47 protein-coding genes and 1 other RNA gene (2 of these 48 only partly in view) are annotated in these 57,671 nt (G+C 67.3%); 10 read left to right on the top strand and 38 right to left on the bottom strand.

Features of this window, described 5'->3' with window-relative positions; translation table 11 throughout:
• From D3226_RS02115 to D3226_RS02100, 4 genes are all read right to left on the bottom strand, one after another.
• A protein-coding gene (locus tag D3226_RS02115) for an aspartate-semialdehyde dehydrogenase (protein WP_202380763.1) crosses the window boundary here: on the bottom strand, window positions 1-443 show its start. 619 nt of this gene lie to the left of the window's left edge; the window shows 443 of its 1,062 coding nt (coding positions 1-443); it begins with the start codon at window positions 441-443; the stop codon falls past the left edge of the window.
• 32 nt (window positions 444-475) lie between these two features.
• Window positions 476-1,753, bottom strand: a complete 1,278-nt coding sequence (locus D3226_RS02110) for an aspartate kinase (protein ID WP_202380762.1) — start codon at window positions 1,751-1,753, stop codon at window positions 476-478.
• Window positions 1,754-1,937: 184 nt separating this feature from the next.
• Window positions 1,938-2,534 (bottom strand): recombination mediator RecR, encoded by a 597-nt coding sequence (gene recR, locus D3226_RS02105; RefSeq protein WP_202381494.1) that lies wholly within the window; start codon window positions 2,532-2,534, stop codon window positions 1,938-1,940.
• Window positions 2,535-2,610: 76 nt separating this feature from the next.
• Complete coding sequence (locus D3226_RS02100) at window positions 2,611-5,577, bottom strand: DNA polymerase III subunit gamma and tau (RefSeq protein WP_237462187.1); 2,967 nt, start codon at window positions 5,575-5,577, stop codon at window positions 2,611-2,613.
• Window positions 5,578-5,706: 129 nt separating this feature from the next.
• On the opposite strand from D3226_RS02100, the gene D3226_RS02095 reads away from it, so the two are divergent.
• A complete protein-coding gene (locus D3226_RS02095; RefSeq protein WP_202380760.1) occupies window positions 5,707-6,234 on the top strand; it encodes an AsnC family transcriptional regulator in 528 nt (175 codons plus the stop codon).
• A 9-nt stretch (window positions 6,235-6,243) separates the two neighbouring features.
• Here the strand turns inward: D3226_RS02095 and D3226_RS02090 are convergent, their stop codons facing one another.
• From D3226_RS02090 to D3226_RS02040, 11 genes are all read right to left on the bottom strand, one after another.
• Window positions 6,244-6,720, bottom strand: coding sequence for an Lrp/AsnC family transcriptional regulator (locus D3226_RS02090; protein ID WP_202380759.1), 477 nt, complete (start codon window positions 6,718-6,720; stop codon window positions 6,244-6,246).
• Between the two features lie 74 nt (window positions 6,721-6,794).
• On the bottom strand, window positions 6,795-7,520 hold the full coding sequence (locus tag D3226_RS02085) for a 3-keto-5-aminohexanoate cleavage protein (RefSeq protein WP_202380758.1): 726 nt from the start codon (window positions 7,518-7,520) through the stop codon (window positions 6,795-6,797).
• Window positions 7,521-7,608: 88 nt separating this feature from the next.
• Complete coding sequence (locus D3226_RS02080) at window positions 7,609-8,295, bottom strand: RraA family protein (protein WP_202380757.1); 687 nt, start codon at window positions 8,293-8,295, stop codon at window positions 7,609-7,611.
• A gap of 26 nt (window positions 8,296-8,321) precedes the next feature.
• Window positions 8,322-9,122, bottom strand: coding sequence for a carbon-nitrogen hydrolase family protein (locus D3226_RS02075; RefSeq protein WP_202380756.1), 801 nt, complete (start codon window positions 9,120-9,122; stop codon window positions 8,322-8,324).
• A gap of 31 nt (window positions 9,123-9,153) precedes the next feature.
• Entirely contained in the window at window positions 9,154-10,248 is a 1,095-nt protein-coding gene (locus D3226_RS02070) for an ABC transporter ATP-binding protein (RefSeq protein WP_202380755.1), read from the bottom strand.
• Window positions 10,249-10,279: 31 nt separating this feature from the next.
• Window positions 10,280-11,332, bottom strand: coding sequence for an ABC transporter substrate-binding protein (locus D3226_RS02065; protein WP_202380754.1), 1,053 nt, complete (start codon window positions 11,330-11,332; stop codon window positions 10,280-10,282).
• A 45-nt stretch (window positions 11,333-11,377) separates the two neighbouring features.
• Window positions 11,378-12,160: an ABC transporter permease gene (locus D3226_RS02060; protein WP_202380753.1), complete on the bottom strand. Its 783-nt coding sequence runs from the start codon at window positions 12,158-12,160 to the stop codon at window positions 11,378-11,380.
• Window positions 12,161-12,163: 3 nt separating this feature from the next.
• Window positions 12,164-13,051 (bottom strand): ABC transporter permease, encoded by an 888-nt coding sequence (locus tag D3226_RS02055; RefSeq protein WP_337248870.1) that lies wholly within the window; start codon window positions 13,049-13,051, stop codon window positions 12,164-12,166.
• Window positions 13,052-13,299: 248 nt separating this feature from the next.
• Window positions 13,300-14,502: an acetate/propionate family kinase gene (locus D3226_RS02050; RefSeq protein WP_202380752.1), complete on the bottom strand. Its 1,203-nt coding sequence runs from the start codon at window positions 14,500-14,502 to the stop codon at window positions 13,300-13,302.
• Entirely contained in the window at window positions 14,499-16,619 is a 2,121-nt protein-coding gene (gene pta / locus D3226_RS02045) for a phosphate acetyltransferase (RefSeq protein WP_202380751.1), read from the bottom strand. The genes D3226_RS02050 and pta overlap by 4 nt, the downstream gene beginning before the upstream one ends.
• Window positions 16,620-16,781: 162 nt before the next feature.
• Window positions 16,782-17,471, bottom strand: a complete 690-nt coding sequence (locus D3226_RS02040; RefSeq protein ID WP_202380750.1) for a hypothetical protein — start codon at window positions 17,469-17,471, stop codon at window positions 16,782-16,784.
• A gap of 112 nt (window positions 17,472-17,583) precedes the next feature.
• Here D3226_RS02040 and D3226_RS14570 point away from each other — a divergent pair, with 112 nt between their 5' ends.
• The gene (locus D3226_RS14570) at window positions 17,584-18,186 is read left to right on the top strand and encodes a MarR family winged helix-turn-helix transcriptional regulator (RefSeq protein WP_237462185.1); all 603 of its coding nucleotides are present in this window, start codon (window positions 17,584-17,586) and stop codon (window positions 18,184-18,186) included.
• A gap of 103 nt (window positions 18,187-18,289) precedes the next feature.
• On the opposite strand, the gene ffs is transcribed toward D3226_RS14570, so the two are convergent.
• From ffs to D3226_RS02010, 5 genes are all read right to left on the bottom strand, one after another.
• Window positions 18,290-18,386, bottom strand: an RNA gene (gene ffs, locus D3226_RS02030) — signal recognition particle sRNA small type.
• Window positions 18,387-18,399: 13 nt separating this feature from the next.
• The gene (locus D3226_RS02025) at window positions 18,400-20,919 is read right to left on the bottom strand and encodes a S8 family serine peptidase (RefSeq protein WP_202380749.1); all 2,520 of its coding nucleotides are present in this window, start codon (window positions 20,917-20,919) and stop codon (window positions 18,400-18,402) included.
• Window positions 20,920-21,183: 264 nt separating this feature from the next.
• On the bottom strand, window positions 21,184-23,262 hold the full coding sequence (locus tag D3226_RS02020) for an ABC transporter ATP-binding protein (protein ID WP_202380748.1): 2,079 nt from the start codon (window positions 23,260-23,262) through the stop codon (window positions 21,184-21,186).
• Window positions 23,262-24,998: an ABC transporter transmembrane domain-containing protein gene (locus tag D3226_RS02015; protein ID WP_202380747.1), complete on the bottom strand. Its 1,737-nt coding sequence runs from the start codon at window positions 24,996-24,998 to the stop codon at window positions 23,262-23,264. The genes D3226_RS02020 and D3226_RS02015 overlap by 1 nt, the downstream gene beginning before the upstream one ends.
• A gap of 130 nt (window positions 24,999-25,128) precedes the next feature.
• Window positions 25,129-26,703, bottom strand: a complete 1,575-nt coding sequence (locus D3226_RS02010; protein WP_202380746.1) for a chitinase — start codon at window positions 26,701-26,703, stop codon at window positions 25,129-25,131.
• Window positions 26,704-27,150: 447 nt separating this feature from the next.
• On the opposite strand from D3226_RS02010, the gene D3226_RS02005 reads away from it, so the two are divergent.
• Entirely contained in the window at window positions 27,151-29,265 is a 2,115-nt protein-coding gene (locus tag D3226_RS02005; protein WP_237462341.1) for a glycosyltransferase family 2 protein, read from the top strand.
• Window positions 29,266-29,441: 176 nt separating this feature from the next.
• Window positions 29,442-30,551 carry a baeRF11 domain-containing protein gene (locus D3226_RS14565; protein ID WP_202380744.1) on the top strand — a complete coding sequence of 370 codons (1,110 nt, stop codon included), beginning with the start codon at window positions 29,442-29,444 and terminating at the stop codon, window positions 30,549-30,551.
• 70 nt (window positions 30,552-30,621) lie between these two features.
• Here D3226_RS14565 and rplL read toward each other — a convergent pair whose 3' ends face one another.
• Together rplL and rplJ are read right to left on the bottom strand one after the other, a co-directional pair.
• Window positions 30,622-31,002: a 50S ribosomal protein L7/L12 gene (gene rplL, locus D3226_RS01995; protein WP_025133155.1), complete on the bottom strand. Its 381-nt coding sequence runs from the start codon at window positions 31,000-31,002 to the stop codon at window positions 30,622-30,624.
• 81 nt (window positions 31,003-31,083) lie between these two features.
• Window positions 31,084-31,593: a 50S ribosomal protein L10 gene (gene rplJ / locus D3226_RS01990; RefSeq protein ID WP_025133154.1), complete on the bottom strand. Its 510-nt coding sequence runs from the start codon at window positions 31,591-31,593 to the stop codon at window positions 31,084-31,086.
• A gap of 294 nt (window positions 31,594-31,887) precedes the next feature.
• On the opposite strand from rplJ, the gene D3226_RS01985 reads away from it, so the two are divergent.
• A complete protein-coding gene (locus D3226_RS01985; RefSeq protein ID WP_202380743.1) occupies window positions 31,888-32,523 on the top strand; it encodes a GyrI-like domain-containing protein in 636 nt (211 codons plus the stop codon).
• Between the two features lie 14 nt (window positions 32,524-32,537).
• Here the strand turns inward: D3226_RS01985 and D3226_RS01980 are convergent, their stop codons facing one another.
• Together D3226_RS01980 and D3226_RS01975 are read right to left on the bottom strand one after the other, a co-directional pair.
• Window positions 32,538-34,973 (bottom strand): HAD-IC family P-type ATPase, encoded by a 2,436-nt coding sequence (locus D3226_RS01980; RefSeq protein WP_202380742.1) that lies wholly within the window; start codon window positions 34,971-34,973, stop codon window positions 32,538-32,540.
• Window positions 34,974-35,149: 176 nt separating this feature from the next.
• The gene (locus D3226_RS01975; protein ID WP_202380741.1) at window positions 35,150-35,884 is read right to left on the bottom strand and encodes a response regulator transcription factor; all 735 of its coding nucleotides are present in this window, start codon (window positions 35,882-35,884) and stop codon (window positions 35,150-35,152) included.
• A 318-nt stretch (window positions 35,885-36,202) separates the two neighbouring features.
• Here D3226_RS01975 and D3226_RS01970 point away from each other — a divergent pair, with 318 nt between their 5' ends.
• Window positions 36,203-36,757: a YqaJ viral recombinase family protein gene (locus D3226_RS01970; RefSeq protein ID WP_237462339.1), complete on the top strand. Its 555-nt coding sequence runs from the start codon at window positions 36,203-36,205 to the stop codon at window positions 36,755-36,757.
• A gap of 27 nt (window positions 36,758-36,784) precedes the next feature.
• Here D3226_RS01970 and D3226_RS01965 read toward each other — a convergent pair whose 3' ends face one another.
• From D3226_RS01965 to D3226_RS01935, 7 genes are all read right to left on the bottom strand, one after another.
• On the bottom strand, window positions 36,785-37,423 hold the full coding sequence (locus D3226_RS01965; RefSeq protein WP_237462183.1) for a PH domain-containing protein: 639 nt from the start codon (window positions 37,421-37,423) through the stop codon (window positions 36,785-36,787).
• Between the two features lie 4 nt (window positions 37,424-37,427).
• Window positions 37,428-39,014 (bottom strand): flotillin family protein, encoded by a 1,587-nt coding sequence (locus D3226_RS01960; protein ID WP_237462182.1) that lies wholly within the window; start codon window positions 39,012-39,014, stop codon window positions 37,428-37,430.
• 27 nt (window positions 39,015-39,041) lie between these two features.
• Complete coding sequence (locus tag D3226_RS01955) at window positions 39,042-39,602, bottom strand: hypothetical protein (RefSeq protein ID WP_202380738.1); 561 nt, start codon at window positions 39,600-39,602, stop codon at window positions 39,042-39,044.
• A 138-nt stretch (window positions 39,603-39,740) separates the two neighbouring features.
• Window positions 39,741-42,284, bottom strand: a complete 2,544-nt coding sequence (locus D3226_RS01950) for an ABC transporter ATP-binding protein/permease (protein WP_202380737.1) — start codon at window positions 42,282-42,284, stop codon at window positions 39,741-39,743.
• Complete coding sequence (locus D3226_RS01945) at window positions 42,281-43,309, bottom strand: ABC transporter permease (protein ID WP_337248869.1); 1,029 nt, start codon at window positions 43,307-43,309, stop codon at window positions 42,281-42,283. The genes D3226_RS01950 and D3226_RS01945 overlap by 4 nt, the downstream gene beginning before the upstream one ends.
• A gap of 65 nt (window positions 43,310-43,374) precedes the next feature.
• Entirely contained in the window at window positions 43,375-44,952 is a 1,578-nt protein-coding gene (locus D3226_RS01940) for an ABC transporter substrate-binding protein (RefSeq protein ID WP_202380736.1), read from the bottom strand.
• A 71-nt stretch (window positions 44,953-45,023) separates the two neighbouring features.
• Entirely contained in the window at window positions 45,024-46,280 is a 1,257-nt protein-coding gene (locus D3226_RS01935; protein ID WP_202380735.1) for an amidohydrolase family protein, read from the bottom strand.
• Between the two features lie 88 nt (window positions 46,281-46,368).
• Between D3226_RS01935 and D3226_RS01930 the strand changes: the two genes are divergently transcribed.
• The gene (locus D3226_RS01930; protein WP_202380734.1) at window positions 46,369-46,737 is read left to right on the top strand and encodes a DUF2568 domain-containing protein; all 369 of its coding nucleotides are present in this window, start codon (window positions 46,369-46,371) and stop codon (window positions 46,735-46,737) included.
• 54 nt (window positions 46,738-46,791) lie between these two features.
• Window positions 46,792-47,856: an LLM class flavin-dependent oxidoreductase gene (locus tag D3226_RS01925; protein ID WP_202380733.1), complete on the top strand. Its 1,065-nt coding sequence runs from the start codon at window positions 46,792-46,794 to the stop codon at window positions 47,854-47,856.
• 39 nt (window positions 47,857-47,895) lie between these two features.
• On the opposite strand, the gene D3226_RS01920 is transcribed toward D3226_RS01925, so the two are convergent.
• Complete coding sequence (locus tag D3226_RS01920) at window positions 47,896-48,855, bottom strand: LacI family DNA-binding transcriptional regulator (protein ID WP_202380732.1); 960 nt, start codon at window positions 48,853-48,855, stop codon at window positions 47,896-47,898.
• Between the two features lie 135 nt (window positions 48,856-48,990).
• On the opposite strand from D3226_RS01920, the gene D3226_RS01915 reads away from it, so the two are divergent.
• Both D3226_RS01915 and D3226_RS01910 read left to right on the top strand, forming a co-directional pair.
• Window positions 48,991-50,241, top strand: a complete 1,251-nt coding sequence (locus D3226_RS01915) for an MFS transporter (RefSeq protein ID WP_202380731.1) — start codon at window positions 48,991-48,993, stop codon at window positions 50,239-50,241.
• Between the two features lie 19 nt (window positions 50,242-50,260).
• The gene (locus D3226_RS01910; RefSeq protein ID WP_202380730.1) at window positions 50,261-51,931 is read left to right on the top strand and encodes an amidohydrolase; all 1,671 of its coding nucleotides are present in this window, start codon (window positions 50,261-50,263) and stop codon (window positions 51,929-51,931) included.
• 80 nt (window positions 51,932-52,011) lie between these two features.
• Here the strand turns inward: D3226_RS01910 and D3226_RS01905 are convergent, their stop codons facing one another.
• From D3226_RS01905 to D3226_RS01880, 6 genes are all read right to left on the bottom strand, one after another.
• Window positions 52,012-53,076 carry a C45 family autoproteolytic acyltransferase/hydrolase gene (locus D3226_RS01905; RefSeq protein WP_202380729.1) on the bottom strand — a complete coding sequence of 355 codons (1,065 nt, stop codon included), beginning with the start codon at window positions 53,074-53,076 and terminating at the stop codon, window positions 52,012-52,014.
• Window positions 53,077-53,224: 148 nt separating this feature from the next.
• Window positions 53,225-54,073 (bottom strand): ABC transporter ATP-binding protein, encoded by an 849-nt coding sequence (locus D3226_RS01900; protein WP_202380728.1) that lies wholly within the window; start codon window positions 54,071-54,073, stop codon window positions 53,225-53,227.
• Window positions 54,070-54,906, bottom strand: a complete 837-nt coding sequence (locus tag D3226_RS01895; protein ID WP_202380727.1) for an ABC transporter ATP-binding protein — start codon at window positions 54,904-54,906, stop codon at window positions 54,070-54,072. Before D3226_RS01895 ends, D3226_RS01900 begins: the two co-directional genes overlap by 4 nt.
• Entirely contained in the window at window positions 54,906-55,841 is a 936-nt protein-coding gene (locus D3226_RS01890) for an ABC transporter permease (RefSeq protein ID WP_202380726.1), read from the bottom strand. The genes D3226_RS01895 and D3226_RS01890 overlap by 1 nt, the downstream gene beginning before the upstream one ends.
• Window positions 55,838-56,788, bottom strand: a complete 951-nt coding sequence (locus D3226_RS01885; RefSeq protein ID WP_202380725.1) for an ABC transporter permease — start codon at window positions 56,786-56,788, stop codon at window positions 55,838-55,840. Before D3226_RS01885 ends, D3226_RS01890 begins: the two co-directional genes overlap by 4 nt.
• Window positions 56,789-56,817: 29 nt before the next feature.
• A protein-coding gene (locus D3226_RS01880) for an ABC transporter substrate-binding protein (protein WP_237462181.1) crosses the window boundary here: on the bottom strand, window positions 56,818-57,671 show its 3' portion. The gene runs 826 nt beyond the window's last position; the window shows 854 of its 1,680 coding nt (coding positions 827-1,680); the start codon falls outside the window, past its right edge; its stop codon occupies window positions 56,818-56,820.

The raw sequence follows: 57,671 nt of genomic DNA, 5'->3' as shown, positions 1-57,671 counted from the left end.
TCGGCGTGCAACGCTTGCATCACCGGCATTGCGGCCATGGTGGTGCAGTTGGGGTTCGCGATGATGCCCTTCGGCGCATTGTCGATCTCCTGCGGGTTGACCTCGCTCACGATGAGCGGAACCTCGGGGTCGAGGCGCCATGCGCTCGAGTTATCGATCACGAGCGCACCGGCCGCCGCAAACTCGGGGGCGTAGCGCTTCGACGCCGTACCACCCGCGGAAAAGAGCGCGACATCGATCCCACTCTTGTCGGCAGTGTCGACGTCTTCAACGGTGATCTGCTCGCCACGGAACTCGAGCACGGTGCCCGCGGAGCGAGCGCTCGAGAAGAAGCGCACGGAAGCGATGGGGAAGTTGCGCTCTACGAGCAGGCGGCGCATCACTGCGCCCACCTGGCCGGTCGCGCCGACAACTGCGAGGCTGAGCCCCTGCTGATCAGACATGTCTGGTCCTGTTCTGGTGGAAGTGGTGGGGTCTAGCGGCCGGTGCCGGCGTAGACCGTCGCGTCGGTGTCGGAGTCGAGCCCGAACGCGGTGTGGAGGACACGCACGGCCTGATCCATCAGGTCTGCGCGCGTCACAACGGAGATTCGGATCTCGGAGGTGGAGATCATCTCGATGTTGATGCCGGCTTCGAACAGCGTGCGGAAGAGCTGCGCGGATACGCCGGTGCTCGTACGCATGCCAGCGCCAACGACAGCGACCTTTGCAATCTGATCGTCGTACTGCAGGTTCTCGAATTCGAGCGACTCGCGCTCGGCTTCGAGGGCCTCAATGACGCGACGGCCGTCGCCCACCGGAACGGTGAAGGAGATATCCGTGCGGTTCGTGTCCGCAGCGGAGACGTTCTGCACGATCATGTCGATGTTCGCGTTCGTCTTCGCGACGATCTCGAAAATCTGCGCGGCCTTCCCTGGGACGTCTGGAACGCCACCGACCGTGACCTTCGCCTCGTCCTTCTCGGCTGCGATACCAGTGATGACCGGCTCTTCCACCTGTTCTCCCTTCGGATGCCCCTTTGCGGGGTCGTAGACGATGGTGCCCGGCTCGTTGCTGAACGACGAGCGGACGTGCAGTGCGACGCCGTGGCGGCGCGCGTACTCAACAGCGCGGAGGTGGAGCACCTTGGCGCCGGACGCGGCGAGCTCGAGCATCTCCTCCGCGGTAATTGCATCAATCTTGCGGGCCTTCGACACCACACGCGGGTCAGTCGTGAACACGCCGTCAACGTCGGTGTAGATCTCGCACATGTCGGCACCGAGGGCGGCTGCGAGTGCAACGGCGGTCGTGTCCGAGCCGCCGCGGCCGAGCGTCGTGATGTCGCGCGAGGTGCGGCTGAAGCCCTGGAAGCCCGCAACGATGGCGACGGCGCCCTGGTCGAGCGCTTCGCGCACGCGGCCGGGGGTGACATCGACGATCTTCGCGGAGCCGTGCTCCGAGGTGGTGATCATGCCGGCCTGGCTGCCGGTGAACGACAGCGCCTCGAGGCCCATGCCCTTAATGGTCATCGCGAGGAGCGCCATCGAGATGCGCTCGCCTGCGGTGAGCAGCATATCCAGCTCACGGGGTGCGGGGATCGGGGTGCACTCTGCGGCGAGATCGAGCAGTTCGTCAGTGGTGTCGCCCATAGCGCTGACTGCGACGACTACGTCGTTGCCAGCACGGCGGGTATCGACGATCCGCTTCGCGACGCGCTTAATGCTCTCCGCATCGGCAACCGACGAGCCCCCGAACTTCTGCACGATCAATGCCACGCGGGTTCCTCCTCAAATGCGAACGCGAGAGGCCAGTCTATCGCGAAGCGTATGTCTGACCGGTCAGCCCGCCATTCTCCGCGGAGTTCTCGGCTTCATCGGAGGTAATGTGCGCTTTCGCACCGCATTTCCGGAATTCTCCGAAGAAGCGGTGCGAAAGGAGTTGGAGCTGCGTTGGAGTGGGCTATTCGACCCGTCGACGCCCCTCGAACGCGCGGCCGAGCGTCACCTCGTCAGCGAACTCGAGGTCACCGCCGACGGGAAGGCCGGAGGCAAGGCGCGACACTGGCACTTCGATACTCGTCAGGAGGCGCGAGAGGTAGGCCGCGGTTGCCTCGCCTTCCAGGTTCGGGTCGGTGGCGATAATGACTTCGCGGATTTCTGCGGCCCCGAGTCGGCGCATGAGCGCGGGGATCGCGAGGTCGTCGGGCCCGATGCCGTCAATGGGGCTGATGGCGCCGCCCAGCACGTGGTAGACGCCGCGGAACTGGCGGGTACGCTCGATCGCCACGACGTCCTTCGGCTCTTCGACCACGCAAATAAGCGTGTGGTCGCGGCGGGGATCGCGGCAGATCGAGCATTCCTCTTGCTCCGTGATGTTGCCGCAGACCGCGCAGAAGCGGACCTTCTCGCGCACCTCGGTGAGCAGCTCCGCGAGGCGGGAAACGTCGAAGTGTTGGGTCTGCAGGATGTGGAACGCGATGCGCTGCGCCGACTTCGGGCCGATGCCGGGGAGGCGGCCGAACTCGTCGATCAGGTCTTGGACGATTCCGTCGTACACGGTGGGTACCTCCTCGGTGTGCGGCGCGGGGTGTCGCTGTGCGTGCACATCGTGCAACGCGCTTCAGTGTAGGGCGTTAGTGGCCGGGGAGCGGGCGTTCTTCAACGAATCGCGCACCGAGCACCTCACGCACCACGGCCTCGCCGTAGCGGGTGAACGCGGGGGCGGAGCGCTTCGTGTCAACAGCGTCCTCAGTAGTCGCCGGCTTCGGCACAGCGGCGGCACTCGGCTGCTGGGGGCTCTGTGCCGGAGCAGCCGCAGGAGCCGCGGGCGTGCTGGCCTGCGGCGCGGGGGTGCTGGCCGGGGCTGGAGCAGCTGCTGGTGCCGCAGAGGTGGCTGACCGCCCGTACGGGTCACCGTACGCGTCCTCGTACTCATCGCTGGGTGCGGCATCGGCGTCCCCGTAGGGGTCGCTGCCGGCATACGGGTCGCTCGGGATCGCGGTCCCCTGCTGCGGCTCGGCGCCGGCGGGCCCGGCAACGGGTACTGGCGCTGAGGGCGCGGGCGGGGCTGCAGGTGCAGGTGCAGGTGCAGGTGCAGGGTGCTCGGCGGCAGGGGCCTCCGGCGCAGACTTGGTCGTTGCAGGTTCGGCCGGAGTCTCGGCCGGAGCCGGTGCCGGGGTCTTCTCCGTAGTCGGTTCTGGGCGCACGACCGGCGCAGCATCCTGCGGTGTGGGCGCGGGCGCAGACGCAGGCGCCTCCGGAACCGGGTCGGCCCAGGCGGGAGCCGCGAGCGCGGGCCCGAGACCGTTCAGCCGCGCGGCTGCCCGGGCAACGGGGTCGTGCGCATCCGGTGTGGTGTTTGGCGCGGCGTTCGGTGCGTGTTCGGCGGGTGATCCCGCTCGATGAGGCTCCTCTGCGTCGCCCTCGGTCTGAGGCTCGCGCGCCACGTTGGGTGCGGCCGGGCCGCTCCCTGGAGCTACGCGCGTCGGCTTGTACTTCACGCTGATGCCCACGGCGGACAGGATCGTCTCGCGGAGCGGGCCGGCGCCTGACGTCTTGAACGCCGCGAGGTCGGACTCGGACGTGAGTCCCACGGTCAGCACATCGCCGTCGAGCGCGACGGGAACGACGGGCGACACCGCGTTCCACGCATCGCGGTCGGCTTCAAGGATCTCTTCGAGCAGATCAGGCCAGAGCTCAAGGAGGTCCTCGAAGCCCGGGGCGTCAGCGGTCTCGTCTGCAGCTGCGTCAGCCGCACCGCCACCCGACGCATTGTCGCCCGACGAAGTATCGCCCACAGCATGAGTGCTGGGTGCGGGCGCATCGGGCGCCTGCCCCGGTGCTGCTGCGCTCGCCTGCTGCGCGGGCGCGGGCGCCTGCGCAGCCTGTGGTGCTGGCTTCGTGGGCTCGCTGCCGATGCTCTCAATCTGTGCGGCGCTCAGCACGTCAGAGATGGGTCGGCCGAACGATGCCGCTCCCGCGTTGGGGTGCGGCGCTTCGCCGCTCTCGCTGCGCGCGGGAGCCGCGGCGGGCGGCTGCACCGCGGGAGCAGGAGCCGGGCTCTGGGACGCAGCAGCGGGTTCGGGAGCAGCAGCGGGTGCCGGGGCGGCAGCCGGGGCAGGGGCAGCCGACGGCTCGGGCGCGGCGACCGGCGCAGGGGCAACCGAGGGCTCAGGAGTGGGCGCTACGTGCGGTGCCTGCGAGGCGCCCGCGGTATCTTCGCGGAGGAACTCGCGGATCGAGGCGGCCGTCTGCGCGGCGTTCGGCGCGGTCGGTTCCGCAGCCGGCGCGGGCGCTTGCGAAGCGGGTACAGGAGCAGGAGCGGACGGCTGCGCCGGAGCCGCTGCCGCACTTCGCGCGGCGGCGACCGCGGACAACGGGTTCACCGCGGGAGCAACCGGAGCCGCGGGCGCGGCCGGAGCCGAAGGCGCTGCCTGGGCGGGTCGCGACGTACCACCTGCGGCCTGAGCCGCCTGCGGGGAGTGGCCGCCTGCTGCCGGGGCGGAGCCCGCGCCGACAGCGGAGGGGGCGGCCGCCGGGGCCGCTCCTGCCTGCACGAGGACGCGAGCCACCATGAGCTCGAGCTGCAGGCGCGGCGCCGTCGCCCCGGCCATCGAGTCGAGTGCCGCAGCGACAACGTCCGCGGTGCGCGAGAGCTCGCCGGGCGCAAACCGCTGCGCCTGTTCGAACATGCGCGTGAGCTGGTCCTGCGGCACGCCACGGAATACCGCCGCGGCCCCGTCCACGGTGGTCGCGCTCACGACAATCAGGTCGCGCAGTCGCTCAAGCAGGTCCTCGACAAAGCGACGCGGATCCTGCCCCGTCTGCACCACGCGATCGGTGGCCTGGAACGCGGCGGCGGGATCGTGCGAGCCAAACGCGGTGACGACGTCGTCGAGCAGCTCGGTGTGTGTGAAGCCCAGAAGGCCAGCCGCGCGCTCCGCGGTGACGAGCGCGGTCTCGGAACCGGCGATCAGCTGATCGAGGATGGACAGCGTGTCTCGCACGGACCCACCGCCCGCGCGCACGACGAGCGGCAGCACGCCAGGCTCAACCTGCACGCCCTCGCTGTCGCACAGCGACTGCACGTAGTCGATCAGCGTGCCCGGCGCGATGAGGCGGAACGGGTAGTGGTGCGTGCGCGAACGAATCGTGCCGATCACCTTGTCGGGCTCCGTGGTCGCGAAGACGAACTTCACGTGCGGCGGCGGCTCCTCCACGATCTTGAGGAGCGCGTTGAAGCCACCGGGCGTCACCATGTGCGCCTCGTCGATGATGAAGATCTTGAAGCGGTCGCGTGCGGGTGCGAACACCGCGCGCTCGCGCAGGTCGCGCGCGTCGTCGACGCCGCCGTGGCTGGCAGCGTCAATCTCGACGACGTCGAGCGATCCCCCACCGTCGCGGCTCAGCTCCACACAGCTCGGGCACGTGCCGCACGGGGTGTCGGTTGGGCCCTCCGCGCAGTTCAGGCACCGGGCCAGAATGCGGGCAGACGTCGTCTTGCCGCACCCGCGCGGGCCGCTGAACAAATAGGCATGGCCGATGCGCCCGCTGCGGAGCGCCGTCATCAGCGGATCAGTCACCTGGGACTGTCCGATCATCTCGGCAAAGGCTTCGGGCCGATAACGGCGATAGAGTGCGGCAACCACATTCTCAATGGTACCCGCGACCACCGACATTCACCCGGCTTCCGCCCTGCCGGAGAGTATGCGCCCGGCTACACTGTCGACGTGGAAGCAACGAAGCGACAAGAAGAACACCTCCTCGACGATGTCGACCGTGACATCATCGACGAGCTTCGTGTCGACGGTCGACTTTCGTTCTCCGAGATCGGTCGGCGGATCGGCTTCTCAGAGCCGACGGTGCGCCAGCGCTACAACAGGCTGGTCTCCCTTGGCATCATCTACGTGGCTGGGATGTATGACGAAACCAAGATTGGTGGAATCGCGGCCCACGTAGGAATTCGTGTTGCCGAGGTACCTGTCGCACGCGTGGCTGCGGAGATCGCAGATCATCCAAACGTGAAATATGTTGCGTGCGCACTCGGCTACTACGACATCATTCTTGATGTCGTCGCGCAGGACGCACAGGAACTCGGCAGGATCGTCCTGCAGGATCTCCGACGCATCCGCGGTATCTCTGACCTCGAGACGCTCACCGTGCTTGAGGTAATGAAGGACACGTACCTCTGGCAAGGATTCAGGGACCCGATCCCAGCAAACCGCGCGGGCCGGCTCACGAGTCGCCCCAGTTCCTGAGAGCCCCAACTAGCCGTCGGGATCGCTGATGCTTTGCCCCGCAGTTCCTCGCAGCCCTTCCCAGGTGTAGTCCTTTGCGAGAGAAGTGACGATAATGGGCTGAATAGCGGCAACGCCTGGGTGACGGCGAATCTCATCCATCAAGTCGATGAGCCGCGGCTGGTCCCGGCACGTTGCTTCGAGGTAAAGGTCGTGTGATCCGGCGACGAGCGCCACGTGATTGATCTGCTTAATCCCGAGCAGACCGTTTGCCACAGAACGTGGAGTCAAGTTGCGCACCCGCAATAGCAGACGGACCACCTGGTGTCCCAGCAGCAGCGCATTGCACAGCGCAACAATCTGAAGCGCGTCGTCCTCTCTAAGTTTTGCGAGACGCGCACGAACCGTCGATTGCGAGACGCCCAGTTCCTCTGCGAGTGAGGCAAAACTGCGCCGCCCATCCCGCGCCAGCATCTCGATGAGCCGGCGGTCCACCTCGTCAAGCATGCCAAGCGCCCCTCTCGCCGCAGGATTCCAGATTATCTGGTTGGCGGAGAGGGGCGCTGTCGTGGCCTCACTTGTCAGTGAGCTTCCAAGTCGCGAACGGCACGCACGAGCGCTGCATTGTCGATCGGAGCCGCGCCGTCGGGAAGCAAGACGCCATCTTCAAAGCCGATCCGGGTCTCGCAGCCGTCCTCGATTGCTGCGCGCACCACGGGCCAGACGGTCTCGTCATAGCCGTGATACAGAATCGGCGCGGTGACACCAGCCTCTCGGAGCACCGCAGCGATCTCCCGACACTGTTCGACGGCCGCGACTGGATCCTCCGTCTCCGGCTCGATCAACACGCGCACGTTCTGGTGCAGTGTCGACGACGCGAGGAGTGCGGGCACATCTGCCATTGACCACACAGCCGATTCGAGGATCATGCCCCGTTCAATAACAAGCTCGGCGGCTTCCCCCGCCCCTTCCTCACAAAACGCCACCGAAGCGAAATCGGGCAACGCATCCGCTGGCCAGGCCGAGATATGCGCCATTCGCTCGGCGTGCGAGGTCACTGTCCACAGCCCCGTGGTGGTCCCGATCACAATTGTGGGATCAGCAGCACGCGTCGCCCGCACCCACTCGCCAACCGCATCGGGGTGAATGGTCTGCGCACCGCTCTCAGTGAGTACATGAGCGTGGATCACATCGGCGCCAGCAGCCACCGCCGCTTGACTCGCAGCTACGATCTGCTCTGTGGTGTGCGGGACTGCAGGGTGTTCTTCGGTGGATCGGCCACCGTTGATCGCGGCTTTGAGGAGCATAGAGAGTATCCTTTCGAGGCTTTAGGCACGGCGAAGCATCAGCACGAAGCTGAGCCTCGCGGCCGAGGGTAGAGGGGACTGCGCCGGACTATTGGGGCGTGGTCGCGGCAAGAAGCTGAGCAACGGTGTCACTTGCTCCAGTGAGGCTGCCGAGCGGGGTACCGGCCTGCAGCTCTGCGATGAGTTCTGGTTCTTCACCATCGTCGGCGAGCGCGATATCGACGATGCGCTCCAGCACATGCGGCGACACGATCAAGACACCGTTCGCATCGGCGAGCACCACATCGCCGGGGTGCACTACCGACCCCCCGCAGGTGATTGGAACGTTCACCCCGCCCGCGTCGATTCCTTGGAGTTTGGTGGTGAGCATGCTGGTGCCTCGGGCGTGAACAGTCAGACCCAGATCAGCGATCTCGTCGATGTCAGTTACGACCCCGTCGACGACAGCCCCCGCTGCCCCGCGAGCAACGAGCTGCGCGGCAACAACTTCACCGAGCGGTGCGTGGCGCTGGTCGCCACCGGTGTCCAGTACCAGCACCTGACCCGGTTTAATCATGCCGGCCGCGTGGTGCAGCGCGGTCGAGTCCGTTGCCGTAGTGCGGACCGTGAACGCAGTTCCGATGATCCGCCCGCCCGCAGCAACGATGCGCCGCACTCCTGGATCAGCAAAGCCCTCCTCCAGGTAATGTCCAAGCGTCGGGAAGCTCAGCTGTTCGAGCTTGTCACGAAGCTCCTGCGTCAGCGCATGAGGAGTCTCGCCAGTGTGGAAGAACATCGATGTTCCTTTCGGTGTGTGGGGTGCTACGCAATGCGGTAGCTGAGTTCAAGACGTCGATTGTTGAGGGCGGGCAGCATCGCTCGTGCGAGGCGGGTTCGGCGGGCGTCAACGTCCGCGTAGATCACCGTCTCCTCATGCGCGTTCGCGCTCGCGGTGATGATGCCGAGCGGATCAATCACACGGCTGAGCCCGACTGAGTCGTCTCCGACCGTGCCGGATGCGAGCAGCCAGCTCACGTTCTCGATCGCGCGTGCCTGCGTCAGCACCTCCCAGTGCTGCTCTTTTCCCTTCCCTGATACCCAGGCCGCAGACAACGAAATAATGTCGGCGCCGCGATCAGCAAGACTGCGGAAGAGCTCCGGAAAACGAACGTCGTAGCAATTCGCAATGCCAACCTTGAAACCCTCAACTTCAATCACCGGGGGTAGTGAACTCCCCCGAGTGACGTACGCCGATTCCTGGTAGGCGAACGCGTCGTAGGTGTGCATCTTGTGGTAGCGAGCCAGCTCCAGCCCCTGGGGGTCAAACGCAAGAATGGTATTGAACGGCAAGCCATCGGGGTTAGGCTCATAGCCGGCGGAGATCAGCGTCACACCGTGTTCTCTCGCCAGATCAGCAAGGAGCGCCTCGAAACGGGGCCACATCTCGCTCAGAATGGTTCCAAACTGCGGCTTAATCGCGTCATCTGCGAGAAGCGCCGCCTCTTCCGGGAATACCACCAGCCGCGCGCCCTGGGCCGCAGCCTCGGCGGTGAATCGGCGGATCGTGGCGAAGTTGGCCTCGACATCAATGCCAGGCGATGTTTGTACGACTGCAACTCTCATCAGGTTCCCTTTCCAAAGCATCTGCGTGGAATTAGCGCGTGACAATGCGAGCGTCTTCGGGACGCCAACTCACGCGGAGTTCTTCACCCACCGAGAGGCCGGGGAGGTCCCGCTCACGGACGAGGCTGGACAACGACACCTTGAGCGTCGCTTCACCGAAGGACAAGTGCACGTGCCACTCTTCGCCGAGGAAGGTGAGCATCTCGACCATCGCCGGAAGCCCTTCCCCGCCTCGAATCATCTCGACACGTTCAGGGCGAAGCAGCAGTGTCGCCTGCTGCTCCCGCGCGACGTCTTCCGCGAGCACACCGTGCAATGGACCGACTCCGGCGAACTGCGCGGCAACGCACTGACCTGCGGTCCCCGCAGGAATCGTGACATCCAGCAGGTTGCAACTGCCAATAAAACCCGCGACAAAACGAGTCTCCGGCAGGTTGTAGATGTCTTCGGGAGCAGCCACCTGCTGCACTACCCCCTCAGACATCACAGCGATCCGATCAGACATCGTGAGCGCCTCTTCTTGGTCGTGCGTGACGTAAATGAACGTGATCCCAACCTCACGCTGCATACGCTTCAGTTCGACCTGCATTTCCTTTCGAAGCTGCTGGTCCAGTGCGCCCAACGGTTCATCGAGCAGCACCACCTTGGGCCCAGAGACCACCGCTCGAGCGAGAGCTACGCGTTGCCGCTGCCCGCCCGAGAGCTGATCCGGCTTCCGTTCACCCAGATGAGCGAGCTTCACGAGTTCGAGAGCCTCCTGCGCCCGGCGGTTCACTTCTGCTTTCGGCTCACGTCGAACCCGAAGTTCAAACGCCACGTTCTCGAACACAGTGAGGTGAGGAAAGAGCGCGTAGCTCTGGAACAACATGTTGAGATCACGGTTCCTCGTAGGAACATCCGTCACGTCAACTCCGCCAAGCCGCACTCGGCCCGAGCTTGGGGATTCGAAGCCCGTGATCATTCGCATAAGCGTCGTCTTGCCACAGCCAGAGGGGCCAAGGATCGAAAAAAACTCGTTCTCACGAATCTCAAGATCCAGCGGATGCACCGCCAGGTGCTCCCCGAATTGTTTCGAAATACCTGAAATCTCTACGGCCGGTGCGATGGTGGTGATTTGCGTCATCATGATCTCTCGCTCTCTTGGAATCGAAAGGCCCCTAGGAGGCCTTCACGCGCGTCCAGCCGTCCTGATAGAACTTCATGGCCGCTCCGGGATCGACGATGAAATCAGCCTCAGCAACCTGCTCTTCGGACGCGTACACCGCGGCATTCGTCAACAGCCCCTGGTCAGAAACATGCTCCTGTGCAGCCTGGTTCGCGCTTGCAAGCCCAGCGTCATTCGTTGCCAGGGCACCGATCTCAGGACGAAGCAGGAAATTGATGAACTCGTACGCCGCTTCTGAGTTCGGGGCCCCCTTAGCGATCGACAGGCCGTCTACCCACAGGCTGCCCCCTTCCTCTGGGAGGACGTAATGCACGTTCTCATTCTCCGCAACGATCTTTGCCGTGCTCGTGCCACCCCACGCCTCCGACATGCACACGTCACCGTTTGCTACCAGCTCGCCGTAGTTACTCGAGTTGTAGCCCGAGAGCAGCTTCTTCTGCTCGATGAGCGACTCGGTCGCCGCAGCAATCTCTTTCTCGTCCGTACTGTTCGCGGGATACCCATTCACCTGCAGGCCTGCGATGTATGCGGCGAGCATGTTGTCGAGCATGTTCACCTTGCCCTTCCACTTCTCATCGAAGAGCGACGACCAGCTGGTGATCTCCTCGCCCCCGGTGCACTCCGAGTTGTACAAGAGACCGGTGGTACCCCACACCCAAGGCACGGAATACTGCAAGCCAGGGTCGTATGACGGGTCCTTGAACTTCTCCGCGATGCCGTCGATTCCCGTGATTTTGGACTTGTCGAGCGGCTCGATCAGATCCTGGCCAATAAGCTGCTGCACCGCATACTGGCTCGGTTCGACAATGTCGTACCCAGAGTTGCCGGCCGCAAGCTTGGAGATCATCGTTTCGTTGCTATCGAAATTGTCAACGTTGACCGTGATGCCGGTTTCTTCAGTGAAGGCATCGAACACGCTCTGCGGGATTTCATCGGCCCAGGCGTAGACGTTGAGCTCCTGCGCTCCGGCATCGCCGTTTCCGCTGCAGCCGGTGAGTGCGAGGGCGGCGACAATGCCGACAGCTGCGAGAGACTTCTTCTTCATGACAGGTTTCCTTTCGGTGGGTCTAACGGTGGCGCCGAAGCGCTGCTATGAGCGCGAGTCGACAAGAATTCGACGCATCTGTGTCACGCCTACAGCAAGCACTATGACGAGCGTGAGGAGAATCAGTAGCGCACCAAGCGCGTTAATGCTCGGCGTGAGCCCGTTCTTCAAACTGGAGTAGATCTTGAGCGGCAACGTGGTTGATCCCACGCCGCTGAGGAAGGTCGACATCACGATGTTGCTGAACGAGGTAGTGAAGCTCAGCAACCATGCGGCAATCACCGCAGGTCGCAGAAGCGGAAAATACACCCTCGTAAAGGTCTGCCAGGGTGAACACCCCAAGTCGGTCGCAGCTTCCGGCAGACTCGGATCGAGCATGGCCGCGGAGCTCATCAAGACGAGGGTTGCCAAGGGAAGCGAAACAATAAGATGGCCGAGCACTAGTGTCGCAATTCCCAGCGGCACCTTGGTCGCGCTGAAGACGCTGAGCAGTGCGACACCAAGCACAATCTCGGGAACGATGAGCGGCAGTGCGATCATGGCCATCAAGCCGCCCTTCCCCCTCCCGCGATACCGCACCATGCCGAGCGCAAACATGATCCCGATCACCGTTGCAATGCTGGCTGCGAGCACTGCGACGATCGCGCTGGTCCGCAGGGTCTGCATGAGAGCACCGTCGCGGAACAGGTCGACGTACCACTGCAACGTGAAACCATCAAAACGCGTGTTGGTTCCTGCCGCATTGAACGAGTAGACGATGACCGCGACAATGGGGATGTACAGGAATACGAAAACTCCACGGGCGATCCCGTTGACGAGTCGATCCATGATCTAGGCCCCCTTCTTTTTGTTCGAGGCGCGCTTCATAAGCAGGCCGACCAGCGCCATCGACAGCAGCATCAAGACGAGCAGCACCATCGAGACTGCAGCGCCCATCGGTTGGTTGCGGAACTCGGTATACAGCGTCACGATGAGGTTGCCAACCAGCGGGTCCTTGCCTCCACCAAGCAAGACGGGGATCACGAAAACTCCCATTGTCGGGATGAAAGTCAGCAATGCCGCGCCGAGAATACCCGGGCTACTCAGGGGCAAGATCACCCGCCGGTGGACGCCCCACCAGCTACATCCCAGATCCGTCGCGGCTTCCTTCAGCGACGGATCGATGGAGCGCATCGATGCGTAGATCGGGAAGATCGCGGTTGGCAGGAATGAGTACAGCAACCCCAAGATGACGGCGACATTGCTCGGGATCATGGAGAAGCCAGAAACCCCGAAGATGCCCAATACTCCGGCGATCGGCCCGCCAGAACCGAGAATCGTGATCCACGCAAATGTGCGCACCAGGAAGTCTGTCCAAAACGGGATGATGACGAGGAGCAACAGGAACCCCTGTTTGCCCTCTGGGCGCGAGACGATGTAGTACGAAGTGAGATACCCCACTACGAGGCAAACTACGGTGTTCAGCAGACCCAGTCCAAGCGAAAAGAACAAGGTCTTCGAATACACCGGGTCGAGAAGCTTCGCGTAGTGCTCCAGCGTGAAGCCGCCCACGATCCCGCCGTAGTTGTCAGCGATTGCGAAGCTGTTCCTCGCCACGATGAAGAGCGGCAATATTCCAAGTAGCATCACAGATGCGATGCCGGGAATCAGCAGTAGCAGTGATCCGCGTTTCGGTCGTTCCTTCCGACCAAGGTGAATCATGCGTGTCGTCGATGTCACGTTGCTCCTTTGCACTCGCCTTCGGTCTGTGTGCTTCCATCCTCTGTGCGGGGCGAGGACCATACACAGGTGCGAGCAGCGGATTCCGTGGAAGATCCGTCCGTTCTCGTCGCACTTCGCAGCGCCTCCGCGATTCAGGTCGCCGAGGGTCGCTTCATTCCGCTCGGGTGAGCGAGAAGTTCAACAGGGGTGAGCGCCGCGCAACGGATCGCGCAGGTACGCGCGGAGTAGGCCGCAACGATGCGGGATCAGCGCGCGGCGCCCACCAAGCCCCACGTCTGGCGCGCGATCTCGGCTTCCTCGTCGGTTGGCACCACGAGAATCTCGACGCGCGAATCCGGGGCACTGATGCGGCGCGGCTCGGACGCCCCCGAGGCGGCGGCGTTCAGTTCGGGATCGATCCTGATCCCGAACCATTCCAGCCCCGCACACACGTCCGCGCGAAGCGCCGCATTGTTCTCGCCGACGCCCGCGGTGAACGAAACCACGTCGGCACCGCCGAGGGTCGCGAGGTACGCGCCCAAGTAGTGCCGAATCCGGTGCGTCGTCACATCAATGGCGAGCTGTGCCTCCGCGTCGCCGGCGTCCGCCGCAGCACGCACGTCGCGGAAATCGCTGGTGCCGGCAAGCCCACGCAGCCCCGAACGCGAGTTGAGCAGTCGGTCGAGCGCATCAACGTCGTACTCCGCCTCGCGGTTGAGGTGGAACAGGATCGAAGGATCCAAATCTCCCGATCGTGTTCCCATGACCAGCCCCTCGAGCGGGGTGAGCCCCATCGAGGTGTCCACCGAGCGGCCCCCGTCGATCGCGCACATCGAGGCGCCATTGCCGAGGTGCAACACGATCTGCCTGAGCTCGCCGAGCGGGCGGTCGAGGAAGCGAGCCGCGCGCGCAGACACGTACTGGTGCGAGGTGCCGTGGAAGCCGTAGCGGCGGATCCCGTGCTCCGCGGCAACCTCGCGATCGATCGCGTAGGTGTAGGCCGCCGCCGGCATAGTCTGGTGGAACGCGGTGTCGAACACGGCCACGTGTGGCACGTCGGGGAACGTGGCACGCGCAGCCACGATCGCCTGATGGTGCGCGGGGTTGTGGAGCGGCGCGAGCACGCCCAGTTCGAGGATGCGCGCGGCCACGCGGTCGTCGATCACGGTCGGCGCGAAGAAGTCGTTGCCGCCCTGCACCACTCGGTGGCCCACTGCGGCGAGCGCGGAACCCTCGAGCGGGTGGCCGGAGCGCTCGAACGCGCGCTCCATCTGCGCAAAGCCCGCGGTGTGGTCCGGGATCGGCAGTTCCTCCTCGAGCACCGCGTCCCCGTTGCGGTGCTTGACCACCCCGACCGGGTCGCCAATGCGCTCGACGAGCCCGCTTGCGAGCCGCTCCCCGCTCTCGGGGTCGATCAGCTGATACTTGAACGAGGAGGAGCCGCTGTTGATGACGAGGATCTTGCTCACGCGTCTGCTCCGTCTCGCATGCCGGCCTGCACGGCGGTGATGGCCACGGTGTTGATGATGTCCTCGACTGTGGCGCCGCGTGAGAGGTCGTTCACGGGCTTGTTCAGCCCCTGCAGCACGGGACCAACGGCCACCGCACCGGCCGAGCGCTGCACCGCCTTGTAGGTGTTGTTGCCCGTGTTCAGGTCGGGGAAGATAAACACCGTGGCGCGGCCAGCCACCTCGGAGCCGGGCATCTTCGATGCGCCCGTTGCAGGGTCGCTCGCCGCGTCGTACTGAATCGGCCCCTCGATGAGCAGGTCCGGGCGTGCAGCCTTCGCCAGCGCGGTCGCCTCGCGCACCTTGTCGACATCGGCGCCGGAGCCCGACTCCCCTGTCGAGTACGAGAGCATCGCGATGCGCGGCTCAACACCAAACTGGGCGGCGGTCTCCGCCGAGGAGATTGCGATATCGGCGAGCTGCGCCGCGGTGGGGTCGGGGTTCACCGCGCAGTCGCCGTACACCAGCACACGGTCGCGCAGCCCCATGAAGAACACGCTCGACACCACCGAGACGCCGGGCTTCGTCTTGATGAACTCGAGGCTCGGCCGGATGGTGTGCGCGGTCGTGTTCGCGGCGCCGGACACCATGCCGTCGGCGAGGCCCAGCTGCACCATCATTGTGCCGAAGTAGCTGCCGTCGGCCATGACGTCCCAGGCCTGCTCGTGTGTGACGCCCTTGTGGGCGCGCAGCCGCGCATACTCGGAAGCGAAGCGCTCACGCTCGGGTGAGGTGAGCGGGTCGATGATCTCGGCGGCGTCGAGCGTGAGGCCGAGCTCGCCGCCCCGCTTGCGAATCGCCGCGGCGTCGCCGAGGAGCGTCAGGCGTGCGGTGCCGCGGGCGAGCAGCGTGCTCGCTGCGCGCAGAATCCGATCGTCGTGCCCCTCAGGGAGCACGATGTGCGAGCGCGCTGCCGCTGCCCGGTCGAACAGCTCGTAGGCGAACATGACGGGCGTACGCACCCCACCGCGGTGCAGCCGGAGCCGCTCGCGGAGCGTCGCCGTGTCGACTTGCTGCGCGAACAGGGCAAGCGCCGTATCGAACTTCGTTGGGGATTCTTCCGTGAGCAGGCCGCGCGCCGAGGAGATGCGGCGCACCGTGTCGAAGGTGCCCGAGTGCGTGCGGATGATCGGCAGGGTCGAGTCGACGCCGTCGAGCAGCCGCGTCACATCGGCGGGCAGCGCGAAGTCGCCGTTCAGCACCACGGCGGCGATCGTGGGGAAGGTGGGCGCCTCGTGCGCCATCGTCACGGCGAGAAGCGTCTCGGAGCGGTCAGCGGCGATCACCACGACCGAGCCCTCGAGCAGCCGCGGCAGCACGTTCTCCATCGACATGCCGGCGACCACGACATCGCGTACCTCTCGCGCGAGCAGTTCGGCGGAGCCCCGCTCGAGCGTGCCGTCGACGGCGGCGAGCACTTCGGAGACGGGCGGTGCAACGAGCAACAGCTCCTCGGGGACGGACCACACGGGTGTACCGGCAGGCAGCACCGCGGCCACGGCGCGGTCGATCTCAGACAGCCGATCGGGATCGGCACGGTTCACGAGTGCCGCAAGCACCGTTGCGTGCTCCGCCTGCAGTTCGGAAAGCCCGAGCTCGGCGAGCTGAGCGATCTCGCCCGGCGTGCGCGCCGCCTGCTGCCCGAGGTACTCGGCTTCCTCGGTGGAACGACCGCCCAGCACGAGCAGCACGGGCGTATCGAGGTTCGCAGCGATCCGCGCATTGAAGGCGAGCTCCGTGGGCGCGGCCACATCGGTGAAGTCAGAGCCGACCACCACGATCGCGTCGCAGTGGGCGCGCAGCGCCTGGAAGGCGGCGACGATGCGCACCATCGCGGCGTCGGGATCGGCGTGCGCGTCGTCGTAGGTCACGCCGACGCAGTCGTCGTAGCTGACGTCCGCGGTGGCGCGGCGCAGCAGCATGTCGAGCACGCGGTCGCGCTCGCTCGCTGAGCGGATCAGTGGGCGGAATACGCCCACGCGCGGGGCGTCTGCGCGGAGCGCGTCAAGCACTCCGAGCGCAACCGCGCTCTTGCCAGTACGGCCTTCGGCTGACGTCAGGTAGATGCTCGCTGCCACAGCTTTCAGTCTAGGCTGCACGGGCGCGCGGCGCGGCAGCCAAGCCAGCTCGAGTCGCCCTGCCCGCAGAATCACCGAAGCCGAGCCCAGTCGGCCGGGTCGCGCAGAAGACTTCTGCGACCCGGCCGGTGAGCCCGGCTCGGAGAAGAAAGCGGAGTGGGATCAGCGAGCATCGTCCGTGCGCTGCGCCGCGGCAAAGCCCGCGGTGAAGCCACGCTCGAAGCCGCGGCCGTGGCCACCGTGACCCTGGTGGCCAGAGCCCGCGTGGTCACAGCCACCACGGCCGAAGCCGGCGTGCCCGATTCCAGCACACTGATGGTGCGGGTGGTGTCCGTGTCCACGGCCGAAGCCGTGCCCGCGTCCGAAGCTGTGTCCGCGTCCGTATCCAAAGCCACGCCCACCGCGGGGCAGCCGCGTCTCCTCGGTCCAACCCAGCTCGCGCGAGATCGCCTCGAGGGTGGCCAGGGTGGTCTCGAAGTCCGTCTCCGGAACCGATGCGGTCACGCGGGCCTGAACCTCGCGCACCGCAGCATTTGCGCGGTCGCGCACGGTCTCGCCTGCGGCGGTGAGCTGCCAGCCGTCTTCGGCGCGGACAATCAGCCCGCGCTCGACCAGGGTGAAGAGGCGCTTGCCCCCGCGCTCAAGCCGCTCGCGCAGCCGCTCGGCACGCTCCGAGTCGCCCGAAAGCGCGTTCAGTACGCGGCGTTCACGGCGCGTGGTGCCTGCTGCGGCGAGCGCCGCGTCGGTTTCGCGAGCCGTGAGTGCCGCGGTGGCACGGAGCCAGTAGGCGAGCGAGCGATCCGTCGAGTCGGCCTGTGCAGAAGAAGTCTGGGTGTCATGTGCGTTCGTCATGAGTGAAGTCCTTTCGGTGCGGGCACCCTGCCCGCAATGTATGTCATTGTGCATGTATATGTATGATGACATGTACATGAATGCATGTCAAGAGGCATGTAAAATTTCTTGCATGACCTCCACACCCGGCAGCCCACATGATCCGGCAGACAGCCCTGAAGCCGACGCCATCATCGGCGCACTCACGCGCATTCGCGGCCGCCGCGGCCCGCGGCGCGGCGATGGTCCGGGTGGCGATTTCCCCCGGGGCCCCCGCAGTGCGCTCGCGCACCAGCCGCACGAAGCGGCGGACGGACCCGACTGGCGTGGCCCGCACGGCGGCCCCCAGCGCTCCGCCAGGGGTGGGTTCGGCGGCCCGGCGCTGCTGCGCCTGCTGAGCACGCTCGCGCACGCGTCAACACCGCTCACCGTCAGCGAGATCGCGGGTGAGATCGGGGTGGATCAGCCCCGCGCGTCACGCCTGGTTCAGCAGGCGGTCGAGCGCGAGTTCGCCGCACGCGAGGCCGATCCCGAGGACGCCCGGCGCACCCGGGTGCGAATCACGCCCGCCGGCGAGGACGCGGTGCACGGTTTCCGTGGCCGCCAGCGCGCGGAAGCGGGCGCAGCACTTGCCGCACTCGAGCCGGCCGAGCGCGCGGAACTCGCACGGCTCCTCACGAAACTCGCGGCGGCGTGGCCCCAGCACGAGACGCCAGGCTCCCCCACCTCCCGGTAGCCCCGCCACGGATCGGGGTCACTTCGGCACGGTGTTGCGACTGCAGTGTCAGCGACACCCTGCCAAAGTGACCCCGATCCGGGGAGGGCGATGGGGGCACAAACGAAAAGACTCCCTACGTACCCGCTAGAGCCCGAGTACCCTTGCTTCGTTTCCGACCTGGGGGAGTTTCTCGAGATAGCGCCACGTAGGGAGCCGTTCCAGTGTAGCGGACTATTCGCCGCGCTCGCGCGACGCGTCGCTCGGGCGCGCCTCATCACCATCCAGCGTGCCTACCGCATCCGCGCCTGCGCTTTCGGCAGCTCGCGCCCGGGCGCGGGATCGCGCGGCAACCACCGCGACCACTCCTGCGCCAAGAATCAGCAGCGCACCGCCCGCGAGCAGCCAGGGCATCGTAGATGCCCCGCCGGTGTGTGCGAGCGGAGCTTCCGCAACGTTTGGAGCGGGCTCTGGCTTCAGTTCCGGCTTCAGTTCCGGCTTCGGCTTCGGCTTCGGCTCAGGCTTGGGTTCAGGCTTCGGAACTTCGGCGGCCGTACGCACTTCGAGCGTGGCGCTCCGCGAGGCACCGACTGCATTCTCGGCAGTGACACGCACCGTGTAGGCCGTGTCAGCGGTGAGCCCCTCGAACACGACTGATGTCGCGGTCGCTGGCAGGCTGTGCGAGGCGTCACTCGCGATGCGCGACTCCGCCGCAACGGGCACCAACTCGGCCCGCACAGCGGCGGCACCTTCGACGGGGGCCCATTCAATGGCGATACGTTCTGCAGTGACCTCAGTGGCGCGAAGCCCTGACGGCGTTGCGGGAGCAACGGGGAGCGCTTCCAGCAGGCCAGCCGCATCCACGATCCCCTCGCCGAACACGGTGGTATCGGGGATTCCTGCGGCTGTATACGGGTTCACCGGTCCGCCCTCCGCGGTGCCGCGCGCAGTTTCCAACACACGTGCGGTGAGTTCCCCACCCGAGATGCCCGGGGCGTAGGACTTGCCAAGCGCGGCGACGGCCGCGGCGTTCGGTGCCGCAGCCGAGGTGCCGAAGAAACGGAACTCCGCGTCACCGGGCTCACCACTGAAGAAGGTTGTCTGCGTGCCGTCGACCGACGCGAGGTTCGGCGTATTCACAACGACCGGGCTCGGCAGCGGAGCCGACGGGAGTGCAGGCCCATCCGTCGTGAAGCGCACGGGCTCGAAGTACAGCGTGGCCGGACCGAGCGAGCTGTAGGGGCGCACGCGCGTGGGGTCCTCCCAGTCGAGCGAGGCCACGCTCACCGCGGAGCCGTCGGCCGCGTGCCCGAAGGTCGTCGGCCCGACAAGGTCGCTCGCGCCATCGCCGAGGTGGGCCCGCGAGGTGATCGAGTCCCCTCCCCGCAGGAACGAGAAGAGCACGGCGGGCTCCGGGGCCGCGGGGTCGTGCCGGGTGCGCACCATCACTGCGCGGATCTCCGAACCGGCCGCAGCAGTCACCGCGCCGGTCGCGCCCGGGTAGTACTGGCTCAGCTGGGGAACGACGGCGATCAGCGCGGGATCGCTCGCGCCAGGATCCACACGGTAGAAACGCCACTCGTACGCCGTCGTGATCCCGAGGAATGGCTCGGCAATCGAGCCGATCATCCGCAGATTGGTGTCGGGATCACCGGGCTCCCCCTCAAGCATCAGTGTGTCGTACGGCGTCTCCACTGTCGGATCTGGATCGAAGTCGAGGCAGTCGATGCCGATCGCGCCCTCGAGCGGGTCGCCCGCGCCCTGTGCGAGCCAGCTCGGGCAGTCGGTAGGACGGTAGGCCGAGGTGCTCCACGAGGAGATGGGACGCCCCGCTGACTCCCCCTCCGAGCCCACACCCGTTGAGTTGCCCGCCGAGGTGAAGTATGCGACCCCTTGGGCTTTGGCCTCCTCGATCGCACCCGAAATGAAGCCCTGCTGGTACGCGGTCTCCTGCGGCCAGGTGATGTCGTCGACGATGATGTCAGCACCGGCTTCGACGAGCGCAGCAATGTTCATCGACATTTCGAGGTCGTTCCGACCTGCGTCCGCAAAAAGGATTCGCGCCCCCGGCGCGATCCCGTGGACAAGCTGAGCCATCGCGCGGCCTTCGTCCGATCCGCCGACGGAATCCGAAACGATCTCTACCGGAGCGGTGTGACCGCAGGGGTTCGCGGCTCCGGGAAGTGCGCCCGAGGCGACATCATCAGCCCAGGAGGTCGGCGAGTCGATCGACGCGAACGAATCGGAGATGACACCAACCGTGACGCCCAAGCCATCGGCCCCGAATCTCTCACGGGCTTCGGCGGAGCGGAGCGGTCCGTCAGCCTCGATCGGCACTGGAGAGCACCTCGCAGCTTCTGCGGTAGGAACTGAATCAGCCTCGGCACGCAGAGCACTCGCTCCCGGCAGTTCTGCCGAACGCAACTCCGAGCCAGTGAAGGGCTTCAGTGCGGGTGTCGCACTGAGCACGCCGGGAAGCTCTTCCACTGCCGAGAGCGCGGCGGGGTCCACGCGAATCGTCGCCGCAGGGAAGACGGTAAACACCTCATCGACAATGCTCAACGCTGCGAGGGACGAGAGGGTCGGTTCGTCGGGGGTCTGCGCGAAGAGAACCGTGGCGACAACACGATCTGCGTCATCGACCCGAAGGCTTCCGCCACCCTCAGACGGCAGCGCGGCGGCATCGGCCAGATCTTCCGCACCGGAGGCACCCCCCTCGGCGGCTTCAACCAGGCGGTCAGTCAACGTAGTCACGGGAGCCTCCGGCTCCTGAGCGCTGGCTGCGGGCCCACCAAATAGGACGAGAAGCGGAATCACCGCGCACACGGTGACCCCTCGAAACACGGCAGATCGCATCAGGGATTCCTCTTCCGCCGCAGCGCGGCATCGCTGGGCGCACACACACCCGAGCCCGATGCTAGCCAGAACCTTGGATCATGTCCATAAATTTTCTTCGCGTGTGCTTCGACTCAGTAGTCACGGGGCCCGGCTCATGGCCGGGCCCCGTGACTACTGGAACTATTCAGATCGTGGAGGCTCCGGCTCGGAATCGAGGGGAACCGTGACAGATCCGGTCACAACCGGGATCGACCCCGTGAGCAACTCCTCGGCGTGTGACTCGTCGACCTCGCCGGCGAACTGCGCCTGGTAGAGCGCGGCGTACGCGCCCTTCCGCGCCAACAGCTCGTCGTGCGAGCCCTGCTCAACGATCTTGCCGCTCTCCATCATCAGGATCGTGTCTGCGTCACGAATCGTGGAGAGGCGATGCGCAATCACGAACGAGGTGCGGTCGCTTCGCAGCGCGCTCATCGCCTGCTGCACGAGCACCTCAGTGCGCGTGTCCACCGAGGACGTCGCCTCATCCAAGATGAGCAGCGAGGGGTTCGCAATGAACGCCCGCGCGATCGTCAGGAGCTGACGCTCACCGGCGGACAGCGAGGAGCCGTTCTCCGAAATGACCGTGTCGTAGCCCTCGGGCAACTGCCGCACGAAGCGATCCACCATCGTCGCCTGCGCGGCGGCTACGACCTCCTCGTCGGAGGCATCGAGTCGGCCGTAGCGGATGTTCTCGCGGATCGTGCCGTCGAACAGCCATGCGTCCTGCAACACCATGCCAACGTGACCACGCAATTCTGCGCGAGAGAGCTTCGTGATGTCCACGCCGTCGAGCAGGATCCGCCCCGCGTTGAGCTCGTAGAAGCGCATCACGAGGTTTACGAGCGTCGTCTTGCCAGCCCCGGTGGGACCAACGATCGCGACAGTGTGGCCCGGGCTCGCCTCGAGCGAGAGATCCGCGATCAGCGGCTGCTCGGGATCGTAGCTGAAGCTCACGTTCTCGAAGACGACGTGCCCGTCCGTGCGGTCCGGCAGATCGGCCTCAGTCGTATCCGGCTCCTGCTCGTCCGCGTCGAGCAGCTCGAACGTGCGCTCGGCCGATGCAACACCCGACTGCAGCATGTTCGCCATGCCCGCCATCTCGCCGATGGGCTGCGCAAACTCGCGCGAGTACTGGATGAACGCGGTCACGTCGCCCAGGGTCATCTGACCGGCGGTGACGCGCAGCGCCCCCGCCACTGCAATGAGCACGTAGCTCAGGTACTGCACGAACTGCATGGCGGGCATGATGGTGCCCGACAGCGCCTGCGCCTTGTAGGCCGCGGTGAACAGGCCTTCGTTGCGGCGATCGAACTCCTCAATCATTTCTGCATCGCGATTGAAGATGCGCACGAGCTCGTGGCCGGTGAACGATTCCTCGATGTGGCCGTTCAGGTCGCCCGTGTGCTTCCACTGCGCCACGAACAGCTTCTGCGCGCGCACGCCCACCACGCCGGCGATGATGCCGGAGAGCGGGAGGGCGATCAGCGCGATCAGCGCGAGCTGCCACGACACCACGAACATCATCGCGGTGATGCCAATCACGGTGAGGAGCGACTGCACCAGCTGCGAGAGCGCCTGCTGCAGCGCCTGCTGAATGTTGTCGACATCGTTCGTGACGCGAGAGAGCACGTCGCCGCGCTGGCGCCCATCAAAGAAGCTGAGCGGCAGACGGTTGATCTTCTCCTCAATGTCCTGGCGCAGCGTGTACACAACGCGCATCACGAGCTTGTTCAGCAGGAACCCCTGCAGCCACATGAGGAACGACGCAACCAGGTAGAGCCCCAGCACCACCAGGATCAGTCGGCCCAGGAGGCCGAAGTCGATCCCCTGCCCGGGCACCACACCCGACCCCTCGAGCATGTCGGCGAACTGGTCCTCGCCGCGGTCGCGCGCAACGGAGACGATCTGCTCGAGCGGCACGCCCGCGGGCAGATCCTTCCCGAGTACACCGTTGAAGATGACGTCCATCGCCTGGCCGAGAATCTTCGGCGCGATGACGGTGAGCACCACCGAGCCGATGACAAGCACCACGACGAGCGCGAACAGCATCTTCTCGGGGGCGAGGAGCCCAACCAGGCGCTTCGCCGCCGGCCAGAAGTGCTTGGCCTTCTTCGTGGGCTGGCCGCCCGTCCAATCATCGTTGTCGGGCTGGTAGTCGTCGGGGAGTTCGAACTCTTCGACGGCCGCGGGCTGCGCGGACTTTCGGTCCTTCTTGGCCATTACGCCGCCTCCGCCTCTTCAAGCTGCGATCGAACGATCTCCTGGTAGACCTCGTTGCTCAGCAGGAGCTCATCGTGGGTTCCGCGACCCACGATCTCACCGGCCTCGACCACAAGAATCTGGTCGGCCTCCGTGATCGTGGACACGCGCTGGGCGACGATGATGGTCGTTGCGCCCTCGGTCGCGCTCGGCAGCGCGGCCCGCAGGCGCGCATCGGTCGCCACGTCGAGCGCGGAGAACGAGTCGTCGAACAGGTACACCCGCGGCTTCGCGACGAGCGCTCGCGCGATCGAGAGTCGCTGCCGCTGGCCGCCGGAGACGCTCGTTCCGCCCTGGGAGACGGGCTCCTCAAGGCCCAGCTCCTTCTCGCGCACGAAATCCTCGCCCTGGGCAACGCGCAGCGCATCCCACAGCTCGGCTTCGCTCGCGTCGGTCTTCCCAAAGCGCAGGTTCGAGGCAATCGTGCCCGAGAACAGGTAGGGCCGCTGCGGCACGAGGCTCACGGTGTCCGCGAGCTGCGCGCGCGTGAGCGCGGCAACCGGGGCACCGTCGATCGTGATGGATCCCTCCTGTGCGTCGTACAGGCGCAACATGAGGTTCAGCAGCACGGTCTTGCCCGCACCGGTCGAACCGATGATCGCGGTTGTCTTGCCGGGCTCAGCGACAAACGTCGCGTCTCGGATGACGGGCTGCTCAGCGCCCGGGAACCCGAAGGTCACACCGCTGAACTCGATGCGGCCGGCCTGCGGCGTCGCCTCGGTCTCGCGATCGGGGAACGAGAGCGTCGACTTCGTGTCGAGCAGCTCCCGAATGCGCTCGGCACACACGACCGCGCGCGGAATCATCATCGTCATGAAGACACCCATCATCACGGCCATGAGGATCTGCAGCAGGTACTGCAGGAATGCCGTGAGCGAGCCGATCTGCACGACGCCGGCCTCCACGCGATGACCGCCGAACCACAGCACCGCCGCGGTCGCGAAGTGGAGCACCATCATGATGACGGGGAACATGAGCACGAAGATGTTGCCCACGCGCACCGACACATCGGTGATGTTGCGGTTGGCGGTCTCGTAGCGATCCGCCTCGAAGTTCTCGCGCACGAAGGCGCGCACCACGCGGATACCCATGATCTGCTCGCGCAGCACGCCGTTGATCGCGTCAACGCGATCCTGCATCGTGCGGAAGAGGGGCAGGAGCAGCCACACGAGGAAGCTGACAATCACGGCGAGCACGGCCACCGAGACCCACACGAGCCACGACATGCCGGCGTCCTCGCGGAGCGCCATGATGACGCCGCCGATCGCCATGATGGGCGCCGACACCATGAAGTTGAGCGCCATGAGCACCAGCATCTGGACCTGCTGCACATCGTTCGTGCCACGGGTGATGAGCGTGCCCGCACCGAACTTGGTGGCTTCGAGCGTGCTCAGCGAGTCCACCTTGCGGTAGACCTCGCGGCGGAGATCGCGGCCCATGCCCATCGAGGTGCGCGCACCGAAGTACACGGCAGCGACCGCGGTCAGCAGCTGACCGAGCGACACGATGAGCATGAAGCCACCGGTACGCCAGATGAAGCCGGTGTCGCCCTTCGCGATGCCTTGATCGATGATCTGGGCATTGAGGCTGGGAAGCCACAGGGCGGCAATAGTTGAGAGTAGTTGGAGCACAAGCACCGCAACCACGAACGGCCAGTACCGTTTCGCGTGCCGCAGTGTCAGTGAGATGAGGGCCACGAGGATCCTTTCGTCGCGCGCCAATCGCCGAAGAATCGCGCGGGGCGGGCGCAAAACACGAACGACGGAGCAGGCGAAAACACTACCACCGCGCGGGCACAGAATCGACGGATTCACCCGAATTCAGTAGTTACTCCGGTGCGCTCTGCGTTTCGGTCTCGGCCGCAGCTCCCTTTCCGCCCTGCACCTCGCCGACTTCACGGTCGCTCAGTACGCGCCAGGGCGAGTTCTGCGGCAGCACCAACGCGGCATCCGGGCTCTCGCCCTTCGTCCACCAGCGGGCCTCATATCCGATGCCGTCGAAGATCACCCGGTCGCCCTGGCGGTACTCGGTGGCGTGACTCCACGCGGGGTACGCGCCCTCGGGCAGCTTCGGGCGCTCAATCGGCTTCTCTCCGGGCAGCACGGGTCCGAGAAGGCGCCAAGGTTGCGCACCGCTCTCGCTGGGTTCATCGGGCTGCTCCGCCTGCGTCCACCACTTCGCCTCGTACACATTGCGCCGCCACACGACCTTTGTCTCGGCCGGGTACGCTGCGTCGCTGTTCCACACCGGGTACGGACTCGTCTCCGGATCGTCCACCGCCGCCCCGTGATCCGGGTCCACCGGCTGGGGCGTGGGCTTGGGCTGCGCGATCGCGCCGCTACGCTCCCCGGCGAGCGTGCGCGAGAACCGCTCATCACCCTGGTCAACGCCGCTGCACGAGTCAGACACCTGCTTGGGATCGGGCCAGTTCGCGTCGCACTCGCGGTCGCGGTTCAGTGACCACATGGAGAGGCGTGCCATCCCGTGCTCGGCGGCGAATGTGGAGAGCGCTCGTGCATCGGCGATGGTGAACACTTCATCGCGCACGTCGTTCTGCCCGATCATGGGTGTGGCCCCGATCCGGCTCCACGCGGTCGCCTCGCCGATCGGCGTTCCCTGCTCCTGCGCGAGCGCGCGCAACTGCCCCTGGAGCGCGACGAGACTCCCGCGAATCGTGTCGATCAGCGGCTCATCGAGGCCCGAGTTGTAATTCATGGTCATCGCGTTCACACCGGCGACCGTGACACCGGCCTTGAGGTAGCTCCGCACGGCGGCGAGCCCGTCCTCGGTGAGGCCGCTCGGCGCAATGGGGAGCGTGAGCCACACGTCGAGCCCGTCGCTCGCGCTGGCCTGCACTTCCTGAATGGCCCGCGCCTGGCGCTCGACCGCGGCACGATCGCCGAGCATCTCGCCCTCAAGATCCATGTCGATACTCGCGAGCTCGTAGCGCTCAACCACCGCTTGGTACCCGTCGGTGAGCGCCTGATGATCCGTGCACTCGAGCGCGAGATCGGAGTTCGCCTGGCCACCGAAGGCCACCATCGCAGACCCACCGAGGTTGCGCAGGCGCGCGAGCCGTCGGTCAAGATCGAGCATCTGCTCCGCCTCGTCGAGGCCGTAGACCCCGCCCCAGGCTGGGCTGCAGGCCGCGTCGGGATCTCCCACGACAAACGCGAGCGCAACGTTTTTCGGCCCGGTGCTGCCCGGGCTCTCGAACGGGAAGCTCGGCGTCGCCGTCACATCGACGTAGCCGTCGCTCCACGGGTGCTGCTCACTCGCCTCACGCTGATCCTGCCACCAGCCCCAGCCGAAGACGCCGCCGCCCACGAGCGCCGCAACCACGATGAGCAGCACCGAGAGCCGCAGCCATGAGAGCTTGCGCCCCGGAAACCACTTCGACATTACTTCCCCACCGCGTCCTGTTCGGGTCTGACGTTGCACACGATCGATCACGCTCGATCGGCGCCCTCCCGGATAGGATTATCGTGACACACTCGGGGCCGGATCGACGAGATTCCATTCGAGTCAGGTTTGCGCCGCGCATTGCGAGCGCGCCACCACTGGGGATGGAGGATACGCGTGCCAGAAAACGATCCTCAGCGCGCCCGCCGCAGGCAGTGGGGAGCTGAGCACCGCGCTGAGCCGCTCGCGATCGTTCCCTCGCGCCCGTCGCCCGCCGCGATCGTGTGGGCCCGGCTCGCGATCGTCATTACGGTGGTGTCCTGGTTCCTGTACATGCTCACCACCATCATCCGCATGGTGATCGAGGGCCCCAAAGAATCGTTCGTGTTCCACCTGCAGACCTGGGTGTACGGGCTTACGGTCACCGCCCTCACGTTCTCGGCAATCATGTATCTCACCGCCCGCTACGGTGCACTGGTCCGCTTCCGCGAGCACCGCCGCGTCGAACGCGCGCTCCTCGACGAACACTTCGCGCGCTCGGACGACCGCGTCACCGTGCTGATCCCGAGCTACGACGAGGAACCCGATGTCGTGCGCTACACCCTGTGGTCGGCCGCACTGCAGGAGTTCCCCGACATTCGCATCGTGCTGCTCATCGACGACAAGGCCGCGGGGCTGACGGGCGAGCCGCTCGCCCGGCTGGAGCGCACGCGCAGCTTGCTCGGTGAGATCTCGGCGGAGCTTGAGTCACCGCGTGCCGCAGCCCAGGCCGCGCTCGACGAGTTCCTTGCGGACGCGCCCACGGTTCCCGGCCCGCTCGATGCGAAGCGCGCGGCAGATGCCTACGCAGCGGCGGCGGGCTGGCTCGACCGCTTCGCGGGGACCGAACAGATCGACGAGCACATGGGCGAGTTCTTCGCGGAGTATGTGCTGCTCGGCCTGTCGAATGATCTCCGCCTCACCCGCCTCGCGCTCGACGCGGCCCACGACCAGGGGGCTGCGCCGGACTGGGAGCGGCTCCGCCAACTCCACCAACGCCTCGTGTGGATCTTCAGCGCGCAGCTCGGATCCTTCGAGCGCAAGCAGTACGCCTCGCTCTCGCAGGAGCCGAACAAGGCGATGAACCTGAACTCCTACATCTCGCTCATGGGCGGGAACTATCGCATCGTGCGCGACACGGGCGAGCAGATCCTTGAGGAGCTGGGGATCGATGAAGATCCCGCCACCGCCGACCTCGTGATCCCCGATTCACGCTATCTGTTAACACTTGACGCCGACTCGCAGCTGCTGCGCGAGTACTGTCTGCGGCTGGTCTACCTGCTCGAACAGCCCGAGAACGAGCGGGTGGCCGTGACGCAGACGCCGTACTCCTCGTTCCGCGGCGCCAGCACACGCATCGAGCGCATTGCCGGCGCAACGACCGACCTCCAGCACATCCAGCACCAGGGGCTCACCTACTTCGGCGCGACGTTCTGGGTCGGCGCGAACGCCGTGATACGCACGGACGCGCTCGACGACATCGCGGTGACGCAGACCGTTGGCGGCTTCGAGATCACCACCTACGTGCAAGACCGCACGGTGATCGAGGACACCGAGTCGAGCATCGACCTGGGGCTCCATGGCTGGACCCTCGAGAACTACCCCGAGCGACTGAGCTACAGCGCGACGCCGCCCGACTTCGGCTCGCTCGTGGTGCAGCGTCGCCGCTGGGCGAACGGCGGCCTGCTCATCATGCCGAAGTTCTTCGAGATGATCCGGGCCCGCAAACACACCTCGGACCGGGTCCGGCTCACCGAGAAACTGCTGCGCAGCAACTACATGTCCTCGCTCGCGTGGGCGAGCTTCGGCCTACTGTTCTTGCTGTTCTTCCCGTTCGACTCGCGGCTGCTCAGCCCGCTCGTCATCGCGGCGGCGCTCCCCTACTTCATCTCGATGGGGCTGGACCTACGCGCGAGCGGACACCGCTTCGGCGACATCTTCCGCATCTACGGCTTCAACCTCATCCTGCTCCCCGTGAACCTCGCGGGCGTACTGAAGTCGATTCAGCAGGGCGCCACGGGGGCGAAGATTCCGTTCGCGCGCACGCCCAAGGTTGTCGGTCGAACGGCGGCGCCCGGCATCTACGTCACGCTCCCTTTCATCATCGTCGGGTTCTCCGTGCTCACTGCGGTGCGCGACTTCAACGTGGGGAACTGGGGCAACGCCGCGTTCGCCTCGTTCAACGCGATCATGGCGGTGTGGGCGATCGTGGCCTACATCGGCATCCGTGCCTCGATCGCTGACGCGACGCTCGGTCTCATCGGCTGGCTCTACGTGCCCATCAAGCCCAAGCGCGTGAAGCAGGAGTCTCTCGTCGACCCCAGCGCGACCATCAACTGGCAAGCGATCCTCTACCACGGCGATCGCCGTCTGCGCCGCGATCTCGCGCGCACGAGCGACCGCCGCAGGCGCCTGAGCGGAGTGCGCGCGGACGTGCAAGACGACACCGCGCCGGTCGAAGTGCAGCAGGTCAGTGGTCGCGCGCGGCGACGTGCTGCGCGGCATTCCAGCACCTCCCGCTAGGGGTCCACCCCGGAGATCGCACGCCGTCTTTTCTGCGGTCACTGTTCACTTTCTCGGCTCCGTGGTGCAGGGTGGGGATCACGGCCCCTCTGCGGAGCACCACTCCACGGCGGGGAGAAGATGCGGTGGGGTGCGGTCCAGCGTTCCCCTCCGCGACGAGAGAAGGGGAAGCAATAGTGCACACTGATATCCCGCAGCTCGCGGAGATTGAACAGCTCGCTCAGATCAACCGACCCAATCTTGTGACCATCGTGCTGCGCACGACGCCGGTCACCACGGAGGCGGAGGCGAACCGCATCACCTTCGGCACGCTCATCGGAGAGGCCGTCACGCGCCTCACCGAGCTGGGTGGCGATGCCGCTGAGCGGGATCGCACCGAGGCCGGGTTGCGTGCCCTGCATGAGGATCAACACCTGTGGCGCTACCTCTCGCACACGCTCGTGGTGTTCGCGAGCCCAGACCGCACGGTGAGCTACCGGCTGCCCAACGAGCTCGAAACCGAGTGGTTCGCCGGCGAGAACTTCCGGATCGTGCCGCTCCTGCGCACGCTCACCTTCCCGCACGAGGCGTGGGTGCTCGCGCTCAGCCAGAACGCGGTGCGCTTGATCGAAATCGGGCCCGCGGGCCCCGGCACCGAGGTTGACGTGCCCGAGCTGCCGAGCGACCTGCTCGACGCGTTCAATGTCGAGGACCCGGGGGTCGACTCGCACCGCCGCCGTCTGCACGGGCCCGAGGGGCACACCACGCGACTGCTCGGCTACGCCCGCGCGGTGGACCGCGCGATCGCTCCGCAGCTGCGCGGCACCCAGCGTCCGCTGATCCTCGCGGCAACGCAACCTCTCGACGGCATGTTCCGCTCGGTCACGTCGGCATCGCGCCTGCTGGCGTCATCCATCGATGGGAACCCGGATGAGCGCAGTGCTGCCGAACTCGATGAGGCGGCTCGCGCGCTCCTTGACGAGCACTACGCCGCAGAGCTCGTGGAGCTGCGCGACCGCTTCGAGACTCGTCGGGCGGCCGGCCGCGCGGTGACCGACCTCACGGATATCGCCCGCTCGGCGATCGCCGGGGCGATCAGCACCCTGTACGTGGATGTGGACGCGCGCCCCGAGGGCACGCTCGACGTTGCGACCGGCAGCGTCGCGGCCGAGTCCACACCCGGCCGCAGCCTCATCGATGAGATTACGGGGCAGGTGCTCCAGCACGGCGGCCGCGTGCTCGTGCTGCGCAGCGGCGACGTTCCTGGCGGGGGCGCGCACGGCGCCGAGACTCGCTTCGCGGTCTAGTCCGAGCGAGGCACAAAAAAAGGGGGCCCGCTCCGAAGAGCGGGCCCCCAGTTTCGCAAGTGCGAAGAGCTTAGACGAGCTTGACGCCCGCGCCAGCCTCCTCGAGCTTTGCCTTTGCCTCTTCGGCGGCATCCTTCTTCGCGCCCTCGAGCACGTTCTTGGGTGCCTCCTCGACGAGAGCCTTCGCCTCGCCCAGGCCCAGGCCGGTGAGCTCGCGCACAACCTTGATGACCTGGATCTTCTTGTCGCCAGCCGACTCGAGGACGACGTCGAACTCGTCCTTCTCCTCGACAGCCTCAGCAGCGCCGGCAGCCGGAGCAGCAGCGACAGCAACCGGAGCAGCAGCCGAAACGTCGAAGGTCTCTTCGAAGGCCTTCACGAACTCGGAGAGCTCGATGAGGGTGAGCTCCTTGAACTGCTCGAGCAGCTCTTCAGTCGAAAGCTTAGCCATGATGTATCTCCTTGATGTTTGCCTCAGGCGCTCGCGCGCCTCAGGCGGGGTTTGTGTACGTGAACCGGCGTGAGCCGATCCTTACGCGTCCTGCTTCTCCTGCAGCGCGCCGAAGCCGCGTGCGGCCTTGGCGGGCAGGGCAGCGAACAGCTGTGCTGCACCGACGAGCGAGGCCTGCATGGCGCCTGCGGCCTTGGCCAGCAGCACCTCACGGCTCTCGAGATCGGCGAGCTTGCCTACCTCAGCGGCGGTAAGCGGCTTGCCATCGAAGTAGCCAGCCTTTACCACCAAAAGAGGGTGTGCCTTGGCGAAGTCACGCAGAGCCTTGGCGACCGCGACGGTGTCACCGTGCACGAAGGCGAGTGCCGAAGGACCGGCGAGCTCGTCATCGAATGCGGTGATTCCGGCGTTGTTGGCCGCAATCTTGGTCAGCGTGTTCTTCGCCACAGCGTACGTCGCGTGCTCGCGGATGCTGTTGCGGAGTTCCCGCAGCTCAGCAACCGTGAGACCGCGGTACTCAGTCAGCAGAACGGCGCCCGACTCTTCAAACTTCTGCTGAAGATCGGCGACCGTAGCGTCCTTCGTAGCCATGGCGCTCCCTAGCTTGTTGTACCCGAGTGGCGGATGCCGCTCGAGGGCCGTGCCTGTCGGAGCGATCCTCATACGAAAAAAGCTCCGGCGCGCACGCACGGAGCTTCATGAACCCGGGGAAACCCACCGGTCAAGGAGTTCTGCACCTGCGCTGGTCTCTGCTCTCGCAGACGTTCCGGGGTTCTTGCGAACCCTACCGGCGGTCTTTGGCCGTCGATAACTCTAGCACGTTTCCCACGGAGTGGCTACGCTGCGAGACAGGCCGAGCCCGGATCCCGCGCGAGAGGCGAGCGAATGGACAAGATCAACCTCACGAAAACACTCGACAGCTACGCCGCACGGCGCGGCGTGTTTCGGGAGCTCGTGGTGCCGCCCCTGCGGTACCTCATGCTGGATGGGCGGGGCGACCCGAACACCTCCCCAGCATTCGGCGAGGCCCTCGAATCGCTCTACCCGCTCGCCTACAAGCTGAAGTTCGCCAGCAAGCGCGAGCTCGGGCGCGACTACGTGGTGCCGCCGCTCGAGGGCCTGTGGTGGGCGGAGGACATGGCCTCGTTTACCTCCGCGCGCGACAAGTCGCAGTGGAGCTGGACCGTGATGATGCTTGTGCCCGAGTGGATAGATCCGGAGCTCGTCGCCCGAACCAGGCAGGGCATCGCGGCCGGAAAGGAGCCGCCTGCGCGGCTCGGCGACGTTCGACTCGAGACGCTTGACGAGGGGCGCTGCGTACAGACGCTCCACGTTGGCAGCTTTGACGCGGAGGCCGAGACCCTCGCGCGCATGCACGACGAGGTCATTCCCGGCCTCGGCGCGCGTCTCACCGGCACGCACCACGAGATCTACCTCAGCGATCAGCGCCGCACCGCGCCCGAGCGCATGCGCACGATCTTGCGGCAGCCGATCGCCCCGGCTGAGGCGAGCATCGCCTGAACCGGGGCGTGGCGCTATGCCGGGACGAGCTGCTCGGCCGGCTCCTGGTGCCGGATGAACCGCAGGTGCCAGGCGCGCAGCAGCTCGATGAGCACAATGCCGGTGCCAACAATCGCCAACACCAGCAGGCCCAGATCGTTCGGCAGCCACGTGACCTGGAAGAAGTCTCGCGCGATCGGGATCAGCCAGACGAGCCCGAGCCCCGCGTACATGGCCAGCACGATCAGCACGCGGAACGGGTGCACGGGCCGCGCGAGCACCGCGAGCACCCAGAGCGCCACGCCGGCAAGGGTGAGGGTCGCAGCGGACTGCTGCTCGATAAGCGTGAAGCCGCCGAGGCGATCGGCACCGATGTGGAGCGCAACGAGCGCGAGCGTCACCACGAGGCCCGCGGGGATCGCGAATGCGAGCGACCGTTTCAGGAAGCCGGAGCGGTAGCGGGCCGCGTTCGGCATGAGCGCGAGGAAGAACGCGGGGATGCCAATGGTGAGGCCGTCGGTGATCGACAGCTGGCGCGGCAGGAACGGGAAGGCCCAGGCGAGCAGACCGAACACCACCGCGATGGCGAACGCGTAGCTCGTCTTCGTGAGGAACAGCATCGAGACGCGCTCGATGTTCGCGATCACGCGGCGCCCCTCAGCGACGACCCCCGGCATCCGGTCGAAGCGCCCGTCGAGCAGCACGAGCCGAGCGACCGCCTTCGTGGCCTGCGCTGCCGTGTCCATTGCGATACCAAGGTCTGCTTCCTTGATCGCGAGCGCGTCGTTGACGCCATCGCCGGTCATCGCGACCACGTGCCCCCGCCGCTGCAGGGCGTGCACCATCTGCAGCTTCTGGTGCGGGGTCACGCGCCCGAAAACCCGCTCGCGCTCGAGTACCTCGCCGAGCTCGTCAAGATCTTCCGGCAGGGTGCGCGCGTCGCGCCCCTCGGGGCAGTCGAGGCCCACCGTGCGCGCAACTGCCGCGACCGTGCGCGGGTCATCGCCCGAGATCACGCGGACGTCGACGCCCTGCTCGGCGAAGTAGCTCAGCGTCTGTGCGGCGTCATCGCGCACCTGCTCGCGGAACGTGAGGAGCGCAACGGGCTGCAGTCCAGCGGGGAGCTCGGGGTGCTCAGCCGGCGGTGACGCGATCGGGCTGTGCGCGAGCAGGAGGGTCCGCGAACCGGCCTCGGCAAGAGCGCCAGCCTGGGCGAGTGTCTCGGACACCTCGGCGGGGTCGGCGTCGGCAAGCACGAACTCGGGGGCGCCCAGCGCCCAGGTGCCGGGCGCGGGGCGGCCCTCCGCGGCTTCGGCCACGACGATCGCGCTCCACTTGCGCGCCGAGTTGAACGGGATCTGAAGCGCGCCCTCAGGCCCGAGCTCGTCGCCGAAGGGAGCCGCGAGGCAACGGGCCGTGCCGTTCGCGTCGTCCGCGGAGCCCAGATGGCCAAGGATGCCGCGCCAGCCAGCGACCTCCGTGAGCGGGATCGCTCGGTCGAACAGCATCTCACCGGTGGTCAGCGTGCCGGTCTTGTCGAGGCAGAGCGCGTCAACGCGGGCGAGGCCCTCCACGGCAGGAAGCTCCTGGATGAGCACCTGCCGCTGCGCGAGTGTCACCCCGCTCACGGCGAACGCAATGCTCGTGACGAGCACGAGGCCGAGCGGCACCATTGCGATGACCGCGGCGACCGCGCCAACGACGGCCTCGCGCCACGCGCCGTTCTCGAGCGCAACGGCCCAGCCGCCCTGCGACTGCATCTGGCCGTTCGCGACGATGAGGATCATGGGCGCAAGCGCCCAGGTGATCCACTTCAGAAGGCGATCGATGCTGCTGCGCAGCTCAGAGCGCACGAGCGAGAACTTCCGTGCCTCGGCAGTGAGCTTCGCGGCGTAGGAATCTCCGCCCACCCGCACGACCTCGGCAAGCCCGGTGCCGCCAACCACGCTCGATCCAGAGAGCACCTCATCGTCGGCGCGCTTGCGGATCGGGTCCGACTCACCCGTGAGCAGCGACTCGTCGACCTCGAGGCCGCCCGGCCCGCTGTGATCGGTCTCGACCACGCGCGCGTCGGCGGTCACCTGGTCGCCCGTGCGAAGCACGAGCACGTCACCGAGCACCACGCGATCGAGTGGAATCTCGACGGCAACGCCGTCGCGAAGCACGCGCGCGGTCGGGGCGTTCAGCACGGCCAACCGGTCGAGGGTGCGCTTCGCGTTGAACTCCTGCACCACACCGATCACGGTGTTGAAGAGGGCCGGGAGCCCGAACAGTGCGTCCTGCCAGCGGCCGAGCACGAGCAGGATGCCGAACCCCGCGAAGACGATGCCGTTGAACAGGGTGAACACATTCGCGGCAAGGATCTCCCAGAGGGATCGGCTCGAGCCATCGGGCGCAGCGTTTCCCTGCCCTGACTCAAACCTGCGTTCCGCTTCGGCAGCGCTCAGGCCCCGCATCCCGGTCAATTCCATGCGGAACAGCCTAGGAGACGGAACGCTTTTCTCCCTGGCATTCCCCAGGAATTCGGGGGCTCACCGGCCAAAATTCCGGGTATCCGGAAAACAACACGGGGAAAAACGGAGCCGCCCCGCGCGCGCCGAGTGGCGCGTGCGGGGCGGCTCCGAAGGAGTGCGAGCGGGTACGGCGCTTACGCCGCGCCCTCCGCGGCGGCCTTCAGCATGTAGCCGGCGCCACGCACGGTGTGCAGCATGGGGCTGCGGCCCGCGTCGACCTTCTTGCGCAGGTAGGAGATGTACAGCTCCACCACGGTCGACTTCCCGGAGAAGTCATACGCCCACACGCGATCCAGAATCTGCGCCTTCGAGAGCACACGGTTCGGGTTGCGCATGAGGTAGCGGAGCAGCTCAAACTCAGTGTTGGTGACCATGATCGGTTCACCACCGCGCTCCACCTCGTAGCTGTCCTCGTTGAGCGTCAAATCGCCCACGCGCAGCACGGGGTCGGGCTGCTGCGAGAGCGTGATCTGCGAGCGGCGCACCAGCCCGCGGAGACGCGCGATGAGCTCCTCGAGGCTGAACGGCTTTACGACGTAGTCGTCGCCGCCCGCAGTAAGGCCGTTGACGCGATCTTCGACCGAGTCGAGCGCGGTCAGGAAGAGCACGGGGAACATCTCGCCCTCGCCGCGCACGCGGGCGAGGAGCTGCATTCCATCAAAGTCGGGCAGCATGATGTCGAACACTGCGACGTCGGGGCGGAAGCTGCGGATCTTGTCGCTGGCCTCCTGTCCGGTCGCGGCCGTGTCCACTTCCCATCCCTCATAGCGGAGGGCCATCGCGATCAGCTGCGTGATCGATGCTTCGTCGTCGACGACAAGCGCCCGGATCTTTCCCCCGTCGGCGCGCGTCAGATTCTGTGAATCCATAGCTGTTGTCAGTTCCTCTCGGCTTTGCGCGGGTAGGGGTCACGAGCGCTCTGCGCTCGGGCTTCGTCCATATCCCGATGAATCGGTTCTCGCGACCGCTCGACGGAAATTCAGGCGAAAACTCGGTTTGAGCCTACTGCCACTGCCTGATTCCGGTCATAGAAATCGCTGAGTACACCCTGTGTGCGGGGCTGGCGTACAGTCGGTCTCGGGGCCGGGTATCGGATGACGTCCCCCACCATGGCGACGTCCGTACCACGACGAAGTCCGTGGGAGACTGGACGGGTGTCCGATTCTACACCGCATTACCTCACACGTATGGTCACCGACGGCACCAACCGGGCCGCATGGCTGCAGGCGCGGTCGCGCGGCATCACCGCGACCGATGTTGCGAAGCTCTCGACCCCGCGCTCAATCGAGACCGCCGCGAACGAGAAACTGCACGGGAGCAGGTTCAGCGGCAACGTGTACACGGACCATGGGAAGGCCCGTGAGCCCGAAATTGCCAGCTGGGTGCTTCGCGAGTACGGGATCGCCCCCAGCCAGGCGCTCTACCACGCCGCGGCAGACCTGCGGCACCTCGCGACCCCCGACGGCCTCGTGCTGCGCGACACCGGGTCGATCGAGCTCGCCGAGATTAAGACAACGAACAAGGAGTGGCGCACGATTCCACGCCACTACCTTCGACAGGTGTGGTGGCAGCAGTACGTGCTCGGTGCAGAACGCACACTCATGGTGTGGGAACGGCACGAAAACTTCGTGCCTGTGGGCGACCCCGAGTGTCGCTGGATCGACCGCGACGAGAACGAGATCGCGCGGCTTGTGTCGCTCGCAGGGGATCTGATCAACACCCTGATCGCTCGCACGAGCTAGTCGGGCGTTCGCCCCACGGCGCCTGCGCTACTGACCGGGGCCGAAGCCGCCCGCGCCAAACGGCTGCGACGGCTGGCCGGGGGCGGGCGTGCCCGCACCGAAGAGCTGCGGCGCCCCGCCGAGTGTCTGCTGGATGCGGCTCTCGTGCGCGAAGCTGCGCTCCATGAGTTCCTGCAGCGCCTCCGCGGTCACCGCGAAGCCGGGCACGTCGTCAAGCACGAGTTTCTCGGCGCCGTGCAGCAGCTCGATACTGCCAGTGCCCCAGAGCCGCTGCCCAATGCTGCGGCGCTGACGTACCTCGCGCACCCGCCCGAGTGCCAGCTCCGCCCGCTGGCGCACGAACAGCCCGCGGCGCACGATCACCCGGCGCGTCGTCACCGTCGTGCGGCCTGCGAGCCACGACAGCATCGGCAGCACGCCGAGCAGCAGCGCCAGCAGGCCCGCCACGAGCGCGGAACCCAGATTGACCCAGGCGGCAGAAAAACGTCCCACCCAGAACCCCGCGACCCCGGCGATCGCGATGAGTGCGATCGCCGGGAGGAGCAGCCTGCGCCCGTGGCGCCGGAAACGCAGCACCACGACCTCGGGCTGCGCGTAGCTCGCGGGGGCCGGTCCGAGCACGGAATCGACCTCTGCGGTCATAGAGCGCGCGGAACGGGAAGCCATACTCCTATTCTGCCTGCTCAGCCTGCGCCGACGCCGCACTCGGCTCGCCGGCTGCGTGGGCGGGGGCCTCGGCAGCGCCCAGCGCAGCAGACTGCGGGGCTGCCTGCGCAGTCTGATCCCGATCTGCGGTGTGCTCCGCAGCCTCTCCTGCGGTTCCCGACTGCGGTGCCGCCAGGAGCTGCGGCTCCCCCGCGGCGCTCGCGGCACGGCCCGCCGCGGCGCCCGCAGCGTTCCCCGTCACGGCCCCGTTCAGCATGCCAACGAGATCGATTCCCACAGTCTCGCGCGCCATCTCGAGAAGGCCCTTGATGTTGGCCATCGCCTCGCCAGCCACCTTCGACGTGCCGTCTGCCGACACGACCGTCATATTGTCAATCGCCCCGATCGCCTGCGCGTACTCATTCGCGATCTGCGGCAGGAGGTGGATGAGCTCCTGCGCCAGCACCGCCTGCGACTGCGTCTCGAGTGCGCGGGCACGAGCGTCGATCGCAGCGGCCTCAGCCGTTCCCTTGGCCTGGATGGCCTCGGCCTCGGCGCGACCCTCAGCCGCAACGGCCTCGGAGGCAGCGATTCGCGCGGCGCGGCTCGCGAGACCCTCGCGCTCGACGGCCTGCGCTCGGCCCTCGGCGGCGGACACCGACGCCGTGGCTTCTGCCTTCGCGAGCGCCTCGACGCGGTATGCCTCGGCCTCGGCCACCGCACGAACGTCGGCGTTCAGCTTCTCAGTGCGCAGCGCAACTTCCTTCTGTGCGGTGATCTGCTGCTGCTCGACGATGGCCTGCTGCTGGATCGCCTGCTCGAGCGGATCGGCGGCCTGCGCCTGCGCATTCGCCTTGTCCGTCTCTGCCTGGATCTCGGCCTGGCGGAGCTTCAGCTCACGGTTGCGGTCGAGCAGCACCTTCTCCGCGGAGATCTTCGCTTCTTCGGAGGCCTGGTAGGCGTTCGTCTCGGCGATATCTGCCGCCTGGCGCACCTTCGCGGCCTCGGGACGACCGATGTTCGTGATGTAGTCGGCACCGTCGCGGATCTCCTGGATCTGCAGCGTGTCGACGACGAGGCCCTGCTTGGTCAGCGCCTCTTCGGCAGCCTCAAGCACGCTCTGCGCGACGACCGCGCGGTCGCGAATGATCTGCAGCACGGTGAGCCCACCGATAATCGAGCGGAGCGAACCCGAGAGCACCTCCTGCGTCGACTCGTCGATCTCGTCCGAGTTCGAGAGGAATCGCTGGGCTGCGGCGCGGATCATCTCCTGCGAGCCGCCCACCTTCACCACGGCGACGGCCTGCGCCTGCATCGTGATGCCGTCAGTGGTCTGCGCCTCCGTGGTGATCGAGAGTCGGCGCGAGCGCAGCGAGATCGTGAACGACTTCTGCACGAAGGGGAGCACGAACACGCCGCCACCGGTGACGACCTTCTGGCCCGACATATCGCGCACGGTGCCACCATCGGCGGTCTTCACCTCCTTGCCCTTGCCACCGGTCACGATGATCGCCTCATCGGGCTTTGCGATGCGGTAGCGCTTGATGATGACGAGGGCGATGAGCACGAGCGCGATAACGGCGCCGAACACTCCGACAATTGCGGGGGTCATTAAGAACATGTCCTCTCCCGGATCGGGTTACTGGGTGGGTGGGGTGGGCGCGGGTGCGGGCTCCACCCGCACCGACGTCGCCGTGATGGTTTGTGCGATGCGCACCTGCGCGCCGCGTGGGATCGCGGTGTCTGCGGTTGCCGAGAGCGACACGCGCTCGCCGTGGCGCACGAGCGCCACTTCACCGAGGCCGCCCGCGGGGATGGCGAGCACGACGCTCGCCGCGCTGCCGACGAGCTCATCGCCCGACACCGCGGTGGAGGATTCCGCGCTGCGGATCAAGCGGCTGAGCCACCATGCCGCAGCGCCGCCGATCACACCGGCGACCGCACCGAGCGTGCCCGCGAGCGGGGTGGCCACCCCGGCGCCGACGAGCGCGAACGCGGTGAAGCCGAAGATCGCGGTGAACGCGGCGATCGTGGTGAGGCTGAGCGGGCCGTCGCCGAAGTCAAACGCGTCGAAAATGCCGTCGAGCACGAGCGAGATGAGCAGCAGGACGCCGCCCACAATGCCAATGATGAGGAAGACGCCGCCGGCGATGAGGGAGCCGTCCACGAGTCGATCCAGCCAGCCCATGATGCCGTCCATTCGGCACCTCCTCTCAACGCCCGGTACTTGGAGCGTAGCAAGCGCGGGGCTGCGACCGGGAAGAAATCAAATCGGGATCGTGCGGAATCGTGCAACGTCGCGGCGTCATTCCGCGCGCGCAGTGCGGGGGCGGAGCGCTCAGGGGAGGCGCGGCACGGCGGCGAGCAGCTCGCGCCCGTAGCTCGAGCGCGGGGCGGTGAAGAACTCACGCCCGCCCTGTTCGACGATCTCGCCCGCCCGCATGACCAGCACCCGATCGCAGAACGCGTGCACGACGGCGAGGTCGTGGGAGACGAGCAGCACGGTGAGCCCGAGCTCGCGCTGCAGCTCCCGCAGCAGATCGAGTACCTGCGCTTGCACGGCAACGTCGAGCGCGCTCGTGGGTTCGTCGGCAACGAGCACGCTGGGTTCCAGGGCGAGCGCGCGGGCGAGGGCGACGCGCTGGCGTTGCCCTCCCGAGAGCTGGTGCGGGAACGCGGCGGCGAGCGCGGGATCGAGGCGCACGCTGGCGAGCAGCTCCGCGATCCGGCCCGGCACTCCCGCACGGGGCACGGCGCGGTGCACCCGGAGGAGCTCGCCGAGCGTCTGGCCCACGGTGAGCCGCGGGTTCAGGGATGATGCAGGGTCCTGCGGCATGAGCTGGATCGCTCGGAGCTGCGCCGGGGTACGGTGCCCGGGCAGCGGCGCGTCCCGCCAACGGACCTCGCCGGAGGCCGGAGCGAGCTGTCCGGCGATGGCGCGTGCGAGGCTCGTTTTTCCAGACCCCGACTCGCCGACGATGCCGAGCGCCTCTCCCCGCTGCACCGTGAGCGAGGCTCCAGGGACGACGAGGGTGCGCCCGTAGCGCAGGGCGACTCCCCGCAGTTCGAGTTCGGGAGCACTGGCTGGTGCGGGCTGCGACGCGGAACCTGCTGCTGCCTCTACCGGTCCCCCGGACACAGTGGCAGCGCCAATGGTGGCGCCGACGGTGGCGCCGGCTCCGCCGTTCACCGCGGGCAGCCGCGGCACAGCGGCGAGCAGCTCGCGCGTGTAGGGGCTCGTCGGGGCGGCGATCACGTCGGCCGTACGGCCCGATTCGACGATCTCCCCGCCGCGCATGACGAGCAGCTTGTCGCACAGCTCGGCCACCACTGCCACGTCATGACTCACGAAGATGAGCGTCATGCCGCGCGCCCGGCGCAGCTCGGCAAGCAGTTCGAGCACGCCGCGCTGCACGGTCACGTCGAGGGCGGTGGTGGGTTCGTCGCACAGTAGCACCGCGGGGTCGCCCGCAAGTGCGAGCGCGATGACCACCCGCTGCCGCTGCCCGCCCGACAGTTCATGGGGGTAGGCGTGGGCGATGCGCTCGGGGTCGGGGAGCCGCACGTCGCGCAGCAGCTCGGCCACGCGCGCGTCCGCCGCGGCACGGCCGCGCGTCTCGGCACTCGCCGCCTGCACCGCGGCACGCAGCTGTGCGCCGACGCGCGTGAGCGGGTCAAGCGCGGTGAGCGGATCTTGGAACACCATGCCGACCGGACCGCCGACGGAGATCTCGCCACCCGCCACGCGCACGCCGGCGGGGAGGAGCCCAAGCACGGCGCGGAGCGTGAGGCTTTTCCCCGAACCAGACTCGCCCACGATGCCGAGCGCGCTGCCCGGCGCGGCCGCAAAGTCGACGCCGCGCACGAGCTCGGCCGTGGCCGTAGTGCCGCGCGTGCCGCGCGTGCCGCGCGTGCCGCGCGCAGCGATCCGTAGCCCCGAAACCCGCACCGCCCCCGGGGCGGCTGCGGTGTCAGCGACGTCAGCAGCGTTGGCGACGTCAGCGACGTGGTGCGTGCCAGGCGCACGCGAGAGCCGCCGCTTCCGCGTGCGTGCGGGCCAGCGCGAACCCACGCGCAGCACGTCGCCGAGCCCATCGCCGAGCAGCGAGAACGCGATCCCCGTGAGCACAACCGCGAGGCCGGGGAAGGTGGGCAGCCACCAGTGCGTGGTGACGAACTGCTGCGAGTCGGCGATCATCGTGCCCCAGTCGGGGGTGGGCGGCTGGATCCCGAGCCCGAGGTAGCCGAGCGTCACGATCGCCACCATGATGAGCACGATCTCTGTTGCCAGCAGCACGATGGCCTGCGGCAACACGTTGGGGAGCACATGCCGCAGCAGGATGCGCGCGTGCGAGAGCCCGCCGCCCCGCGCAGCCTGCACCCACCCGGAGTCGCGCAGCGCAGCGGTCATCGCGCGGAGCACCCGCGCGTAGCCCACCCATCCGACGAGCGCGAAGGCCAGCACAATGCCCCCCTCGCCCGCGCCCACCGCGAACACGATCGCGATCACGATGACGTAGAACGGGAACGCGATCACGGTGTCGGTGACGCGGGAGGCGACCCAGTCGGTCGCGCCGCCGAAGTAGCCGGAGATGAGCCCCACCGCGATGCCGATGCCGAACGGCGCGAGGGCCGCCGTGACCGCGAGCCTGAGGTCGGTCTGCGCGGCGAAGAGCATGCGCGAAAGCACATCGCGCCCCAGCTGATCGGTGCCGAACCAGTGTTCGGCAGAGGGCGGCTGCAGCCCACCGGTGAGATTCTGCGCGGCCGGGTCGGCGGGGGCGATCACGGGGGCAAGCAGGGCGAGCGCCACAAGCGCGAGCGTGAGGATCGCGCCGGCAACGAAGGCGGGGGACGACGCCGCGCGGCGCCACGCGTTCATCGCGCCGCTCCGCTCGGCCCGTCGGCGGCCACGAGCGCGCTCGTCTCAGGGACGCTGCGCAGCCGTGGATCGAGCACGGCGGAGAGCACGCCCGCGAGCGTGGTGACGAGCACAACGAGCACCGCACAGTAGAGCGCGATGCCCTGCACGACGGGGAAGTCGCGGCTGCCAATCGACTGGAAGAGCAGGGTGCCGAGCCCATTGATTCCAAACACCTTTTCGACAACGAGCGTGCCGCCGATGAGGTACGCCGTGTTGACGCTCAGCAGTGTGAGCGTGGGAAGCGCCGCGGAGCGGAGCACGTGGCGGAAGAGGATGCGTCGCTCAGGGATGCGCGCGGCGCGGAGCGTCGTCACAAAGTCTGCGGCGAGCACGTCGATGAGCTGGGCGCGCAGTGAGCGGATGAGCGGGGGCGCCATGCCGAGCGCCACCGCAAGCGCGGGCAGGAACAGGCTCTTCAGCGGTTCACCGGGACCGGTGCCGACGCCGCCGACGGGGAACCAGCGCAGCTGCACGCCAAACACGATGATGAGCAGCAGACCTACCCAGAAGAGCGGCATGCCCATGCCCACCGCGGGCAGAATGCGCACTGCGTGATCGATCCAGCTGTCCTGCCGCAGCGCTGCGGCGACCGCGAGCGGCACTGCGATGATCACGGCAAGCAGCACGGCGAACAGCACGATGCCAAGGCTCACCGGGGCTTTCGCGAGAATGAGTTCGCGTGTGGATGCACCGGTGACGAGCGAGTTGCCGGTGTCGAAGCGGGTCAGTAGTCCCCCGACAAAATCGGTGAACTGCTGCCAGAGCGGGAGGTCCAGGCCGAGCTCTGCGCGGAGGGCCGCGATCGATTCCGGCGTGGCGCGCTCGCCGAGAATCATTGCGGCCGGATCCCCGGGCACCATGCGCAGGAGGAAGAAGACCGCGACGACGACTCCGAACATCACGGGCACGATGCGCGCGAGCACGCGGAGAAGCTCGCGCCCGATCCCGCGCAGCAGCTCCCGCGCCCCTGTGTTGCTCGTCACCACGTCATCACTGTAGTGCGCGCGGGGCCCTCGCCCCGCGCGCACGCGTCAGTTTGTCTGCTCGGCTACTTGCCGCCGCCCGTGAGCCAGGCGTCTTGGAAGCGCACGCTGCCGTTCGGCAGCACCGTAAAGCCCTGCACCTCGCTCGTTGTGGCCTTCAAGTTTGCAGGGAAGAAGAGCGGGATGTAGGGCACATCGTCCGCGAGGATCTGCTGAATCTCCGCGTAGATCTTGGTGCGTTCGGGGCCCTCCGCGGTCGTGCGGCCCTCATGCATCAGCTGTGTCACCTGGTCGTTCGTGTAGTGGGTCCAGTACGACTTGCTGAAACCCTCGGGGTCCGCCTGGAATGTGATGAAGCCGTTCGGGTCGGGCGCATCAGACTGCCCGCTGTTCAGCATCATGTCGAAGTCGTATGCGAAGAAACGCTCGCGGAACACGGCGATGTCGAGCTGCTCGATCTTCACGGTGATACCGATCTTCGCGAGCGACTCCTGCACAATCTGCGCGATCTGCGCGCGCTGCGCGTTGCCACTCGCAATCAGCAGGGTGGTGGAGAATCCATCGGGGTACGCCGACTTTGCGAGCTCAGCCTTGGCTGCCTCCACGTCGAACGCGAGGGGCGTCACGGTGTCATTCGCGGAGTCCGTGATGGTGGGCGGCAAGAGCGCGTTTGCGACCTCAGCCGTGTCGAACGTGGTGGCGGCGGTGATGCCCTCGCGATCGAGCGCGTGTGCGATGGCCCGGCGCACATGCTGATCGCCGAGTTCCGCGCGCTGCGTGTTGAAGAAGACCTGCTCAGTCGACCACCCGGAGGTGTTGGAGAGCACGGTGTCGGCCGCCGAATCCACCTCGGCCGCGTTCGCAGCGGGAACCGTGTCGATCGCGTCGATCTGCCCGGCCGCGAGCTGCTGGCGCAGCTGCGCGTCATCCGCGATCACGCGGTACTCGAGCCCAGCGAGGTAGGGCTTGCCCTCCTGCCAGTAGTGCTCGTTCTTCACGAAGCTCAGGTCGCCGTTCGGGTCGAACTTCTCGACCGCGAACGGCCCGGTGCCGATGGGCTTCTGGAAGAACTCTTCCTCGCTCACCCCGCCGAAGTCCTTCGGGAAGATGCCGTTCGAGAATCCGGCGAGTTCGGAGAGGAACGGTGTGTACGGAGTCTTCAGCGTGATCGTCACGTCGCGCTCCCCCGTCTCCGCGATGCTGTCGATGGGTGCCGTGAGCGGCAGCGGCCCCTCGACCTCGAGGTGGCGGTTCAGCGAGAACACCACGTCAGCTGGGGTGACGGGGGTACCGTCAGAGAAGGTGAGTCCCTCGCGCAGCGTGAACACGTACTCGGTGCCCGCATCGTTCGCGGTGTACTCCGCAAGCCATGGCACAATGGCGCCCTGCTCATCGAAGCTCACGAGCGGCTCGAAGATCTTATCGATCGCGAACGCGTTGTTCGCGGTGATCTGCTGGTTGAGATCGAGGTTGTCCGCAGAAGCGACGCGACCGAAGGTGAGCGTGCCCCCGGAAACAGGGTCGCCTCCTGCCGCGGCATCGCCCGGGGCAGCGCCCGCGGCGCACGAGGAGAGCACGAGTGCTGCGGCGAGGGCTGCGCCCGCGAGTGCCAGGCGTCGGCGCCTGGGAAGCTGTGCGGTCATGTGGGTGGTCCTTTCGAGCGGGAAGATCATGGGACCGGGCGACGGGCGCGTCGGCCGGTGAGATACGAAAGCTAGGGGGTCGCGGGCGGTGGCACCCCGGGGACGAACCCGACCCCGCGCAGCGCATCGCTCTGTCGCGGATTGCCACGGAACACCCCGGCCCGCAGCACGCCCACGATCGCAGCCGGATCAGCGAGAACTCCCGGCTCGCGCGGATCCCGGGTGAGCACCACCGCGTCGGCTGGCGCGCCGGGGGCGAGGGTTCCCGCGAACTGCGCGCGGCCCCGATCCCGATCGACCCGCGCGAGCAGCTTCGCCCCCGAACGGGTGGCCGCGAGCAGCGCTTCCTGAGCGTTCAAGCCTGCCTCACGAAGCGCATCAACCTCGAGGGCCGCGGTGCCGTGCTGATCCGGCGTGCCCGAGTCCGTGCCGACCGCGATCGGCAGCCCGGCGTCGCGCGCGCGACGCACCGCGATCGGGTGCGACCCAATTGCCTCGTCGACGCGGGCACGGAAGGCTCGGGGCAGGGCGCCCGCGGCGATCATCCGCTGCACCAGACGATAGATCCGCAGCGTGGGCACGAGGGTGAGCCCCGCGGACGCCGCAGCGTGGGCCTGGGTGTCGGTGAGGAAGATCCCGTGCTCGATGCTCGCGGCGCCCGCGGAGATCGCGTGATCAATCGCTTCGCCGCCCCACGAGTGGACCATGACGGCTGCGCCGGATCGCTCTGCGCGCGCGACCGCGCCCTGCACCTCGGCCGCCGAGAACACCGGTTCCAGGCCCGCACCGGCGGGGCTCGCGACACCGGCAGTGGCGACAAGCTTCACCCACTCCGCGCCCGCGTCTAGCACCTGCGCCACCGCCCGGTCGAGGCTGCCCGCGGCGTCGGCCGCAGCTCGGTCCAGTAGGCGCACGGAGAGCTGCACCTCCGGACGCTCTGCCGCTGGGAGCGCAGCCAGCTCGTCGGCGCTCAGGCCGCCCGCGTCGCGCACCTGCGTAATGCCGGCCGCGAGGGTGCGCGCGAGCCCCGTCGCGGTCGCGGCGCGCTGGGCTGCCGGGGGGATCTGATGACGATCCGCCTCGTCAAAAGCGTGCCACGCAGCGTGCACGTGCGTGTCGACGAGACCCGGAATCACCCACAACCCGGTGCCGTCGCTGGCGGCAGAGGCGGGCGAGCTCGGGGCCGCGGTGATGCGACTGTGGTTCCAGTGCAGTGCGCGCGGTGCGCCGAAGTCGCCGGCCTCGCTCAGCACGCGCACGCCGGAGATAGAGCCCGCCCCGGGCACTCCCGAGTGTGCGGGCCCGGTCGCCTGCCGCGCCTGGTCCATGTATGTACGGTACCGAGAGTAATTGAGATGGACCACTTGCTCAGAGTGACGCTGAACCACCCCGCACTACAGCGGGTAGACTGGGCGGGTGACCAGCACCGCTTCTCCCCAGTCCGCACGCACGGCCGCAGGCTTCCAGCTTGCCCGTGGCCTGTTCCACCTCGTCGCCATCGTTGTGATTACGGTGTGGGGCTTCCTGTCCTGGCCGCTCCCCTTCCCGGGAATCTTCACCGGCCTCGGCATGCTGGTGCTCTCGGTGCTGCTGTGGGCACTCTTCCTCTCGCCGCGCCCCGTGCTGCGCGTGGACTACTTCGCGGCCGCACTGTTTGAGCTCATGCTGCTCGCAGCGGCCGTCGCGGCGCTCCTCTCCTTCGGTATCTTCTGGGTGTGGCCCGCGCTCTTCGGTGTGGCCGGCGCGGTGGTCGGGTACCTCACGTCGCGCCGCCGCCGCGCGTAGTCGCTCGGTTCCGCTGCGCGGAATAGCCGCGGACGCGCCGCCGTTGTAGCTGGCATGACACTTCCGCGCACGGTCGCCGGCGCCTCAGCCGACCAGCTCATCCTCGGCCTCGATACGTTTGGCGACGTCACATTCGCCGCAGACGGCAGCCGCAGCTCGCATGCCCAGGTGCTGCGAGACGTGGTCGCGCAGGCCGCACTCGCCGACCGCCTCGGGGTCGACGCCATCACCCTCGGCGAACACCACCGCGACGACTTCGCGCTGAGCTCGCCCGAGATCGCGCTCGCCGCAATCGCCGGCCAGACTGAGCGCATCCTGCTGGGCACGGGCGTCACCGTGCTCTCGAGCGACGACCCCGTGCGCGTGTACGAGCGGTTTGCCACGCTCGACGCCGTGAGCTCGGGCCGCGCCGAGGTGATCCTGGGCCGCGGTTCGTTCACCGAGTCGTTCCCCCTCTTCGGGTACCGCCTCGAGGACTACGACCAGCTGTTCTCCGAAAAGCTTGAGCTCTTCGCCCGGCTGCGCTCCGAGGGACCCGTCACGTGGTCGGGGCGCCACCGCACCGCACTTGTCGAACAGGAGGTGTACCCGAAGACCGAGCAGCCGAACGGCGTCAACGCGTGGATCGGAGTGGGTGGCAGCCCGCACTCCGTGCTGCGCACCGTGGAGGTCGGCATCCCGATGATGCTCGCCATCATCGGCGGTGACCCGGCACGCTTCCTCCCCTTCGCGAACCTCTACCGCGAGACGCAGACTGAGCTCGGCCGCGAGCAGATGCCGCTCGGCGTGCACTCGCCCGGCCACGTTGCAGCCACCGACGCCGAGGCGCGCGAGCAGCTGTGGCCGCACTTCGAACGCAACCGCAACCGAATCGGGGCCGAGCGCGGGTGGCCGGCCACCACGCGCGCCGAGTTCGAACGCGAGGCTGACACGGGGTCGCTGTACGTCGGCTCGCCCGAAACCGTTGCGCAGCGCATCGCGCAGACCGTGCGGACGCTCGGCGCCGATCGCTTCGACCTCAAGTACGCGAACGGCACGATGCCGCACGCGCAGCTCATGCAGAGCGTGGAGCTGTACGGCACCGAGGTGATCCCGCGCGTGCGCGAGCTGCTGCGCTAGCTCGCAGCTCGCGCAGGGTGCCAGCCCGGGACACGCGGTTTAGGTCGGGCCGACGAGCTCCGCCATGTGCACCTCGTGTGCGCCGACCGCGACCGTGCCCGCGAGCACCCCGAGGAGCAGTTCGGCGGCGGCTCGCCCGTAGGCGCGTGGCCGGAGGTCGACCCCGACGGCTCGCGCGGCGCCGGGATCCACTGCCATCGTGCCGAGCTTGATCCCAGTGCCGTGTCCGCGGGCTTGCAGCGCAAGGGCATGCGGCACAACACTCTGCGCTACCCAGACAAGCGCATCGTGTCCGGCCGTCTCGACCTCGGCGAGCGCCCGCTTGATCTCGGCGTCCGTGGGCGCCACCGGGACGCGCAGGACCAACGACTCTGCCCCGTGCGCGCTACACCAGTCGCGGTACCCCGCCACGACGTCGCTCGCCCAGAGCGGTTCGCGCTGCTCCTCAAGCGCGGCGAGAGCAGGACGCTCGGCGCCGCGCTCGCTGAGGTCGTCGAGCACCTGCCCGATGAGACCGCGGTGGTCGGCAGCGATCGAGGCGGTGACGGCCGCGCTCCCTGGGCCGCGGTACTCGCCTACTGCGACCACAGGGACGCCCCCGAGCCCGCGCACGGCGTCGGAAAAAGTGTCGGGAGTTGGGTCAACGACAAGCAGGCCGTCCACCTCGGGGCGGGGCGATCCTCCCGTGGCAGCCGTGCGGAGGAGAAGATCGAGTCCACGTTCGGCGGCAACGTCTGCGACGCCGAACGTGAACTCCATGTAGAACGCGAGCTCGCGGAGGTCAGCCGGGAGGTGCAATCCGATCGCCCCGTGCTGCCCACCACGGAGCCGCTGCGCCGCGCGATTGGACTGGTATCCCATCGCTTCGGCCTGCGCGAGCACACGCTGACGCGTTTCTTCGGACACCCGGCCGCGGCCGTGGAGCGCGGAGGAGACGGCCGTCTTCGAGATACCGAGCGCCCGGGCAATGTCGACGATCGTCACTCCGGAAGCAGCCATAGCTCCAGCATAGGGGCCACACGGCGTCGATCCGCAGTTGCGCGCGCACGGTCTGGCACGTATATTTACGCAGTGCGGGAACGTTCCCGCACATGATCCCGCGGCCGCCCCGCCCACTCGACAAAGGAGTCACCTGTGTCCACAGCCACCCCCGCAGCCCCCGCCGGCCTCGCCGCGCTGACCGGGAAGGTCATCATGGGCTTCGTCGGCACCTGGGTAATCGCGCTCATGGCCGCGAACCTCGTGCCCGTGCTCATCGCCGCAATGGTGCAGGATCTCGGCGTCGACATCGCTACCGCGGGCGCCCTCGCCACCGGTATGACCGCGGGCTCGGCGCTCGCCATGTTCATCACGTCCCGCTTCATCGCCACCGCCGATCGCCCCCGACTCGGACGCCTCGGTCTCCTCGCAATGGTGCTCGGCTACGGGATCGCGGCCGCCCTGCTCACTACCCCGGCGGTGATGGGCGGTCTCATGCTCGGTGGGATCGGTGCCGGCATCATGATCGCGACCGGCACTGCGGCTGCATCCTCGACGCAGAATCCCGACCGCACCGTCACCACCGTGATGGTGATCAACCGGATCGGCGCCGCCGTGCTCCTCGCGATCGCGCCGCTCTTCCATAACGACCTGCGCTCCGTGCTCATCGTGATCGCCGCGCTCGGCCTGCTCGGCTTGCTCCTCGCCGGCGGCCTCCCGAACCTCCCTGCGACCGGCGCGGGCCTCCCCCGCGACACGGGATCCAGCGTCGCCGCTGCAGCCACCCCGCCCGCTGCCTCGCGCACCGTGACGATCACCGCACTCGTGCTCGCCGTCTCGATGTGCCTCTGGTCGCTCACCGAGGACATGGTCTACTCGATGACCAGCGTGCTCGCGGATCAGGCGGGACTCACGCCCGAGGTCTCCGGCGCGCTCCTCGCGGGCAAAGTTGGCGGCGGCCTGCTCGGCGCGCTCCTCGCACCGCTCGCACTGCGCTGGATCGGCCGCAGCTGGTCGCTCGTCATCATCATCGCGATCAGCACGATCACGAAGTTCATTATGATCACAAGCGGCTCCGCACTCGCTTACAGCGTCTCGATCGTCATCAGGGGCGTCATGTACGGCGCGATCCTGGTGCTCGTCACGGGCCTCGCCGCGGTAATGGACGTCACAGGCCGCGTCGGCGTCATCGTCTCCGGCTTCTACTTGGCAGGCGTCGCGTTCGGCCCGCTCATCGGCGGCCAGCTCGTCGGCGTTCTGAGCCCCATCCAGTACGCGCTCGTGGTCACCGCTCCGAGCATCGTGTTCGGCGCGGCCCTTTTCCTGATCTCGCGCTCCCGGCGCAAGTTCGAGGACGGCAATACGACCGCGCTTCCCGTTGCCGCACCCCTCGTCGAGCACGCGTAGCCCCGAAGGAAGGATCCCTATGCCCACTCAGCAGCGCCCCGCAGATCTCTCTGCTTCCCCCGCTCCCGTTCGTGTAGCGGCTCCCGTCGCCACGCCAGCCGAGCGCATCGTGGTGGGCGCGCGCGTCCACGCGCTCACTGATCTCAGCCCCGACGGAGCCCACTCGGCGGTTGCGGTCGCTGCAGGCCGGGTGCTCGCAGTCGGCACTCCCGAGTCGCTTGCTGAGCTCCGCGGGCCCGCGACCATCGTCGACGAGTTCCCAGGCGCAACGATCGTGCCTGGTCTGATCGACGGCCACACGCACATCGTGTTCGGGCTCGAGCTCACCCGCGGCGTGCAGCTCACCGACCGCTCACTCGACGAGGTGCGCGCCGCGCTCACAACGGCTGCCGCGGCAACACCCGAGGGCGAATGGGTCTTCGGCTGGGGCGTCGACCCGAATATCTTCGCAGAGACCGGATTCTCGGGCAGGATCTTCGACGACGTCACGGCTGGCCGTCCGCTCTTCCTCCGGATGCGCGATGCGCACTCCGCCGTCGTCAACAGCGCCGCGATCACGTACGTGGGCCTCACAGGCGCGGAGCGTTTCCCCGACGAGTCCGCCGTGGGCGTCGACGTCGACGGGAACCCGACGGGCTACCTGCTCGAGCTCGCAGCCATGGACCTCGTGCTCGAGCAGGTGCCGGCCGAGCCCCTTACCCGGCGCGCAGACCGGCTCACCGATGTGCTCGCCGGCATGGCAGCGAGCGGGATTACCGGCACGCACGTGATGGACTTCCACGACGGGAGCCGCGAGGTGCTCGAACTCCTCGAGGAGCGGGGCGAGCTGCCGCTCCGGTTGCGCTTCTCCCCCATGGTGCCGCCTGGCTCGAACGACGCGGCGCTCCGCGAGATCGCTGATCTCCAAGGCCTCCACGGCCGGCGCTGGCGGGTCGACGGCGTGAAGTTCATGATTGACGGGACCGTCGACAACGGCTCTGCATGGCTCGCCGAGCCCGATTGCTACGGCGAGGGGCTCCGCTCAATTTGGACGGACCCCGAGGCATACCGCAGAGCGCTCCGCTTCTTTGCTGCGCAGGGCATCTCCACAGCAACCCACGCGATCGGCGACCGCGGGGTGTCGTTTGTGCTCGATGCGCTCGAGTCTCTCGGCGAGCTGCGCGCCCGTGCAACGCACCGGATCGAGCACATCGAGACGATCCCCGACGAGACCGTGCCGCGCTTCGCGGCCCTCGGAGTCGCCGCGAGCATGCAGCCTATCCACGGTACGCGGCACACGCGCGCCGATCGGAGCGATAACTGGTCGGTGCGGCTCGGCGAGGAGCGCGCTGCGCACGGTTGGCGCTGCAAAGACCTCCGTGACGCTGGCGCCGTGCTCGCGCTCGGCAGCGACTGGCCCGTCACCCCCTACGATCCACGAGCGATGATGGCGGAGACGATTCTCCGGGTGCCCCTCGCGCGCCCCGAGTTGCTCCCGGTACAACCCGAGCAGGCGCTGTCCCCCCTCGAGGCACTCGAGGGGTACACGGTGCACGCGGCGCGCGCAATCGGGGTCGACGACGAGGGTGCGATCCGCCCGGGCGCACGGGCCGCGCTCACGGTGTTCGCCGAGGATCCGCTCGCGGTTTCCCCTGAGGAACTCGCGCAGACACCCGTGCTCGCCACCTACGTGGATGGCGTCCGGGCCTAGCGCGTCCACGCGAACGGCCGGGGGCCCGGGGCGCATCAGCGCCCCGGGCCCCCGGCCGTCTCTCCTTCGCGGGCGCGCGGCTAGGCGGTGAGCACCCGCCACTCGCCGGTCTCGGCGTCGGTGGGCATGCCGTCGAGCACGCGGATCGTGCGCGCGTCTGGGTCCGTGATGATCGTCGCGAGCGTGGCCCAGCGCTCACCGAACGCCTTCGTCATGTCGGGCACGCACGTGAGCGGCGGCTGCCCTTCGCCGGAGAGCAGCAGGCGCACCATCGCCTCGGGCGCGGTCGGCAGCCCCGTCTCCAGGCGTTCGCGCACGAGCTCGAGCCGCTCGGAGGAGTCGGGCTCGTAGAGCTCAGTTTTCTGTCCACCCAGCGGGGTTTCGTGCTGGAAGTGGTTCGTGCGCTGCACGGAACCGGCCACCTCGGGGATCGGGAACACGCCGGCCGGGCTCATCTCGACCGACACGGCCCCCGTCGCGTCCACCATCGTGAACGCGGACGACGAGGTGATGGGCGCGCTGCGAATCAGTTCGAGTGCCTCCGCGATCGTCGCACACTCGGTGAGCACCACACTCGACAGTACGTGCATCGGCACACCCTCGGGGCGGTCCTCCGCGTGGCCCAGGATGTTGAAGTGGAGCCCCAGGCCCGCCTCATTCACGCCGATCTTGCTGACAATTCCCTGCTCCGTGAGCCCGGCATAGCGATATCCGGGGCCCGTGACGGTGTGCGTGTGCCACAGCGCATCGAACTCGATGTGCCAATCCCACGTCTGCACGCCGAAGCGGTGCCCATCAATCACGGAGGTCAGCGTCGAGCACTCGTGCGCGGCCCGGTTGCCGAGCGCGAGAATCTCGGTGCGGGCGTTGAGCGCGACGACGCGGTCGAGCGGCACCCCGGATCCCTCGGCGATCCCGCGCAGCTCCTCGACGATCTCCGGGCGCCACACGCCCAGCGTCTCCAAAATGGTCTCGATGCCCGCGCGCTCTCGCTCGGGATCGACCTCAATCATGCGGAACAGGTTGGTGTACTGCTCGGCAGCCGCCGCGAGCGTGTCGCGCAGGGCGATGCCACGCGCGAGGCCGAGCTCGCGCCGGGTGCTGCCGCTCAGATCCAGGTGGATGCGGCTCGTGTTCTCGGTCATGGTGTGTTCTTTCTGAGGTTTCGGCAACGCAGTTGGTGGGCCCACGAAGCGGATCTGAAGCTGTTTCTTGCGCGCCGAGGCCGCGCCTGGCTGCCAGTGGACAGCCAGGCGCCAGCTCGTCGGCGGGCTCGGGTGACGAGGAGAGGCGCTACGGAGCTGGGGATCCCTTCGCGCTGGCCCCGAGCAGCGCGTCCCGGAGACCGCGCTGCGGCTTCCATCCGGGGCGCGGCGCGGACGCGATGAGCAGCTGGGTGTAGGGATCCTGCGGGGTGTCGAGCACCTCGTCGACGGTGCCGCGCTCGATGATCCGGCCCTGCCGCATCACCACCACGTCATCGGCAATGTCGCGCACCACCGAGAGATCGTGCGTGATGAAGAGGTAGGAGAGCCCGTGCTCCTCGCGCAGCCGCTTGAGCAGCGCGAGCACCTGAGCCTGCACGGAGACGTCGAGCGCCGAGACGGCTTCGTCGAGCACGATGATCTCGGGCTCCGCGGCGAGCGCTCGGGCAATCGCCACGCGCTGCTTCTGCCCGCCGGACAGCGCGGCGGGCTTCGCATCGGCGTGGCGCTCAGTGAGCCCCACCTCTGCGAACAGCTCGAGCACGCGCGCGCGGCGCCCGGCTCGGTCGAGGTCGGGTCGGTGAGCGCGCAGCATCTCGTCGATCGTCGCGCTCACGGGAAGCGAGCGGTTGAGCGATCCCTGCGGGTCCTGGAACACCATCTGCACGAGCTTCGCGCGCTTGCGCAGCTCACGACGGGCGGTGGTCGGCTGCACTTCGTTGCCCGAGATGCGCACGGTGCCAGAGTCGGCGGACTCGAGCCCCACGATCACACGGGCGAGGGTCGACTTGCCCGAGCCGGATTCGCCGACCACGGCGAGGCAGGTGCCCGTGCGCAGCTCGCAGCTCACATCGTCCAGCGCAGTGACGCTCGCCTTGCGGCTGAGGTGGAAGGTACGGCTCAGGCCGCGCGCTTCGATGATTGCGGTGTCGCTCATTCGCCTGACTCCTTCGTCGCGGTCTGGCCCGGGGAAGCGGGATGTCCGGCCGGGTAGAGCATGGGTCGCGCGGCCATGAGATTGCGCGTGTACTCGGTCTTCGGGTGATCCCGAATCTCGTCCGGCGTGCCAATCTCGAGGATCTCGCCGTCCTTCATCACAGCGAGGCGATCGCACACGGCGGCGGCAAGGTCGAGATCGTGGGTGACGAAGATCATCGAGAGGCCGTGCTCGCGGCGCATCTCATCGAGAATCGCCACGACCTCGGCCTGCGTGGTCACGTCGAGCGCGGTGGTCGGCTCATCGGCGAGGAGCAGCTTCGGCGAACCGGAGATCGCACCGGCAATGACGACGCGCTGCAGCATGCCGCCCGAGAGCTGGTGCGGGTAGGAGCGCAGCACGCGCTCCGTGTCCGCAATGCCCACGGAGAGAAGCAGCTCAGCGGCCTTCGCCTCGGCGTCTGCTCGGCTCATCGAGCGCGCATCGGCCATCCCCTCCACGAGGTAGCGGCCGACCGGCAGTACCGGGTTGAGGGCGCCGTGCGGGTTCTGCGCGATCAGCGCGAGGTCTTCAGCGCGGATCCTGCGCAGCTCCTCGCCCTTGGTCGCGAGAAGATCTGCGCCGTCGAGCTCGATCTTGCCGTCGACGCGAGCGCCGCTCGGTTCGATGCCGAGGATGCACTTCAGCGTCATCGACTTGCCGGAGCCCGACTCACCGACGAGGCCGAGTGCCTCGCCCTGGCCGAGCGTAAACGAGTTGCCGTGCAGGATCTCCGTCTCACGCCCGGTGTCCGGGTCGGTGACGGTGAGCACGAGCTGTTCGATGTGCAGCATCAGCGGGTCCTTCCTGCGGCGCGGCGACCGCCGAGCTGTTCGCCGACGTAGCCGAACGCGGCGACGGTGATGACGATCATGAGGCCGGCAAAGATGCTCTGCTCCCAGAAGCCCTGCTGCAGCGAGGCCTGCCCGTTCGAGACCATGAGGCCCCAGTCCGGGGTGGGCGGCTGCACGCCGAGGCCCAGGAACGAGAGGGCGGCGAGCTCGATCATGGCGTACCCGAAGTTGATCGTCATGCCGGTGAGAATTTGTGTGCGCACGTTCGGCAGAATGTGGCGCACGGTGATGAGGAAACCCGAGATGCCCTGCAGCTGAGCCGAGGCGACGTAGGGCAGGTTGCGCTCGCGCAGCGCCACCGAGCGGATCACGCGCGCCGAGTATGGCGTGAAACCGATCGCCAACGCGATCGAGGCGGTGAGCAGCGAGGGGCCGAAGATTGCGACCGCGAGGATCGCGAGCAGCATGTTCGGGAATGCGAAGAGCACGTCAAGCACGCGGCTGATGAACGCGTCGACCTTGCCGCCGAACCACACCGCGGTGAGGGCGAGGGTTGTGGCGAGGAACGCGGTGATGAGGATCACGATCGTGGGGCCGATGAGGCTCGTTCGTGCGCCCCAGATAATGCGCGAAAGAATGTCGCGACCCGACTGATCGGTGCCCATCAGGTGCGCGAGACTCCACGCCTCGTGGCGGGCGGTCACGCTGCCCTCGAACGGGTCGTAGGGCGCGATCACCGGAGCGAGGAGCGCCATCGCCACCACGAGGATGATGATCGCGAGGCTCACGAGCCCAACAGGCCCGAGGCGACGGCGCAGCAGCTGCCAGCCGGTGGTGGGCACGTCACCGCGATGCTTGCGCAGCAGCTGGACGGCCACAGTGTCTTGCGCCCGCGTGTTCGCGTCAGGGCGCTTGGTGAAGTTCTGCTCGGTCATCGCGCTGCCACTCCCTGGCTCAGGCGGACACGGGGGTCGATGACTGCGTAGAGCAGGTCGACGATGAGGTTGATGAGGCCGAAGGCCAGCACCATGATGAGGGCGATCGCCTGCACCACGGCGAAGTCCTTCTTCTGCACCGAGTTGACGAGCAGCGAGCCGATGCCGTCGAGGGTGAAGGCGTACTCGATCACGAAGGCGCTCGCGAGGAGGCCGGCGATCTGCGTGCCGATCACAGTGGAGACCGGCAGCATCGAGTTGCGGATCGTGTGCCGCCACAGCACGAGCTGCTTCGGCACGCCACGCGCAATCGCCATGATCACGTGCTCGGAACCCTGCTCCTCGCGCACCGCGGTGCGCGTGATGCGCGCCACAACGGCGATGCCCGGGAAAGCGAGCGCGATCGCGGGGAGGGTTAAGTGCCAGAGCCGGTCGACGAATCCCTCGCCCGATCCGGAGACGGGGAACCAGCCCAGGTTTGAGCCGAAGAGGAACATGAGCACGAGTGCCGCGAAGAAGGTGGGAACGGCGAAGCCAAGGTTCGAGCCGAACACCACGAGCTTCTCGAAGACGCCCGACTTGGTGGCGGCCAGCACGCCGAGGCCCACGCCGAACACGGCGATGAGGATTGCGGCGAAGAGCGCCAGGTAGAGCGTGGTGGGGAGGCGGGACGCGACGAGGGTGGTCACGTCCTGCTGCGTGATGAGCGAGCGGCCGAGGTCGCCCTGCAGCACATCAAGCAGCCAGTGCCAGTAGCGCAGCAGGAAAGGATCGTCCAGACCGTACTGCTCGCGAATTGCCGCGAGCACCTCCGGGCTGACCGTGCGCCCCTGCACGAGGAACTGCTCGGGGCTGCCCGGCGCGAGGTACATGCCAGCGAACACGATGAAGCTGGACACGATGAGCACGCCGACGAGGGCGGCGAGCCGTTTTCCAAGGTAGATCATGAGCGATCCTTTCCTGCTGCGGTCACTCGCTAGGCCGTTGCGCCGAGGTCAGCAGCCCAGGGGTAGTACAGGTAGACGAACGACGCGGGCGCACCCGTGATGCTCTCGTCCATGTACATGCGCACGGCGAGGTCGTTGATCGGCACCCACGGCTGCGCAGCCATGATGAGCGCCTCAGCCTCGACCGTCAGCTCGGCACGCTTCTGCTCGTCGGGCTCGGCGATCGCAGCATCGAGCGCCGCGTCAACCTTCGGGTCCGAGAACTTCGCGTAGTTCTGGTCGCTTCCCGTCTTCGCAACGCTGATGAGGTGCAGCAGCGGGTCCGGAGCGCTCAGGTAGTTCGTGGTGACGAAGCCGTCGAAGCCCTTGCGCGCCTCGGGGTCGGAGAAGAATGCACCGAACTGCGCGCTCGGCACGCCGGTGGGCTCGAGCGTGATGCCGAGCTCCTTCGCGCCGTTCGCCATCTCGTTGAGGATGTCAGCGTAGAAGCTGCGCTCGCTCGGGTACGCGATCTTGATCGGCTGCGAGAGGTCGACGTCCGCGCCCTCAAGCTCCGCCTTCGCGGCCTCGATGTCGTAGCTCAGGTCGGGGAGCTCAGTGTCGCGCAGCTCTGCGACGCCGGGGATCGCATCCCAGGCCGACTGCGGCACGACCGAGCGCGCCACGGTGCCAGTGCCCTCGTAGACCGTATCGGCGATTGCCTGGCGGTCAGTCGCGCGGGTGAGCGCACGACGCACGACGGGGTTCCCGAAGAGGCCCTCGCCGGTGGAGATGATCGCCATGTCCTGCATGCCCTGGCCCGAGTAGAGCGTGCCGCTCGTGCTGCTCTTCAGCTGGCCCAGCGCGGGAAGCGGAACGTCGTACGAGCCCTGGATCTCACCGG

It is taken from the genome of Leucobacter chromiireducens subsp. chromiireducens, from assembly GCF_016758255.1.
GTDB classification, from domain to species: Bacteria; Actinomycetota; Actinomycetes; order Actinomycetales; family Microbacteriaceae; genus Leucobacter; species Leucobacter chromiireducens.
The sequence above is the reverse complement of the archived record's forward strand: the minus strand, read 5'-3'. Positions and strand labels throughout refer to the sequence as shown.

Coding starts and splice junctions, on each gene's coding strand:
- D3226_RS02065 (WP_202380754.1), bottom strand. CDS start 11,332: ATGAAGAAGAAGTCTCTCGCAGCTGTCGGCATTGTCGCCGCCCTCGCA.
- D3226_RS01980 (WP_202380742.1), bottom strand. CDS start 34,973: ATGGAATTGACCGGGATGCGGGGCCTGAGCGCTGCCGAAGCGGAACGC.
- D3226_RS02010 (WP_202380746.1), bottom strand. CDS start 26,703: ATGTCGAAGTGGTTTCCGGGGCGCAAGCTCTCATGGCTGCGGCTCTCG.
- D3226_RS02005 (WP_237462341.1), top strand. CDS start 27,151: ATGTATCTCACCGCCCGCTACGGTGCACTGGTCCGCTTCCGCGAGCAC.
- D3226_RS02080 (WP_202380757.1), bottom strand. CDS start 8,295: ATGTTCTTCCACACTGGCGAGACTCCTCATGCGCTGACGCAGGAGCTT.
- D3226_RS01935 (WP_202380735.1), bottom strand. CDS start 46,280: ATGGACCAGGCGCGGCAGGCGACCGGGCCCGCACACTCGGGAGTGCCC.
- D3226_RS01960 (WP_237462182.1), bottom strand. CDS start 39,014: ATGACCCCCGCAATTGTCGGAGTGTTCGGCGCCGTTATCGCGCTCGTG.
- rplJ (WP_025133154.1), bottom strand. CDS start 31,593: ATGGCTACGAAGGACGCTACGGTCGCCGATCTTCAGCAGAAGTTTGAA.
- D3226_RS01925 (WP_202380733.1), top strand. CDS start 46,792: ATGACACTTCCGCGCACGGTCGCCGGCGCCTCAGCCGACCAGCTCATC.
- D3226_RS01940 (WP_202380736.1), bottom strand. CDS start 44,952: ATGACCGCACAGCTTCCCAGGCGCCGACGCCTGGCACTCGCGGGCGCA.
- D3226_RS01975 (WP_202380741.1), bottom strand. CDS start 35,884: ATGGATTCACAGAATCTGACGCGCGCCGACGGGGGAAAGATCCGGGCG.
- D3226_RS01900 (WP_202380728.1), bottom strand. CDS start 54,073: ATGAGCGACACCGCAATCATCGAAGCGCGCGGCCTGAGCCGTACCTTC.
- D3226_RS02040 (WP_202380750.1), bottom strand. CDS start 17,471: ATGACGAACGCACATGACACCCAGACTTCTTCTGCACAGGCCGACTCG.
- D3226_RS02100 (WP_237462187.1), bottom strand. CDS start 5,577: ATGATCGGACAGTCCCAGGTGACTGATCCGCTGATGACGGCGCTCCGC.
- D3226_RS01985 (WP_202380743.1), top strand. CDS start 31,888: ATGGACAAGATCAACCTCACGAAAACACTCGACAGCTACGCCGCACGG.
- rplL (WP_025133155.1), bottom strand. CDS start 31,002: ATGGCTAAGCTTTCGACTGAAGAGCTGCTCGAGCAGTTCAAGGAGCTC.
- D3226_RS02075 (WP_202380756.1), bottom strand. CDS start 9,122: ATGAGAGTTGCAGTCGTACAAACATCGCCTGGCATTGATGTCGAGGCC.
- D3226_RS01955 (WP_202380738.1), bottom strand. CDS start 39,602: ATGGACGGCATCATGGGCTGGCTGGATCGACTCGTGGACGGCTCCCTC.
- D3226_RS01885 (WP_202380725.1), bottom strand. CDS start 56,788: ATGATCTACCTTGGAAAACGGCTCGCCGCCCTCGTCGGCGTGCTCATC.
- D3226_RS14570 (WP_237462185.1), top strand. CDS start 17,584: ATGACCTCCACACCCGGCAGCCCACATGATCCGGCAGACAGCCCTGAA.
- D3226_RS01905 (WP_202380729.1), bottom strand. CDS start 53,076: ATGACCGAGAACACGAGCCGCATCCACCTGGATCTGAGCGGCAGCACC.
- D3226_RS01890 (WP_202380726.1), bottom strand. CDS start 55,841: ATGACCGAGCAGAACTTCACCAAGCGCCCTGACGCGAACACGCGGGCG.
- D3226_RS01920 (WP_202380732.1), bottom strand. CDS start 48,855: ATGGCTGCTTCCGGAGTGACGATCGTCGACATTGCCCGGGCGCTCGGT.
- D3226_RS01965 (WP_237462183.1), bottom strand. CDS start 37,423: ATGGCTTCCCGTTCCGCGCGCTCTATGACCGCAGAGGTCGATTCCGTG.
- D3226_RS02085 (WP_202380758.1), bottom strand. CDS start 7,520: ATGCTCCTCAAAGCCGCGATCAACGGTGGCCGATCCACCGAAGAACAC.
- D3226_RS02020 (WP_202380748.1), bottom strand. CDS start 23,262: ATGGCCAAGAAGGACCGAAAGTCCGCGCAGCCCGCGGCCGTCGAAGAG.
- D3226_RS02060 (WP_202380753.1), bottom strand. CDS start 12,160: ATGGATCGACTCGTCAACGGGATCGCCCGTGGAGTTTTCGTATTCCTG.
- D3226_RS01910 (WP_202380730.1), top strand. CDS start 50,261: ATGCCCACTCAGCAGCGCCCCGCAGATCTCTCTGCTTCCCCCGCTCCC.
- D3226_RS01970 (WP_237462339.1), top strand. CDS start 36,203: ATGGTCACCGACGGCACCAACCGGGCCGCATGGCTGCAGGCGCGGTCG.
- D3226_RS01950 (WP_202380737.1), bottom strand. CDS start 42,284: ATGAACGCGTGGCGCCGCGCGGCGTCGTCCCCCGCCTTCGTTGCCGGC.
- D3226_RS02090 (WP_202380759.1), bottom strand. CDS start 6,720: ATGCTTGACGAGGTGGACCGCCGGCTCATCGAGATGCTGGCGCGGGAT.
- D3226_RS01895 (WP_202380727.1), bottom strand. CDS start 54,906: ATGCTGCACATCGAACAGCTCGTGCTCACCGTCACCGACCCGGACACC.
- D3226_RS02070 (WP_202380755.1), bottom strand. CDS start 10,248: ATGATGACGCAAATCACCACCATCGCACCGGCCGTAGAGATTTCAGGT.